At 42.1% G+C, this 47540-nt stretch carries 41 protein-coding genes, 1 pseudogene and 1 riboswitch; of the genes and pseudogenes, 27 read left to right on the forward strand and 15 right to left on the reverse strand.

Features of this window, described 5'->3' with window-relative positions:
* Positions 1-85: pseudogene (locus H5185_RS22900) on the reverse strand (uroporphyrinogen decarboxylase); the annotation flags it as partial.
* 386 nt (positions 86-471) lie between these two features.
* Here H5185_RS22900 and rraA point away from each other — a divergent pair.
* The 13 genes from rraA to H5185_RS06240 all read left to right on the forward strand — a co-directional run bounded on the left by rraA (position 472) and on the right by H5185_RS06240 (position 12268).
* Positions 472-957 (forward strand): ribonuclease E activity regulator RraA, encoded by a 486-nt coding sequence (gene rraA, locus H5185_RS06180; RefSeq protein ID WP_124017263.1) that lies wholly within the window; start codon positions 472-474, stop codon positions 955-957.
* 345 nt (positions 958-1302) lie between these two features.
* Positions 1303-2337 (forward strand): formimidoylglutamase, encoded by a 1035-nt coding sequence (locus H5185_RS06185; protein ID WP_404948444.1) that lies wholly within the window; start codon positions 1303-1305, stop codon positions 2335-2337.
* 256 nt (positions 2338-2593) lie between these two features.
* Entirely contained in the window at positions 2594-3349 is a 756-nt protein-coding gene (ubiE, locus tag H5185_RS06190; protein WP_124017261.1) for a bifunctional demethylmenaquinone methyltransferase/2-methoxy-6-polyprenyl-1,4-benzoquinol methylase UbiE, read from the forward strand.
* On the forward strand, positions 3349-3969 hold the full coding sequence (locus H5185_RS06195) for an SCP2 domain-containing protein (RefSeq protein ID WP_182741617.1): 621 nt from the start codon (positions 3349-3351) through the stop codon (positions 3967-3969). Before ubiE ends, H5185_RS06195 begins: the two co-directional genes overlap by 1 nt.
* Positions 3966-5615 carry a ubiquinone biosynthesis regulatory protein kinase UbiB gene (ubiB, locus tag H5185_RS06200; protein WP_124017259.1) on the forward strand — a complete coding sequence of 550 codons (1650 nt, stop codon included), beginning with the start codon at positions 3966-3968 and terminating at the stop codon, positions 5613-5615. The genes H5185_RS06195 and ubiB overlap by 4 nt, the downstream gene beginning before the upstream one ends.
* Positions 5616-5725: 110 nt before the next feature.
* Complete coding sequence (gene tatA / locus H5185_RS06205) at positions 5726-5959, forward strand: Sec-independent protein translocase subunit TatA (protein ID WP_124017258.1); 234 nt, start codon at positions 5726-5728, stop codon at positions 5957-5959.
* 6 nt (positions 5960-5965) lie between these two features.
* Positions 5966-6370, forward strand: coding sequence for a Sec-independent protein translocase protein TatB (tatB, locus tag H5185_RS06210; RefSeq protein ID WP_124017257.1), 405 nt, complete (start codon positions 5966-5968; stop codon positions 6368-6370).
* Positions 6371-6382: 12 nt separating this feature from the next.
* Positions 6383-7132 (forward strand): twin-arginine translocase subunit TatC, encoded by a 750-nt coding sequence (gene tatC / locus H5185_RS06215; RefSeq protein ID WP_124017256.1) that lies wholly within the window; start codon positions 6383-6385, stop codon positions 7130-7132.
* A 53-nt stretch (positions 7133-7185) separates the two neighbouring features.
* The gene (locus H5185_RS06220; protein WP_124017255.1) at positions 7186-7710 is read left to right on the forward strand and encodes a hypothetical protein; all 525 of its coding nucleotides are present in this window, start codon (positions 7186-7188) and stop codon (positions 7708-7710) included.
* A gap of 24 nt (positions 7711-7734) precedes the next feature.
* Positions 7735-8556, forward strand: a complete 822-nt coding sequence (locus tag H5185_RS06225; RefSeq protein ID WP_182741618.1) for a TatD family hydrolase — start codon at positions 7735-7737, stop codon at positions 8554-8556.
* The gene (locus tag H5185_RS06230) at positions 8553-10475 is read left to right on the forward strand and encodes a diguanylate cyclase (protein WP_182741619.1); all 1923 of its coding nucleotides are present in this window, start codon (positions 8553-8555) and stop codon (positions 10473-10475) included. Before H5185_RS06225 ends, H5185_RS06230 begins: the two co-directional genes overlap by 4 nt.
* Before the next feature lie 14 nt (positions 10476-10489).
* Positions 10490-11503, forward strand: a complete 1014-nt coding sequence (hemB, locus tag H5185_RS06235) for a porphobilinogen synthase (RefSeq protein WP_124017252.1) — start codon at positions 10490-10492, stop codon at positions 11501-11503.
* A 213-nt stretch (positions 11504-11716) separates the two neighbouring features.
* Positions 11717-12268: a thioredoxin family protein gene (locus H5185_RS06240; protein WP_182741634.1), complete on the forward strand. Its 552-nt coding sequence runs from the start codon at positions 11717-11719 to the stop codon at positions 12266-12268.
* Between the two features lie 100 nt (positions 12269-12368).
* Here the strand turns inward: H5185_RS06240 and H5185_RS06245 are convergent, their stop codons facing one another.
* Both H5185_RS06245 and rhlB read right to left on the reverse strand, forming a co-directional pair.
* Positions 12369-13304, reverse strand: coding sequence for an exopolyphosphatase (locus H5185_RS06245; protein WP_182741620.1), 936 nt, complete (start codon positions 13302-13304; stop codon positions 12369-12371).
* Positions 13305-13307: 3 nt separating this feature from the next.
* Positions 13308-14612 (reverse strand): ATP-dependent RNA helicase RhlB, encoded by a 1305-nt coding sequence (rhlB, locus tag H5185_RS06250; RefSeq protein WP_124017250.1) that lies wholly within the window; start codon positions 14610-14612, stop codon positions 13308-13310.
* Positions 14613-14765: 153 nt separating this feature from the next.
* On the opposite strand from rhlB, the gene trxA reads away from it, so the two are divergent.
* Together trxA and rho are read left to right on the forward strand one after the other, a co-directional pair.
* Positions 14766-15092: a thioredoxin TrxA gene (gene trxA, locus H5185_RS06255; protein ID WP_124017249.1), complete on the forward strand. Its 327-nt coding sequence runs from the start codon at positions 14766-14768 to the stop codon at positions 15090-15092.
* A 221-nt stretch (positions 15093-15313) separates the two neighbouring features.
* On the forward strand, positions 15314-16576 hold the full coding sequence (gene rho, locus H5185_RS06260; RefSeq protein ID WP_124017248.1) for a transcription termination factor Rho: 1263 nt from the start codon (positions 15314-15316) through the stop codon (positions 16574-16576).
* Between the two features lie 199 nt (positions 16577-16775).
* Here rho and H5185_RS06265 read toward each other — a convergent pair whose 3' ends face one another.
* The 4 genes from H5185_RS06265 to H5185_RS06280 form a co-directional block, all read right to left on the reverse strand.
* Positions 16776-17501 (reverse strand): fumarate reductase iron-sulfur subunit, encoded by a 726-nt coding sequence (locus H5185_RS06265; protein WP_182698436.1) that lies wholly within the window; start codon positions 17499-17501, stop codon positions 16776-16778.
* Position 17502: 1 nt separating this feature from the next.
* Positions 17503-19497: a fumarate reductase flavoprotein subunit gene (locus H5185_RS06270; RefSeq protein ID WP_182741621.1), complete on the reverse strand. Its 1995-nt coding sequence runs from the start codon at positions 19495-19497 to the stop codon at positions 17503-17505.
* A 9-nt stretch (positions 19498-19506) separates the two neighbouring features.
* The gene (locus tag H5185_RS06275) at positions 19507-20250 is read right to left on the reverse strand and encodes a fumarate reductase cytochrome b subunit (protein ID WP_182741622.1); all 744 of its coding nucleotides are present in this window, start codon (positions 20248-20250) and stop codon (positions 19507-19509) included.
* 235 nt (positions 20251-20485) lie between these two features.
* Positions 20486-21379 (reverse strand): LysR family transcriptional regulator, encoded by an 894-nt coding sequence (locus tag H5185_RS06280; protein ID WP_182741623.1) that lies wholly within the window; start codon positions 21377-21379, stop codon positions 20486-20488.
* Between the two features lie 191 nt (positions 21380-21570).
* Between H5185_RS06280 and H5185_RS06285 the strand changes: the two genes are divergently transcribed.
* From H5185_RS06285 to H5185_RS06305, 5 genes are all read left to right on the forward strand, one after another.
* The gene (locus H5185_RS06285) at positions 21571-22593 is read left to right on the forward strand and encodes a zinc-binding alcohol dehydrogenase family protein (RefSeq protein ID WP_182741624.1); all 1023 of its coding nucleotides are present in this window, start codon (positions 21571-21573) and stop codon (positions 22591-22593) included.
* Positions 22594-22764: 171 nt separating this feature from the next.
* Entirely contained in the window at positions 22765-23646 is an 882-nt protein-coding gene (gene prmA, locus H5185_RS06290) for a 50S ribosomal protein L11 methyltransferase (RefSeq protein ID WP_124017242.1), read from the forward strand.
* A 297-nt stretch (positions 23647-23943) separates the two neighbouring features.
* Entirely contained in the window at positions 23944-24906 is a 963-nt protein-coding gene (dusB, locus tag H5185_RS06295) for a tRNA dihydrouridine synthase DusB (RefSeq protein WP_124017241.1), read from the forward strand.
* 23 nt (positions 24907-24929) lie between these two features.
* Positions 24930-25235, forward strand: coding sequence for a DNA-binding transcriptional regulator Fis (gene fis, locus H5185_RS06300; protein ID WP_011635942.1), 306 nt, complete (start codon positions 24930-24932; stop codon positions 25233-25235).
* A gap of 568 nt (positions 25236-25803) precedes the next feature.
* Positions 25804-25892: riboswitch (cyclic di-GMP riboswitch) on the forward strand.
* 104 nt (positions 25893-25996) lie between these two features.
* Complete coding sequence (locus H5185_RS06305) at positions 25997-28591, forward strand: glycosyl hydrolase family 18 protein (protein WP_182741625.1); 2595 nt, start codon at positions 25997-25999, stop codon at positions 28589-28591.
* Positions 28592-29273: 682 nt separating this feature from the next.
* Here the strand turns inward: H5185_RS06305 and H5185_RS06310 are convergent.
* Positions 29274-32339, reverse strand: a complete 3066-nt coding sequence (locus H5185_RS06310; protein ID WP_182741626.1) for a UvrD-helicase domain-containing protein — start codon at positions 32337-32339, stop codon at positions 29274-29276.
* Between the two features lie 227 nt (positions 32340-32566).
* On the opposite strand from H5185_RS06310, the gene H5185_RS06315 reads away from it, so the two are divergent.
* A complete protein-coding gene (locus H5185_RS06315) occupies positions 32567-33067 on the forward strand; it encodes a helix-turn-helix domain-containing protein (protein ID WP_124017238.1) in 501 nt (166 codons plus the stop codon).
* Positions 33068-33074: 7 nt separating this feature from the next.
* On the opposite strand, the gene H5185_RS06320 is transcribed toward H5185_RS06315, so the two are convergent.
* From H5185_RS06320 to H5185_RS23405, 6 genes are all read right to left on the reverse strand, one after another.
* Positions 33075-33815, reverse strand: a complete 741-nt coding sequence (locus tag H5185_RS06320; protein ID WP_182723337.1) for an HAD-IA family hydrolase — start codon at positions 33813-33815, stop codon at positions 33075-33077.
* Positions 33815-34714, reverse strand: a complete 900-nt coding sequence (gene xerC / locus H5185_RS06325; protein ID WP_182741627.1) for a tyrosine recombinase XerC — start codon at positions 34712-34714, stop codon at positions 33815-33817. The genes H5185_RS06320 and xerC overlap by 1 nt, the downstream gene beginning before the upstream one ends.
* Before the next feature lie 70 nt (positions 34715-34784).
* On the reverse strand, positions 34785-35411 hold the full coding sequence (locus tag H5185_RS06330; RefSeq protein ID WP_182741635.1) for a DUF484 family protein: 627 nt from the start codon (positions 35409-35411) through the stop codon (positions 34785-34787).
* 110 nt (positions 35412-35521) lie between these two features.
* Complete coding sequence (gene dapF, locus H5185_RS06335) at positions 35522-36349, reverse strand: diaminopimelate epimerase (RefSeq protein WP_182741628.1); 828 nt, start codon at positions 36347-36349, stop codon at positions 35522-35524.
* 40 nt (positions 36350-36389) lie between these two features.
* Positions 36390-37634 carry a diaminopimelate decarboxylase gene (gene lysA, locus H5185_RS06340; protein ID WP_182741629.1) on the reverse strand — a complete coding sequence of 415 codons (1245 nt, stop codon included), beginning with the start codon at positions 37632-37634 and terminating at the stop codon, positions 36390-36392.
* A gap of 20 nt (positions 37635-37654) precedes the next feature.
* On the reverse strand, positions 37655-37849 hold the full coding sequence (locus H5185_RS23405; RefSeq protein WP_220492684.1) for an LPS translocon maturation chaperone LptM: 195 nt from the start codon (positions 37847-37849) through the stop codon (positions 37655-37657).
* 67 nt (positions 37850-37916) lie between these two features.
* On the opposite strand from H5185_RS23405, the gene cyaY reads away from it, so the two are divergent.
* Positions 37917-38252 (forward strand): iron donor protein CyaY, encoded by a 336-nt coding sequence (gene cyaY, locus H5185_RS06345; RefSeq protein WP_124017232.1) that lies wholly within the window; start codon positions 37917-37919, stop codon positions 38250-38252.
* A gap of 70 nt (positions 38253-38322) precedes the next feature.
* On the opposite strand, the gene H5185_RS06350 is transcribed toward cyaY, so the two are convergent.
* Positions 38323-40785 (reverse strand): class I adenylate cyclase, encoded by a 2463-nt coding sequence (locus tag H5185_RS06350; RefSeq protein WP_182741630.1) that lies wholly within the window; start codon positions 40783-40785, stop codon positions 38323-38325.
* Positions 40786-41058: 273 nt separating this feature from the next.
* Here H5185_RS06350 and hemC point away from each other — a divergent pair, with 273 nt between their 5' ends.
* The 5 genes from hemC to H5185_RS06375 all read left to right on the forward strand — a co-directional run.
* Complete coding sequence (hemC, locus tag H5185_RS06355; RefSeq protein ID WP_124017230.1) at positions 41059-41988, forward strand: hydroxymethylbilane synthase; 930 nt, start codon at positions 41059-41061, stop codon at positions 41986-41988.
* Between the two features lie 13 nt (positions 41989-42001).
* Positions 42002-42721: a uroporphyrinogen-III synthase gene (locus H5185_RS06360; RefSeq protein WP_182741631.1), complete on the forward strand. Its 720-nt coding sequence runs from the start codon at positions 42002-42004 to the stop codon at positions 42719-42721.
* Positions 42722-42805: 84 nt separating this feature from the next.
* Positions 42806-44041, forward strand: a complete 1236-nt coding sequence (locus tag H5185_RS06365; RefSeq protein ID WP_182741632.1) for a uroporphyrinogen-III C-methyltransferase — start codon at positions 42806-42808, stop codon at positions 44039-44041.
* A complete protein-coding gene (locus tag H5185_RS06370; RefSeq protein WP_124017227.1) occupies positions 44038-45207 on the forward strand; it encodes a heme biosynthesis HemY N-terminal domain-containing protein in 1170 nt (389 codons plus the stop codon). Before H5185_RS06365 ends, H5185_RS06370 begins: the two co-directional genes overlap by 4 nt.
* A gap of 384 nt (positions 45208-45591) precedes the next feature.
* Positions 45592-47540, forward strand: a 1949-nt coding sequence (locus H5185_RS06375) for a retention module-containing protein (RefSeq protein ID WP_182741633.1), incomplete at its 3' end; no start/stop codon positions are given.

Genomic DNA, 47540 nt, shown 5'->3' on the forward strand with positions numbered 1-47540 from the left:
AAATGATGTCTTTCATCATCAGAGAAATAGCAACCATAACTGATGCAACATACCCTAAGATTTCAATAATATTGATATTTTCCATAAGAACCTCTGTATCAGGCTCTCTGCCTTCCGTAAGCGTAACGAGGATTCCATGCCCCTAAAGCTAGCATTATTTTGTAAACTAACATTAATTAATCTACCAATATGCTAACAAACTGCTGAGTAAAAATGTAATTAAAAAACGTATTAGGATGACCTAAATCAACATATATCAACTAATACATTCAATTTGAAAGAAAATTACTTCCAAATCTGATCCCTGTTCTGTATTTAGGTCAATGGCATATTTAGGCATATGTAACACCATAAGTTGATTTATAACAATCCGGTGATTGATAAGGCTTTTATTTTCATAAAAAGCTCATATAATTCATTTAACTTTGCTTTACCCAGCATTTTACCTTTGCTGTCCAACAGGAGTTAAATATGGAATACAACACCTCAGAACTTTGCGACATGTATATAGATGTAGTCGATGTCGTTGAACCAATGTTCAGTAACTACGGTGGTTGCAGCTCCTTCGGTGGCTCAATCAGTACAATTAAGTGTTTTGAAGATAATGGTCTGATTGCAGAAGCCTTAGAAGAAGACGGTGAAGGTAAAGTATTACTTGTTGATGGCGGTGGCTCATTAAGACGCGCTCTGCTTGATGCCAGAATAGCTGAACTAGCTGTTGCCAATAACTGGGAAGGTATTCTCATTTACGGTTCAGTGCGCGATGTTGATGCTCTTGAAGAACTTGATATTGGTATTCAGGCACTTGCTTCAATTCCTGTGGGAGCTGAAAGTAACGGAGTAGGCGAAATCGAAATTCCAGTTAATTTTGGTGGCGTAACCTTCTTACCTGGTGACCATATCTATGCCGATAACACCGGTGTTATTTTATCGCCAGAACCATTAGATATTGATTAATGACGTCATAGCCGATTTCGCTTTGTAAAAAGCTGGCAAACGATTACTTTAAAAACCAGCTATGCTGGTTTTTTTATGGCTATACCTAAGCGACCTGAATATGCTTAGTTCAGCAAAAATAGCTTGGTTGTTAGACAAAGTAATCATTTTCATGGATTAGTTATTCTCCATCTAGAATGGTTAACGCAAGCTGTCGGCCAAAAACACTGGCCCTTTGGAGTCCATCATCGGCCCTGTTTCGTGGTCTAGAAATGCATGCAATGACAGCGTCATTAGATTGTATTTTTAACTAGAATTGAAACCGATGATGAGACTCTGAATCTTGTCTTTCAGGTAATTTGGAGAATCATCATGTTTAGTGCATTTACCCAACAGCACTGCGATAGCTTATTAACCTTGCGGCCTAATGAAACAAAACTCGGTCAGCAAGTTTATCTGGCATCGACACAATGGTCATTAGCACAAAATGCCCAGCAGGCTAAATCTGCTGGCGCACAGTTTGCCATTATCGCCATTGCAGAAGATGTTGGACCAAGGGCTAATTTAGGCCGGGGTGGAGCGGATGATGCCTTTATCGCCAGCATGCAGCAGTTGTTAAACTTACAGTCCAATCGCTTTCTTAATGGCAATGAATGTGCCATTTTGGGGCAAATTAGTCTTGACCATTCGCTACCCATAACAGCGAGTATTGAACAATTACGTGATGCAACTGCGCAATTAGATGACATCGTTATTACTGCGATAAGTGATGTAATGCAAGCCGGGCTAGAACCTATCGTCATTGGCGGCGGCCACAACAATGCCTATGGATTATTGATGGCGACTAAGGCTATTACAGGCTTACCCGTTGCAGCGGTTAACCTTGATCCTCACAGTGACTTTAGACCGCGTGAAGGCCGCCACAGTGGTAATGGGTTCAGTTACGCGGCAGCTAATGGCGCCCTCGACCATTATCATATCCTCGGATTGCACGAGCTAAAAAACAGCGAACAAACCCTAGAACAACTGAGTTTGTTTGGCGCTACATGGAACAGTGTTCAACAAATTTGGATCCGGCGTGAACTGTCACTTGAAACAGCATTAAAACAGATTGCTAAATCATTAAATCAAACTCAACTGCCAGTAGCATTAGAGCTTGATGTCGATGCGATTGCCAATATGCCTAGCAGCGCGGCTACCTTTGCCGGTATTCCACTCCTCGATGCCTGTCATTATGTGCACTATATCGCTAAGCATTGTTCATGTCGTTATGCTCATTTTGCCGAAGCCGCTCCAGCATGTCATCACGCAGGGATAGATGCGGGATATCGCGATGTAGGCCAAAGTCTAAGCGAGCTAATCTATGCATATATCCAGGGACGACTAACTTGTCTCAATTAGAATCTGTAGCAGCTATTCATTAAACACTAATTTTATGCTCTAATGCAGTGCAAATTTTTAGCCCTAATAGTGGATATTTATTGAGGCTAATTGGCGCGAAGATCATTGCTATGTTCAAGTTGATGTGGAATGTATATTAGGTGTAAAGCAAGACAACTAATTGATTGTTGTCACACTCTCACACCGCAACATTTCAGCAATCATTCGCAATGGCATACACTTGCTATTAATAATCGCACATTATAGGAATATACCGATGTCTGAAGGCGAACCAAAAAACACTCATTTTGGATATAAAACTGTCGAAGCCGATAAAAAAGCAGACTTAGTCGCTGATGTGTTTCATTCCGTCGCGGCAAAATACGACATTATGAATGACGTAATGTCTTTTGGTATTCATCGCTTTTGGAAGCGTCACACGATTGAAGTCGCTGCAGCTCGCCCAGGTATGAAAGTGCTGGATTTAGCCGGTGGAACAGGTGACTTAACCGCTAAGTTCTCTCATTTAGTTGGCGAACGTGGCCAAGTGGTACTTGCCGATATTAATGATTCTATGCTCAAAGTGGGTCGTACTAAATTACGCGACAAAGGTATAGTCAATAACGTCAGCTATGTACAAGCTAACGCTGAAGCACTGCCGTTTCCAGATAACCATTTTGATATCATTACTATTGCGTTTGGTTTACGTAATGTAACCGATAAAGATGCCGCGTTACGCTCGATGAAGCGTGTCTTAAAACCGGGTGGGAAACTTTTAGTATTAGAATTTTCTACCCCAAAACATGAGTTAATGCGCAAAGTGTACGACATGTACAGCTTTAAAGTATTGCCAAAAATGGGCGCGATAATCACCAAAGATGCTGACAGCTACGAATACCTAGCTGAATCTATTCGCATGCACCCAGACCAAGAAACCCTTAAGCAGATGATGATAGATGCTGGGTTTGAGCAAGTTGACTACACCAATATGACAGACGGCGTTGTCGCATTGCACAGAGGTTATAAGTTCTAATGATACCTAATCACTTTGCTTTGCTAACTTGTGCCGCGATAGAAACCGCTTTTAACCAACTGCCAGCACAAGCTAAAAGTGACTATGCGCGACAAAAATCATTGCACGGCAAAGTATTTTGTATCCAGTTAAGCCAGTTAAATTGGCCTATTTACTTAGTATTTGCTAAGCAAGTTCAAGTGCTTAGCCATTATGAAGGTGACGTTGCGGTAACTGTGCGCGCTGATATATCGACTTTATATCAGCTTACCGAAGGTGCGAACTTAACTGAGCTCATCAAACAAGATAAGCTCAGCTTGCAGGGTGATATTCAATTATTACAATCATTAAGCCACTATTTACAGCACATTCATGTTGATTTTTCCGAGCCATTATCACGCTATATCGGTGATGCTCCGACACATAAAATAGTCTCTGGCGCCAAACAATTTAGCCATGATATTAAGCAAGTCATCCATAAAACACGCTCGCACATCAGCCAGTTAACCACTGAAGAATATCGTCTGGCACCGCATAAAATTGAATGGCTACATTTTCGTGATAATCTGGATGAGCTCGTTAGCCAAACCGATAGTATTGAAGCCAAAATAGCCCAATTAAGAGAAAACATAACTCAATGACAACTGCAAGTATCAGGCGTGGTTACCATGTCATTAAAACCATTTTACATTTTGGCTTAGATGACCTAATTCCTCGACACAAAAAGCCCTGGTATTTCTCAATCCTGCGCAATAGTCTGTTTTGGATCCGTAATAAACACAAAGATAAATCACCTGCCGAACGCTTAAAACTGGCGATGCAAGATTTAGGGCCAGTGTACATCAAACTAGGGCAGATGCTGTCGACACGTCGAGATTTACTTGACGACGAATGGGCTTATCAATTGGCTATGCTGCAAGACAGAGTACCGCCGTTTGATTCCGCTTTAGCACGCCAAGCAATCGAAGCGGAACTGGGTGCACCCATCACGACCTACTTTGATGATTTTAACGATACCCCATTAGCATCAGCCTCAATTTCACAAGTGCATACCGCAACCTTAAAATCTAACGGTAAAGCTGTGGTGCTTAAAGTATTACGCCCAAATGTTGAGCAGCAAATTTTAGCTGATCTCCAGTTAATGACGCAAACAGCCAATATCCTGGAAGCTATATTAGGTGAAGGTAATCGTTTACGTCCTGCTGAAGTGATTGAAGATTATCAAACCACTATTTTGGGCGAGCTAAATCTTAAACTCGAAGCACTTAACGCCATCAGGCTGCGCAATAATTTTATTGATTCCAATTCGCTGTACGTGCCATTTGTATACGAAGAACATAGCTACCAACGATTAATGGTCATGGAACGTATTTACGGTATTCCAGTTTCTGATACCGAAGCGCTACGTGCACAAGGAACCAACTTTAAACTGCTTGCCGAACGCGGCGTAGAACTCTTTTTTACTCAAGTATTTCGCGATAATTTTTTCCATGCCGATATGCACCCGGGTAACATCTTTATTAGTCGTGAACATCCAGACGACCCATTCTATATAGGCCTAGACTGCGGCATTATGGGCACCTTAACCGAGGTGGATAAGCGCTATCTTGCAGAAAACTTTTTAGCCTTTTTTAATCGCGACTATCACCGGATTGCTCAGCTGTATATTGAGTCTGGCTGGGTGTCAGAACACACAGATATCATTGCTTTTGAACAAGCTGTAAAAGTAGTGTGCGAACCCATGTTTAACAAACCACTTGATGAAATTTCATTTGGCCATGTATTGCTGGAGCTGTTTAGAACAGCTCGCCACTTTGATATTGTGGTGCAACCACAGCTGGTATTATTGGAAAAAACCTTACTGTATATTGAAGGTTTAGGCCGCCAGTTATATCCACAATTAGATTTATGGCAAACGGCAAAACCCTTCCTAGAAAACTGGATGTCTGAGCAAGTCGGCCCTAAAGCCATGTTCAAAAAAGTCAAATCCAATGCACCGTTTTGGGCCGATAAACTCCCCGAATTTCCTGAACTGATTTATGATAACTTAAAATTAGGCCGTAAATTACTCGGCACCCAACAGCAGATGCTTGATAAGTACTTAAAATATCAGCAAAAATCTCACAAAAGTAATTATCTACTTATCACTTCTGCTGTATTATTGATCTGTGGCACAATTTTATTTACTCAGATAGCTACACTATGGCCAGCGTATACCTGTATTAGTGTTGGTATATTAATTTGGGCGGTAGGATGGCGATCTAGACCAAAGAATCGTAAATTTTAGCTAGCACTAATTTATGAGACGTTCATAATACTTAAAGAATTGGGTGGTATTGTGGATTTTGAAATAATTTTTTTACAAAAACCATTTTTTATTTAAAGAGGATAATCTTCATGGGCGGCATCAGTATTTGGCAGCTTCTAATCGTAGCGTTAATTGTCATTCTATTATTTGGAACTAAAAAATTACGTTCTTTGGGCGGTGATTTAGGCGGGGCAGTAAAAGGCTTTAAAAACGCCATGACACCAGAAGATGAAAGTAAATCATTAGAAGATAAAGACAAGACAGCAGCGACCTCGCAACAGGCTGACGAAAAGCAACCTGAATCTAAAGATAAACAGGCGTAATTTATTATGTTTGACGGTATCGGCTTTATGGAGCTGCTGCTGATCGGTATTTTGGGGCTAGTGGTTCTCGGCCCCGAAAGACTCCCGATTGCAGTGCGTTCAGTAACGGGTTGGATCCGCGCACTCAAGCGCATGGCTAACTCTGTCAAAGATGAACTTGAACAAGAGCTTAAAATTGATCAGTTGCATGCTGATTTAAAAAAAGCGGAAAGCAAAGGCTTATCTGGTTTATCGCCAGAGCTACAAGAATCAATTGATCAGTTAAAAAAAGCGGCTGCATCTGTGAATCGACCTTACAAAGTTGAAGACACATCACCTGTTACTCCAGCAAAACCAACTGAACCTTCGGCCCCTGTCGCAGAAGCTAAGTCATCAGAAGTGACTAGCGAAAGCAGCTCAACCCCTAAATAAAACGGATAATTCATGTCGCAACAGCAACCGCTTATTAGCCATTTGCTTGAATTACGTAATAAATTGCTTAAAGCCATTGGCAGCGTATTACTGGTATTTATTGCTATTGTGTATTGGGCCAACGATATTTATCACTACATCGCCCTACCATTAATGCGATCGCTGCCAGCAACAGGTAGCATGATTGCAACCGACGTGGCTGCACCCTTTTTTGCACCATTTAAACTAACATTGGTGTTAGCATTTTTCATTGCCATTCCCTATGTCCTTTATCAAGTATGGTCGTTTGTTGCCCCTGGGTTATACAAACATGAAAAGCGCTTAGTTGTGCCCTTATTAGCCAGCAGCACCTTGCTGTTTTACCTTGGAATAGCCTTTGCTTACTACATCGTTTTTCCGGTTGTTTTTGGCTTTTTTACAAGCGTAGTTCCTGAAGGCGTTCAAGTCGCTACTGATATCAGCAGTTATTTGAGTTTTATTTTAAAGCTGTTTTTTGCTTTTGGTTTAGCCTTTGAAATTCCAGTAGCAGTGGTTTTACTTTGTTGGGCGGGTGTCACTACACCTGACGAGTTACGTCAAAAACGTCCTTATATCGTTGTCGGCGCCTTTGTTATTGGTATGATACTGACACCACCAGATATTATCTCGCAGACTATGCTAGCAATCCCAATGCTGTTATTGTTTGAAGGTGGGCTAATCGCTGCACGTTTTTACAGTAAAAATGAAGATGATGAGCCAGAGAACGAACAAGCTGATAGTTAGGCAATAGCACAAGTCTCTAAGGCTCAGAAGCAAATAATAATAAGGAACAATCAATGCGTTTAAGTTTAATTGCTGCTGGGATCATATTGATGTCAGCTAATGCATATGCCAATACCAATCTTGGTCAGCAGCTGTCTATATGCGCCGCTAAAACCGACAAAACGGCGCGATTGACCTGTTATGACACATTAGCGGCGAATGCTAAACCCAGTGCCCATATTATGGCTACAGCAAGCCCTGTCAATTCTATAGCACCTGAAGTCGCGACAGTCCCAGCAGCTGCAGTATCTGTTGTTGCCAGCCCAAAAGCATTAAGCGTTGATGATTTTGGATTGCAAAAGAAAGTAATAGAAGATGAAGTCAGTAAGATTTACTCCGAGGTTGTTAGCGTTAAAAAAGATGCTTTAGGCGCATTTATAATCACATTGAACAATGGCCAAGTGTGGAAACAAAATAGCTCCAAGTATTATAAAATCAAAAAGGGTCAACACATATTCATTGAAACGGGTGCATTAAACTCGTTTTTATTAGGCAGTGATGATCGTAATGCGACGACTCGAGTTAAACGATTAAAGTAGCCTGATTACTTTGATTATGATGACATGACTCAATACATCGACATTGCTGTCAATCTGCTTAGCGAAAGGCTTAAGCACGATATTGACACTGTTATTAATGATGCGGCGAAACACCATGTTTCGCCGTTAATTGTTATTGGCAGCGATCTCGATGAAAGCACTGAAGCCATATCAACCTGCCAACAATATCCGCAACAACTCTACTGTACTACCGGTGTTCATCCCCATCATGCATCCTCTTGGGATCAACACAGCAAAACACGTTTAACACAACTTGCGCAGCAAGATACTGTGGTGGCGATTGGTGAGTGTGGCCTTGATTACAACCGTGACTTCTCTCCAAGAGCTGACCAAAGAAAAGCATTTTCCGCCCAATTAGAACTGGCTTGTGAACTCAATATGCCGGTTTTAATGCATTGCCGTGAAGCCCACAGCGACTTTATTGCCATAGTAAATGAATATCGAACTCAACTTCCAAATGCTTTACTTCACTGTTTTACGGGTAACAGAGATGAGTTGATTGAATGCCTAGACACAGATTTATATATTGGTATTACGGGATGGATTTGTGATGAACGCCGAGGCCAAGATTTAGCAAAACTAGTACCTTTGATCCCCAATAATCGCATAATGGCAGAAACAGATAGCCCCTATTTATTACCGCGCAGCATGCGACCTAAACCAAAATCGAGTAAGAACCTACCCCAATACTTACCTTATATTGTTGAGTATATGGCTAATTTACGTCAACAGTCGCCGATATTATTAGCGCAACTATGTTACCAAAACAGTTGTGATTTTTTCCAACTACCTATGGTTCTACACACGAGTAACGACGCATTATGAGCATAAGATATCGTTGTTTGACGCTGTACAATCAATATCATGTTAGGATTATTGTTGGACTTTTTTTACTGCTCATTAGCCAAAGTAGTTGGTCTAATACCCTTTACCCTACTCCGCTGCGGCTAACCGCTAATTCCATCACCAAAATTGAATTGCAAGACTGGGTATATGCCAATCAAAGTAACGACATTGAAACCCTAAGCCAATTATTACAACAGCCAGAAAATAGCTGGAAAAAGCTCAACACAGATCAACCCTATAAAATAGGCGTTAAAAACTATTGGGTGAGTTTTAGTATATTTACGCCCAATGATCATCTTGCACGCATTATTGCCTTAGACAATCCTTTGCTCGACAGCGTTAAAATATACCACCTGATTAATGGGGAACTGGTCAGCACTGAAGTCATGGGAGATACATTACCGTTTAAGCAACGGCCATTACAAAGTAATATTTTTTTATATCCCGTTAACTTTGAACCTGGTGATACCCATACTTTTTATCTCAAAATCGATAATAAAGGTACCATCAGCTTACCATTGATATTGTGGTCATCGAATGATCTTACCCAACTGACCGAAACCAAGAACTTGTTCAGTGGCATGCAAATAGGTGTACTACTTGCGATTTGCTTGTTCAGTTTATTCATTGCACTTGCTTCTGCATCTTTTAGTTACAGTTATTACAGCGGCTATGTATTAGGGCTCACGATACTCTCGGCGTCAATACACGGAGTATCATTTCGCTATTTGTGGCCTCAATGGCCCATTATGCAGCAGTATATTTTCATTATTGTTATCCCCTTAACCCTGGGATTTTCATTGATGTTTACTGAAAAAGTTTTACAACTTAAATATCATAATCTGAAAATGTTACGTATATGCCGCATCATGGCAGTACTGAGTTTTGGGTTAACGATTGTCATGCCATTTATTAATTACAGCTCTGCCCTGTATGTATTGGTATTTGTGGTATTAACAATCAGTACTATCTTGATGGCATTCTCATTGATCCAAGCCTTCGGCGGCCAACGGAATGCCCCTTTATACGCCATTGGCCGTATGGGATTTATGTTGGGTTGTATTGTTACAGGACTCATTTATCTTGGCCTGATCTCTACCAATATATCGCCGCAAATACCCATAATGCTAGGGCTGACCTTTGAAGTTATTACTATGGCTGCAGTGCTTGCGTTACGCTATAACGATGAACGAAAAGCCAAATTTGAGATCCAGCAACACACGTTAGAACAAGCCCAAAAATTGCGAGAAACCCGCGAAGAAGCACTTCGAAGTGAAGCAGAGAACAGTGAAAAATTGGAAAAAATGGTACAAGAGCGTACCCTTGAGTTAGAAATTACCTTGCGCGAACTAAGTGAGGTTAATCAAAAGCTCACTGAGCAAAATACTATCGATAGCCTGACAGGGGTAAAAAACCGCAGCGCTTTTGATCGCCGTCTCATTGCTGAAGGTCGTATTAGCCGTCGTCAGCAAACACCAATGTCTTTGCTAATGATTGATATCGATAAATTTAAAAATATTAATGACAAATATGGACACCTTGGTGGCGACCACACCATAAGGGCAATAGCCAACACACTGTCTGAATACGTAAAACGTCCAACGGATCTCGTATCACGTTTTGGTGGTGAAGAATTTGCTATTATTTTGCCTTGCACAGATATTGAAGGTGCTCTGCTCGTTGCAGAGCAAATTCGCCAAGCCGTTAGTGAACTCAACATAGTACACAATGAAGACATAATACCCGTTACTGTTAGCATTGGTATTAGCGAGACCATTATCGACAGTGATGAGCATCCAATGTTATTACTAGAACAAGCAGATAAAGCCCTGTATCAAGCTAAACGCAGTGGTCGAAACCAAGTCTGCTATTACCAGCGTGAAACAGACACGATCTAAACCAGGAGTCGAAATTGAATATTATTACCAGTGCTTTTCCACAGCGCAGAATGCGCCGCATGCGTAAACATGAATTTAGCCGTCGTTTAATGTCTGAGAATACTTTAACCGTTAACGATCTCATTTATCCAATGTTCGTGTTGGAAGGTTTTCAACGTTCAGAGAAAATTGCTTCAATGCCGGGTATCGAGCGTTTTTCAGTTGATCTATTATTAAAAGAGGCCGCTGAACTGGTTGAACTTGGTATTCCACTTATCGCGTTATTCCCGGTAACACCGGCAGATAAAAAGAGCTTACTTGCAGAAGAGTCTTATAATCCTGATGGTTTAGTACAACGTGCAGTACGTGAATTAAAGCAAGCATTCCCACAGCTTGGCATCATGACTGACGTCGCCTTAGATCCTTACACGACTCATGGGCAAGACGGTATCATTGATGATACGGGTTATATCCTCAATGACATCACTACAGACATTTTAGTCAAACAAGCGCTATCACATGCTGCTGCAGGTGCTGATATTGTCGCGCCATCAGACATGATGGACGGTCGTATTGGCGCAATTCGCCAAGCTCTAGAAGCTAATGGCTTTGTGAATACCCAAATTATGGCTTATTCCGCTAAATATTCATCCAGCTATTATGGACCATTTCGTGATGCTGTCGGATCGGCTAGCAACCTAAAAGGTGGCAATAAACACAGTTATCAAATGGATCCTGCCAATAGCGACGAAGCATTACATGAAGTGGCATTAGATATCCAAGAAGGTGCCGACATGGTAATGGTTAAGCCCGGTATGCCATATCTAGACATAGTACACCGCGTTAAAACAGAATTAGCGGTACCGACTTTTGCTTATCAAGTCAGCGGTGAATACGCCATGCACATGGCTGCTATCCAAAACGGTTGGCTTGCAGAAAAATCCATTGTAATGGAGTCGTTACTTTGCTTTAAACGCGCTGGTGCCGATGGTATTTTAACCTACTTTGCTAAACGCGCGGCCCAGTGGCTTAAAGAGCAAAACCAATAAAACTCGCTTATTGAGGTATTAAGCCAATCCATTCAGGGTTGGCTTTTTATTTTATACTCCAGACTCTGCACTAGCATTAACCCTATTGAGTAAGTGAATCCTCCTATTATCGTGATCAGCATTGCATCATAAGCTATCGCCTCTTAACAGACTTGATTAAGCATGCTTGAATACACTCAAGTACAGTATTTTCTTCTTAAGCGAGACATTATCATGCACAATAACGTTAGAACATTATTGGCCACAACCGCACTCTTTTTCAGTACCCAAATGTTGCCTATGGCCGCATCAGCAAATCCTGGATGCGCATTTGAAAAAGATCAACAAGGCTTTATTGCAACATGCAGCGAGGAGAAACAAGAAGTGATTTTAACTGGCATAATCCAACCACACACTCTAACAACTCAATTACCAGGCTATGCTGAAGGGTTCACTAATTATCAAGTTGATGCGCAAGCCATCGATGTACTCAAAGCCATTAAACAACCGATACAAATAGTGGTGATTATTGGCACTTGGTGTCCAGACTGCCATCGCGAAACACCGCACTTTATGCGAATTATTGAAGCGGCAGCCAATCCCAACATTGAGGTTGAATACATTGGTGTCGACCGAAACAAGCAGGATCCTGAAGGTTTAGCGGCAAAATACGCATTCAGCCGAATTCCAACGTTTATCGTTAAACAACAGGGCAATGAGCTAGGTCGTATCGTTGAACGCCCGCAAGCCACATTAGAAGCCGATTTAGTTGAGATTTTAAAGTAGTGATGTAAATGACTTATTTAACTCAAATATCGTCATCACTTAAATAATCAAAAAAGGTCGCCATGGGCGACCTATTTTTTTATTGCGCTTATGTCAGCCACTACATCGATGCTTTAGCGGCGATACGATCGGCTAACAGTTGTAATACACCTTCACGAAGTGCACCACCAGCAAGATGTAAACGACTAATAGAAAGACTTTCAAATAGCGCGATTAATATTGCCACTCCCGCCGCAAATGTAGGAGCTTGTTCGGCATTTAAGCCCTTAATGCCACTAAGCCTGGCATCTGCTTGCGATAATATTTCATCACGAAAAGCATACAAAATCTTAAGGGTAATCACTTCTGGGCGTTGTCTGTGCTGTAATACAGATACGACTGATTGCACAGCTCCAGAAGCGCCGACAACACTTTGCCAACCTAAGTCGAGCAACTGAGGCCGACATTCAGCCAAAATATGATTAACATAGTCTATTGCCTGTTCAACATCGATGATTTGTAGTGGTGTTTGACTAAAAAATCGTTGATTAAACAGCACACATCCCATTGGCAGGCTGGTTTTAAACAGCACGTTACTACCGTCACCAATAATAAACTCGGTACTGGCACCGCCAATATCTATCACTAACCGGCGCCCCTCACCTTTAGTGGTGGCCACCATGCCTTGATAAATGAGTTCAGCTTCACGTAGCCCTGAAATCACCTCAATGGGATGCTGTAAAATAGGCATCGCACGTTGATGAAATTCATCGGCATTACCAATAACACGCAATGTCGCGGTAGCAAATACGGCAACGTTAGCACTATTAATATGGTGTTGCTTTAACATCTGGGCAAACATGGCCAAGCATTCTAAACCACGCTGCATAACATGTTCAGACAACATGCCATCGTCACCTATACCTTCGGCAAGGCGAACTTTACGTTTATATTTAGCGATAACAATCGGTTTATTTCCCACCGAATTAGCCACCAACATATTAAAACTGTTAGAACCTAATGTTATCGCCGCATAGGGTTGAGATACTGTTAGCATTGACTATGGTCTACGGGTCCTATGACGTGGAGGACGCGAAGTATTGCCGCCACTACGATGCGCACCTTTACTCGCACCATCGCGTGAGCGAGATGGCGCAGGCTTGCGGTGAATACGAACCGGTGCAGGAATATCATCCAATAGTGCATCTCGATCGTAATTAGATACGGGAATTGAATGATTGATATAGGTTTCAATTTCGGGAAGATTTAATGCATATTCTTCACATGCAAAACTCACCGAAATGCCTTTTTGTCCTGCGCGGCCTGTACGGCCAATACGGTGCACATAATCTTCACAATCATCTGGTAAATCATAGTTATACACGTGTGACACATCAGAAATATGCAAGCCACGAGCGGCAACATCTGTTGCAACTAATAAATCTAAATCACCAGAGGTAAATTGCTCAAGAATACGAATACGCTTCTTTTGTGGAACATCACCAGTTAACAAACCCACTCGATGACCATCACCTTCTAAATAAGACCACAGTTTTTCACAGCTGTGTTTTGTGTTCGAAAACACAATCGCTTTATCTGGCCAATCTTCTTCGATTAAGCTCAGTAATAAACGCATCTTGTCTTCCATTGACGGATAGAAAATTTCCTCTTTGATATTTTTAGAGGTTTTTTCTAATGGTTCAATTTCAACTTTTTCAGGGTCGTTCATATGATCATAAGCTAGTTCCTGCACTTTCATTGAAAGCGTGGCAGAAAACAACATATTTAAGCGTGACTTAGCATCAGGCATTCTGCGGAATAAAAAGCGAATGTCTTTAATAAAACCAAGGTCAAACATACGGTCAGCTTCATCAAGCACTACTGCTTGAATGTGGCTTAAACTGATGACACCTTGACGAACATAATCAATAATACGCCCTGTGGTACCAATCAGAATATCAACGCCTTTGTCTAATACTGCACGTTGAGTTTCATAGCTTTCGCCACCGTAAACAATACCGACTTTGAGTCCGGTATGTGCCGCTAATAAATTAGCGTCTTTGGCTATTTGTATTGCTAACTCACGGGTTGGCGCCATTATAATAGCGCGAGGTTCTGTTACTTTGCGACCCTCTGGTGCAGCAACGGTTAATAAATGGTTAAACGTGGCCACTAAAAAGGCCATGGTTTTACCTGTACCGGTTTGGGCTTGTCCGGCAATGTCTTTTGCATTAAGTAATATTGGTAAAGATAACGCCTGAATGGGCGTGCAAAACTCAAAGCCGTTCTCGTTTAACGCCGCTAGTACTTCGGGCTTTAAAGGGAAGTCGGCGAATTTCTTGGTCGATAAATGTGTTTGGCTCATAGCACAAGCATACCTGTAGGGGTTGCAAAAAAAGATTCGATCGTTTGAAATAGCTACATTACTAAAACGGTCTCTTGAAAAGCTATTTAACTGACCCAATATACATGGTAAGCCATTAATAAACTAGCAATGGAACCAAATCTGGAGAACAACATGAGCGATAAAATTGTATACCTAAGCGATGACAGCTTTGAAAACGATGTAATAAAGTCTGAAACACCAGTATTAGTAGACTTCTGGGCTGAGTGGTGTGGTCCTTGTAAAATGATTGCTCCAATTCTCAACGACGTTGCTGAAGAATATGCAGGCAAACTGACCGTAGCAAAACTTAACGTTGACCAAAACAGCGTTTCACCAGCTAAATACGGCGTGCGTGGCATTCCAACATTGTTAATATTCAAAGCTGGCGAGTTGGTAGCAACCAAAGTGGGTGCATTATCAAAGACGCAACTAAAAGAATTCATTGACGCTAAAATCTAATCAGAAGTAGCTAAAAATGTTAAATGGCACAAGTTTTAAACAATTTGTGCCATTTTTAGTTTTTATTTAGTCTAAATTTCTGGACGGCCAACACATAAAGTGCTAATTTAATCATCAGATTTTTTCAATTAACCTCTTCTCGCTTATCAATCAAAAAATATCTTTTCAACCTTACTGATTGATTGCGGTAAGCTTCGTCGCGCAATACAAGACTCCCATACATGAATTTAACAGAATTAAAAGACACGCCAATTTCAGATCTAGTTTCGCTTGCTGAAAGTATGAATCTGGAAAACATGGCTCGTACCCGTAAACAAGATATCATCTTCTCTATTTTGAAAGCTCACGCTAAAAGCGGAGAAGACATTTTCGGTGGCGGTGTATTAGAAATCCTCCAAGATGGATTTGGATTTTTAAGAAGTTCAGATGGCTCATACCTTGCGGGTCCTGACGATATTTATGTTTCTCCAAGCCAGATCCGTCGCTTTAATATGCGAACCGGTGACAGCATTTTTGGTAAAATCAGACCGCCAAAAGAAGGCGAAAGATACTTCGCACTATTGAAAGTCAGTGAAGTTAACTTCGATAAACCAGAAAGCTCTCGTAATAAAATCCTATTTGAAAACTTAACCCCACTTCATGCTGAAGAACGTCTTCGTATGGAACGCGGTAATGGTTCTACTGAAGACATCACCTCGCGAATCCTTGATCTGTGTTCACCGATCGGTAAAGGTCAGCGTGGTTTGATTGTTGCGCCGCCTAAAGCGGGTAAAACATTATTACTTCAAAGCATTGCTCAAAGTATTACCTACAACAACCCAGATGTGGTGTTAATGGTATTACTGATTGACGAACGTCCTGAAGAAGTGACCGAAATGCAACGCATGGTTAAAGGTGAAGTGATTGCTTCTACCTTTGATGAACCAGCCAGCCGTCACGTTCAAGTAGCCGAAATGGTTATCGAGAAAGCAAAACGTCTTGTTGAGCATAAAAAAGACGTGGTGATTTTGTTAGACTCTATCACTCGTTTAGCTCGTGCATATAACACGGTTATCCCATCATCAGGTAAAGTGCTTACCGGTGGTGTCGATGCTAACGCACTGCATCGTCCAAAGCGTTTCTTTGGTGCAGCACGTAACATCGAACACGGTGGCAGCTTGACCATTATCGCTACCGCGCTTGTTGATACCGGCTCAAAAATGGATGAAGTGATTTACGAAGAGTTTAAAGGTACTGGTAACCAAGAGTTACACCTTTCTCGTAAAGCCGCTGAAAAACGCGTATTCCCAGCGATTGACTTCAACCGCTCTGGCACTCGTCGTGAAGAAAAACTAACGACACCGGAAGAACTTCAGAAGATGTGGATTTTACGTAAAATCTTACACCCAATGGATGAAGTTTCAGCAATGGAATTCTTAATCGATAAATTGGCGATGACCAAAACTAACGAAGAATTCTTCACTGCAATGAAGCGCGCTAAGTAATTTATTACCGACACGCACTATAATCGCAAAAATGCCGCTTATTTAGCGGCATTTTTTATGTCTCAATAACCTATGACTAAAGATCTTGATAAGACTCAGTCCTACTCTCCCGATCCGCAGCGATAAAAGTATTAGTCTCTAGGCTTTCGGGTTGCTATCGCCGGTTATCATTCTAGCGTTTATTAACGCTCTTCCCGCCTTAAACAGATGCCATTTTTCGACGTAAATAGGCAATTTGTTGCATATGCGGTAAATCTTTCGGGCAAGTATCTTGGCAACCTAATAATGTCATACAGCCAAAAACACCGTCTTGATTACCAATCACATGATAAAAATCATCTGCACTACGAGTATCACGACTGTCCAATTCAAAACGGGCAATTTTCATCATCCCCACAGCGCCAACAAAGGTTTCACGCATTTGTTTAGTGGCACAAGCTGAGACACACACACCACACTCTATACATCGCTCTAACTCATAAAGTTTGGTAGCTTCCTCTGGCGACATCGGTGTTTCAATTCGATGAATATCATTATCAGCTGTATTGGGATGCAACCACAGCGCTAAACGCTCAGATAATTGGCGCATAAATTTGCCCGTATTCACCGATAAATCGCCAATCAGCTCAAAGCCTGGTAATGGCATAAGCTTAATATGCCCATCAGGATAATTAGCGGTTAAGGTTCGACAAGCTAAAGTCGGTTTACCATTGATCACCATGGCACAACTGCCACAAATACCTGCACGGCAAACAAAGTCAAATTGCAGCGATGGGTCTTGAGTTTCACGTAATTGATTTAAGGCGATAAACACCGTCATTCCGGGTGTTTCAGTGAGGCTGTATCTGACCATTTTCGCTTTATCACCAGGCTCTTGTGGGTCATATCGAAAAATAGAGAAGGTTAACGTACGAGCTTGACTCATGTTACTTTACTCCCGTCGAAGCATTCGCTATGACATCAGTTAATCGCTGATTTTCAGGTTGATATTCTTCGGGTAACTCAAAAGGCATTAATGCCGCTTGCTTGACATGCCTATCGGTGTTTTCATCTAGACCAGCCAAAATAGCTTCAACCTGTTGCTGACGTTTTTGCGTATCAGGATGAGCAATAACATTATCAACACCATAACCGCGATACCCGGGCGGTAACTCCATTTGCATGACATCAATCGCTTCATAGTGTAGTTGTGGCCGAAAACTATCGGTATCTGGCCAACTGGTTAATGTCCGGTTTAACCAGTCTTTATCGTTACGTTGTGGAAAGTCTTCACGAGAATGGGCGCCACGACTTTCTGTGCGAGCATGGGCTCCACATGCAACGGTAAGCGCCACTTTCAGCATCCGTTTAATCCTTAACGCCTCAACTAATTCTGGGTTGGCATGACGTTTTTTGCACTTTAAGCCCAAATTTTTCGAACGTTTAAGTAGTTCAGACAATTGATTAACAGCCAGCTCAAGATCCGGCCCATTTCGAAAAATACCCACATAATCCATCATAATTTTTTGCATCACAGCTTTAAGCTTAAAGGGGTCTTCAGTACCTTCGCCGTCAATTAACTGATCTATTTCAGTTTGTAACTGCTGCGCAAACTGCGCAATTAATTCAGTATCAATCACCAAACTGTTTTGCTCGCCAAAATCAGCGACATATTTACCAATAATCATCCCGCCAACCACAGTTTCAGCCAAAGAATTACCGCCGAGCCGATTAAAGCCATGCATGTCCCAGCAAGCGGCTTCTCCAACACTAAACAATCCTGATAATTGCGGGCTTTCTCCATTCGCCTTAGTCCGAATGCCCCCCATAGAATAATGCTGAGTCGGCCTAACCGGGATCCACTCTTTTACCGGATCGATGCCCAGAAAGTTCTCACAAATTTCTTTCACTTCACGCAGATTCGTCTCGATGTGCTTTTGACCTAATAAGGTTATATCTAGCCATAAATGCGGCCCATAAGGACTATTGACCCCCTTACCTTTGCGGATATGCTCGGTCATTCTGCGAGAGACCACATCGCGAGAAGCTAGCTCTTTTTTATCGGGCTCATAATCAGGCATAAAGCGGTAACCGTCTTTATCGCGCAGTACACCACCGTCTCCTCGACAGCCTTCAGTGGTTAAAATCCCCACCGGTACGATAGCCGTAGGATGAAACTGTACCGCTTCCATATTGCCCAGCGTCGCGACGCCAGTCTCTAACGCCAACGCTTGGCCGATACCTTCACAAATCATGGCATTGGTCGACACAGCATAAATCCGTCCGTAACCACCAGTGGCAATGGTGGTCGATTTAGCGATATAAGCACGCAGTTCACCGCTAATTAAGCAGCGAGCAATCACCCCATGACAGCGCTTGCCGTCGTGGATAAGGGTTAATGCTTCCATGCGCTCGTGCACAGGAATACCTAACGAAATAGCCTTATTATCGACAGCGTACAACAAAGAATGACCGGTACCATCTGCGGTATAACAAGTGCGCCATTTTTGGGTGCCTCCAAAGTCACGCGCGTTAATTAATCCGTGAGCAGCCTCAGCCTCAGTAATAGTGACCTTTTTTGCGTTAACAATTACTTGTCTGTCGCCTTTAGTCACTCGAGTCCAGGGGACGCCCCACTGAGCCAACTCTCTTACCGCTTTAGGCGCGCAATGAGCAAACATTCGTGCCACGTTTTGATCGCAGCCCCAGTCAGAACCTTTTACCGTATCTTGAAAATGTATATCTTCATCGTCACCAACACCTTTAATGGTATTGGCTAAACTGGCTTGCATTCCACCTTGGGCAGCGACAGAGTGAGAACGTTTTGCAGGAATAAGCGATAAAACTAAGGTATCAAGTCCGCGCTCTTTTGATGCTATCGCGACTCTTAATCCTGCCAGCCCTGCGCCAACCACTAAGGTGTCGGTATAGATAATTTTCATGCGAATTCCTTATAAGGTCGACATATATGGCACTACGGGTAACGCTAACGAGTGGCCAATCAAAATATAAGTCAGCAAACTCGCCACTCCTAACACCATTAAATACGCTAACAACACCTTAGCAAATTTGAGCATGGCAAAACGTTGCTCAACCAAGCCCCATTTCACCACCACGCGATATAAACCAAATACGCCATGCACTGCAACGACCGGTAACAGCAGGATATATAACGCCCAAGCATTGAAGTGATACACCCGCTCAGCCGAAAGATGTGGGCCTATTTCAGGATGGGTTATCATGGTGAATAAATGCGTTGGTACGAGGAAGAACAATAAAAAACCCGTGATCATTTGCCAAAACCAAATTTTGGTATCTTCATGGGGTAAAAAACGCATTTGATTTCGTAAGGCGCGCCATTGGCCTAATTGCGTCGGAAAACGACGTAAGGCAAATACCGCATGGATCAGCACAACCAATAACATAAAGCAGGAAAAAATTTGGGTCACCAAAGGGTAGCCATGGCCAGTTTCACTAAATACTCCGCCCTCAAGAAACTGTGCCACTTGGTAGAAAGCTTCTTTGCCAAACAAGATACTCGACTCAAAATGCAAATGCAGCACCAGAAAGAGCCCCAGCAACACTCCAGATAGACTTTGTAGTTTATCCGCACGAGCAGCCCAAAGAGGGTGAGTAAAACCTTTATCGGTATTTACCGCACGTTCGGCTTTCCCTTGCAAAAAATTCGCAGCCATAAAGCATCATATCCTGTCAGGCACAATAACAAGTATTGACCATAGCAAGAGTTTTTCAATAGCGGCAATGAACAATCATCAAACCGTGATAATGTTCACCTACTAATCAGCGGGAGTTAGAAGCCGGTCACACAAACTAGAAAGTAAAATCTAAACAATACTGATAGTTAACTAAATATCGGCACGAGTGTTCGGTAGTTCAAACCTATCGAACGCTTTACCTAAAAAAGTAGCATTACGGTAATATTTGCTGGCAATGTTGGCGTAACTTATCGCGTAATAGCAACATGACCGGAGTGACATGCTCGCGACCAGGACAGATCAAGTTTAGCGCAACTGACTCACCAATATATTCGGTAAGTATCGGTACTAACTTGCCGGTTTTCAAATCATCAGCAACATCAAGAGCCACTTTAAATACAATTCCTTGGCCCGCAACAGCCCAGCGCCGGGTAATTTCTGCATCGTTACTGCTACGATTGCCACTAACACGAACTTTATATTGTTGCTGATCTCGATTAAACGACCATAAATCATGATCACGTTGGTCTAATTTAAAAATTAAACAGTTATGTTGACTTAACTGTGCCAAGGTTTCTGGCATGCCATGTTGCGCAATATAACCAGGCGAAGCACATAAAATACGTCGAGTATTACAAATCGTAAATGCCACTTGGTTAGAATCAGGCGGCTGACCATAACGCAAAGCAACATCAATTTTATCATGTAAGAAATGACTCAAATTGTCGCCAATATCTAACTTAATCGACAAATTAGGATAATCATTTAAAAAGCCATCTAACCATGGCAATAACACATTACGGCCAAAATCCGATGATACAGAAACGGTTAACTCGCCCGAAATAGTCCCTTTTTCACTCGCCAATGCTTGCTCACCTAACAGCAAGCTAGCTAATGCTTCACGACAATGAATAAGGTAACGCTCACCCTGCGCAGTTAACCGTAAGCTTCTAGTTGTACGAATAAACAGCACTGCATCTAATTGTTTCTCCAAGCGCTTTAATCCGGCACTCGCGGCGGCAGCTGAAATATCTAACTCAACTGCAGCGCCTGCAATGCAGCCACAATCAGCCACCCTAACAAACAAGCTTAAATCGTTAATTAACATCTGTCATCCCAGCGTAAATACTCAGTTATTTTGCTTGTGTCAGCCTCATCTTTACCAAAAATAATTTGGTAAAGATACAAATATTACCCTGTTAATTTTAACAATAAATTAGGCCATAATAACCAAAACCTAGCATTCGGCACGTACAAACTTAGCATCACTGACACTCTTCACTACTCCAAGGAGTCACCATGAAAGCGATTGGATACTATCAAGCAGGCAATATTGATGCGATAAATGCACTTCAAGACATCGAAATTGCAACGCCAGTGGCCACTGGGCATGATTTATTAATTGCGGTACAAGCCATAGCCGTTAACCCTGTAGATGCAAAAGTTCGTCAAGCAAGACAGCCTGCAGAAGGCCAGCCTAACATCATTGGTTATGATGCAGTGGGTACCGTCAAAGCCATTGGTGATCAGGTCAGTTTATTCAAAGTTGGCGATAAAGTATGGTATGCAGGTGACATTACTCGCCAAGGAAGCAACGCCGAATATCAGTTGGTTGACGAACGGATAGTGGGTCATAAACCGCAATCATTAACAGATGCACAAGCGGCAGCATTACCGTTAACCATCATTACCGCATGGGAAATTTTATTTGATCGCTTGGGCTTACCTAAAGATGGCAGCGCAACAGATGCGCGGATTATGATTATAGGTGCAGCCGGTGGTGTCGGGTCTATTTTAGTGCAATTGGCAGCTAAACTTACTGGCGCTAAAGTGATTGCTACAGCCTCTCGTCAGCAAAGCCGCGATTGGGTTCTGAGCTTAGGAGCCGATGTTGTGATCGACCACAGTAAACCCTTATCAACTGAGTTAAATAATGCCGGTTTTGATAACGTGACCCATGTTATCAGTTTAAATCACACCGACAGTCACTTTGACGAAATCGTCGCATCGCTTCAGCCACAGGGCAAAATAGCCTTAATTGACGATCCACTACAACCAATCGACATTATGAAGCTAAAACTAAAAAGCATTTCACTGCACTGGGAATTAATGTTTACCCGTAGCATGTTCGCTACCGACGATATGATTGCCCAACACCAGTTACTCAATGAAGTGAGCCAACTCATTGATGCCGGCACGATAAAAAGCACTCTGGGTGAACATTATGGTCACATCAATGCCGCTAACTTGACCCGTGCCCACCAGCAAATAGAAACTAACACGAGTGTCGGGAAAATAGTCCTGGAAGGATTTGTAGCTTAACGCGCTGCATGTTTTGCATCCAGCGCGTTTTTTAATCTAAACACGGCCGTGAAGGATCCCTCTTCACCGAGCTAATAACCAATAAACTCTCACCTAAACGAGCATCTTAAAATAACTTGGGTATAATAAGCGCCAATTTGATACTACTTTTACCACAGTTAGGAAAACCCCATGGCTTGGATCCAATTACGTATTCACACTCATCGCGATAATGCCGACATGCTTGGCGACTTATTAATGGATCAAGGCTCGCTTTCCATCACTTACGAAGATGGCCAAGATGAACCTATTTTTGAACCCAAGCTTGGTGAAACACCGCTGTGGCAAGACACTGTTATGATTGCATTATTTGATGCAGGCACAGACTTAGCGCCAACCATCGAGTTTTTAGAATCTATGCCATTTTTGGGTAAAGGTTTTACTCATAAAATTGAACAAGTCGAAGACAAAGACTGGATCCGCGAGTGGATGGACAGCTTTCACCCAATCCAATTTGGTCAACGCTTATGGATATGCCCAAGCTGGCGTGAAATTCCTGACCCGACCGCGGTTAACGTTATTCTCGATCCTGGTTTAGCCTTTGGTACTGGCACCCACCCTACTACGGCCTTGTGTTTAGAATGGTTAGACAGCCTAGATTTATCAAACCAAGAAGTTATCGACTTTGGTTGTGGTTCAGGCATTTTGGCCATTGCAGCAATTAAACTCGGAGCTAAGAAAGTCACGGGTGTTGATATTGACTATCAAGCTATTGACGCCTCAAAAGCCAATGCAGAACGGAACGATGTCGTCGATCAACTGGCGTTATACTTACCAGAAGATCAACCTGCCAACTTACAAGCAGACGTATTAGTCGCCAATATTCTTGCTGGCCCGTTAAAAGAACTCGCGCCATTGATAGCAGAAAAAGTACGTGTGGGCGGTAAACTGGCACTATCGGGTTTATTACAAGAACAAGCACAAGAAGTATCCGACTTTTACAGCCAATGGTTCGTCATGGATCCGGTTAGCAACAAAGAAGACTGGAGCCGCTTAACAGGGGTGCGTAAGTAGTCCACTCGCAAGCCTAAAATGCACTCAATTACGGGCTAAATTTTGAGCTAATTGAGTGCATCCATCCTAGTTTACAGGTTATTAACATTGTTTATTGACACTTGTATACAGGAAAAAGTCTCTCTGCAACTCGCACCAGTGCTCAAAAATAACCGAAATTTGCCATTTATTAGTCAAAGATGTGACGGCTAATAAAAGTCAAGCAAAAAAGTTGCATTTAGGTCATTTATTGACCTTTTCACAAGCGTAAAAAAGGGCTACTATAGCGCCCCTTTGGAGAGCAAGGTGAAGTTCGCAATGCAAATTGGCCCGTATCAACTGTCAAATCAGCTGATTGTGGCACCAATGGCAGGTGTCACCGATCAGGCCTTCCGAAATCTCTGCTTACGCTATGGCGCAGCTTTAGCCGTATCAGAAATGCTTTCATCTAATCCTGAGGTTTGGGATAGCGATAAAAGCCGCCAGCGCATGATGCATTCTGGTGAAGAAGGTATACGCTCCGTACAAATAGCAGGTGCAGACCCTGATTTAATGGCTAACGCTGCCAAGTTCAACGTTGAACAAGGTGCGCATATCATTGATATCAATATGGGTTGTCCAGCAAAGAAAGTGAATAAAAAGTTTGCGGGCTCAGCGCTAATGCAAAGCCCAAGCTTAGTAAAAGAGATTTTACAAGCCGTGGTTGCTGCAGTAGATGTGCCAGTAACGTTAAAGATCCGCACAGGTTGGGAGCCTGAACATCGTAATGGTGTTGAAATAGCCCAAATTGCTGAAGATTGTGGCATTGTCTCGCTCGCCGTTCACGGCCGAACCAGACAATGCATGTACAAAGGCTTTGCTGAGTACGACACCATTAAAGCAATTAAGCAGACTGTCTCAATTCCTGTTGTCGCCAACGGGGACATCGACACACCAGAGAAGGCCAAGTTTGTGCTTGACTACACTGGCGTTGACGCCCTGATGATTGGAAGAGGTGCACAAGGAAGGCCATGGATTTTTAAAGAAATCCTATATTACTTGGAAACAGGTAAAAAGTTAGCGCCAATTAAGGCAGAAGAGCAACGCACTGTGATGCTTGAACACCTTAATAAACTTTATGACTTATATGGCGAATACAAAGGTGTCCGATTTGCTAGAAAGCATGTCGGGTGGTACCTAAACCATGAGGAACAGCGCCAATTTCGTGCTGACTTCAATCGGCTTGAAACCGCTGCCCAGCAACATTCCCTCGTAGAATGTTATTTTGATGAATTAGTTTAGAATTTAATAAAGAGCAGAATAGAATGTTTGATCAGACAACTAACACAGAAGTTCACCAGCTTACCGTAGGCAAAATCGAAACAGCAAACGGCACTATCAAGCCGCAGTTATTACGTGACGCAGTAAAACGTGCCGTGACTAACTTCTTCTCTCAGTTAGACGGTCAGGAAGCTTCTGAAGTATATGAAATGGTATTGTGCGAAGTTGAAGCACCTTTACTAGACATCATCATGCAACACACTCGTGGCAACCAAACGCGCGCTGCTAATATGTTAGGTATCAACCGTGGTACTTTACGTAAGAAATTAAAGAAATACGGCATGAACTAAGACCTAGCGTCTAAGTGATTGTAATGAAACGGGCTTATCAGTAATGATAAGCCCGTTTTGCTTATATGTACCTTCATATGTACCCTGAGTAAATTCCTTACAAAGTAACGTAAATAAAAACTCATACTCCTGATCCACCCAAAATCAAAAACTCGCAACATCCTCAATAGCCTAATGAGTTCTCAATCATGATGAATGCATCGCTGATCTCAACCTTGATGAATTTCTTAATGAATTTGGACTAAGGCTAACGCTCTTTAATAGCCCAACCTTTTCAAATAAAATAAAACTCGCAGATGATAAAAAGTGGCAACAGTTGCTAGATGGTAACCCTAACACTTAATGTTTAACGCTTAAGTATTTTTCTTATTTTTTGACACCTTGATTTCAAACCAAAAAATACCCCATTAATTACAAAGCCTTAACTAAAAACAAACAGAATCATTTGATTTTAATCATTGTCAAAAAAACATCACATATAAAAATATTTATCTTAATCGGATTATTTCATTGCATTTTTATAAAAGTTAAGACTATGCTAATAAAACAAATGACAACGCTGTCACTTGTTTGAGAAAGGCAAACCAATTGAAAGATTGGGACGCAAAGCCTCCGGTCTAAGGGGAATTTAGTACCTATGATAGCGGGGACACCACAGGGATCCTTCTTCATGCATTTTTGACGCATGAGTTTTAGAAAGAACAGCTGTCCTGTTCGCGTTTTTTGCCTTATTGGTTTAAATAATTCAATAGGGAAGTCTCATGTTTAATACACGTATTTCAACATTAGCGTTGATTATTTCATCTTCGTTATCTGCACATGTTATCGCTGCCACTCCGGGTAAACCCACTATTGGTTGGGGTGAAACAAAATTTGCCATCATCGAGGTTGATCAAGCCGCAACAGCCTACAACCAATTAGTGAAAGTCAAAGATGCAGCGGATGTATCAGTTAACTGGAATCTTTGGAGTGGTGATGTTGGCACTGTGGCGAAAGTACTGCTTGATGGTAATGCGGTATGGGAAGGCCCTTCGAGTGCATCTGGTTCTGCAAGTTTCAAGGTACAGCAAGGTGGCCGCTATCAAATGCAAGTTCAGCTGTGTAACAGCGATGGTTGTACGGCGAGCGATGCCAAAGAAATCCTCGTGGCCGATACCGATGGCAGCCATTTAGCCCCGCTCAATGCTCCGCTAAAAGAAAACAACCGTCCATATACAAACAAGTCAGGCAAAGTGGTCGGCAGTTACTTTGTTGAATGGGGGGTATACGGCCGCAAATTTGCTGTCGATAAGATCCCTGCACAAAACTTAACTCATATTTTATATGGTTTTACCCCAATATGCGGCGGGGATGGTATCAACGATAGCTTGAAAGAAATCGACGGCAGTTTCCAAGCGCTGCAACGTGCCTGTAGTGGCCGTGCTGACTTTAAAGTCGCTATCCACGATCCTTGGGCGGCGGTCCAAATGCCTCAGGCTGGTGTGAGTGATTTTTCTGATCCTTATAAAGGTAATTTCGGCCAATTGATGGCACTTAAGCAAGCTTATCCTGATTTGAAAATTTTGCCTTCTGTTGGTGGCTGGACATTATCCGATCCATTCTATTTTCTAGGAGATAAAACCAAGCGTGATGTTTTTGTGGCATCAGTTAAAGAATTCTTACAAACGTGGAAATTTTTCGATGGTGTAGACATTGATTGGGAGTTCCCCGGGGGGAGCGGTGCAAACCCAAGTTTAGGCAATGCTAATGATGGCGAAACCTATGTCATTTTGATGCGGGAACTGCGAGCCATGTTAGATGAGTTAAGTGCTGAAACGGGACGAAGTTATGAACTGACCTCAGCCATTAGCGCTGGTGACGATAAAATTGCCAAAGTTGATTATCAAGCTGCCCAGCAATACATGGATTACATCTTTTTAATGAGCTACGACTTCAACGGCGGCTGGACCAATACCGAACTTGGCCATCAAACCAATTTGTATGAAGCCAGTTGGGATCCTGATACCCGCTACACCACAGACAAAGGGGTGAAAAACCTTTTAGCGCAAGGTGTTACGCCTGGTAAAATTGTGGTCGGTGCGGCTATGTATGGCCGTGGTTGGACTGGCGTTAATGGCTACACTGGCAATAATCCATTCACGGGTACGGCCACCGGTAAAGTAAAAGGCACATGGGAAGATGGCGTGGTGGATTATCGCCAGATCGTGAATGAGTACATGGGGAGCGGTTGGACTTATAACTACGATGAAACCGCCGAAGCACCGTCAGTGTTTAACCCAACGACAGGCGATTTGATTACCTTTGACGATCCTCGTTCGGTAAAAGCCAAAGGCCAATATGTGTTATCAAATCAACTTGGAGGACTATTCGCCTGGGAAATTGATGCTGATAATGGCGATATTCTTAATGCGATGCACGAAGGTCTTGGCCACGGTGAAGGCACTACGCCACCGGTGAATAAAGCCCCTATTGCCAATGCTGGAGCAGACATATCAGTAACTGGCCCTGCCGATGTAACTCTCAATGGCAATGGTTCACGTGATCCTGAAAATGGCGCCCTAACGTATCTTTGGACACAAGTATCCGGCCCAACGATAACTCTCGCTAACGCGGATATGGCCAATGTCATTATCCCATTAGAAGCCACTCTGACCGATGTCGTCTATGGTTTTAGCCTTCATGTAACGGATCCTCAAGGTGCATCGGCAACAGATTCAGTCCTTTTAACGAATAAGGCAGATGCGCCTAACCAAGCCCCAGTCGTGAGTGTGGCTGCGACAGCCATTGTCGAAGCCGGTAAGTCTGTCAGTATTGTAGCCAATGCCTCTGATGCCGATGGTGATGCACTCACTTACAACTGGACAGTGCCAGCAGATGTTTCTGCAACAGGACAAAATAGTGCCACGCTAGTCGTCACCGGTGCCAATGTCACAGAGTCGACTAGCTACTTATTAAGCGTGTTAGTTTCTGATGGTGCTTTAGATGCCAATGGCTCAACCACATTGACAGTCACACCTAAGGTAATCGGTGGGGGCTGTGATGCAACCGACCCTAATGCGGATCAATATCCTACTTGGCAAGCCAACGTGGTTTACAACACGGGTGATACCGTTAGCTACAGTAGTTTAGTTTGGAAAGCTAAGTACTGGACTCAAGGCAATAAGCCTTCCCGCACTGCGGATCAATGGCAGCTAATAAGTGAAGTTGAGTTAGGTTGGGATGCTACCATTGCCTATAGCGGTGGCGCTACGACCAGTTATAACGGCCGTCAATGGCAAGCCAGTTATTGGACCAAAGGTGATATTCCTGGTATGGCTGCTGTTTGGGTAGATATTGGTATAGCTAGCTGCCCATAAAAAGCTTACTTATTAACTACATGTAATCGAAATAAAGCTCTGCATTTTTGCAGAGCTTTTACAGTTTACGGCAGAAGTTCGTGCTGATAAATTTGAACACAAACTCGCTATTTCGCTTGCCTCTATGATGTGGCCTACTCCACATATTCCAGCATTTTCCTGGAGATTCGGACACCTAATCCTTTAGCATCAGAAAGTTCTATTGGTTTATAACGCCCGTAACGTTTTTTCGTAAAGCATAAATGTCTCAATGAATTCAACATGAACTAATAGCTCGTTCATAATTAATTGTAATGAAAAGGGCTTATCAGTAATGACAAGCCCTTTTTTGTTTTATTAATTTCATTCATAGTCAGTCACAAGATGATTACTGACTAACAAGCTAGACAGCTACACTAGATATGGTCGATATAATTATGACCAAACTATCCTCGATTATATTAAGTGAAAACATGTTTATAAAACCTTAATTTATCGACATGTAATGCGGCATTGATTCATTTATGTCGATGGCATCGACATCTTTAACCTTCATTTAAGACCATGCCCATATGTATATAAAGCGGCTAAATCTATACAGGTGCAGTGAAATAGGTATAAAAAATCCAATGTGATATACCTTTGCCGCAATGAAGACTTAACGGCGCTTTACCAGATCATTTACCCACAGTAATAGTTGTACTTACACCTTTTGCCGCTGCTTAGGCAGTGTTGTATCATGCGGTTGCTTGAGTTTTTGATGTGGTTTGCCTTTAAAGGATATTGTCGCTGTATTAATGGTATTGCTACAACTAGGCACGCTGTTACCGCGATAATTTTTACACCCCCAAAAAGCTCCTCGAGCACTTTCTCTTAAGCTCATGTCTGCGCCACAGAGGTTACACAGCGGTGCTATGTGACCACAATGTTCATCTAAGCAAACAGCAAAACCATTAGTGCGCTTGCGCATCATCGGGCTACCACAGAGGTCACACCCCGCTTCTTGGTGATCGCACAAAGGAAAATGCGAGCATGAGAAAAATGATGAAAACTTGCCAGTTCTCGCTGTTAATGTGCCAGTCGTACATCGAGCACATTTAATTTGCTCAAATAACGTTTGTACCAATGAAGTACTGAATTCATTCAGTTCAACGTTATAGGGTTGCTGAATAAGCTCAACCACAAAGGGACTGACATTGGTCATATCCGCTAATACATAAACACGATGCTTAGCTCGAGTCAGTGCGACATAAAACAAGCGTCGCTCTTCGGCAAATTGAAAAGCTTCAGCTTGGGGCAAGAAAGCGTCGAGTAAAGGTGGGGTTATTTTCTGTGATGGAAATCCGTGTATACCTTGAGTCAGCCCCAGTATTACCACATAGTCGGCCTCTTTGCCCTTTGAGGCATGAAAAGATAAACACTCAATCGATAACATGGGGTACTGAGCATTTAACTGACGCAATAGATCTTTATCGGGTAATTGAAACCAAAAACGTGCCAGTAAATAGACTGTCGGTTTCGTTATGGATTTAGTCGAGGGCTCAGTAGTAGATATCGCACTGGCTTTAGCCACATGAACAGACAAGGCGTTCAAAGCTTGCGCTAATGCATTAGCACTCGGTTCATCTTGACTTGCGCGCTCATTTACTCCGCGGCGTAGTATCGAGATAGCAGGATCAACCACCTGTATTAACGAATGAACCTCTTTATTAAGTTGATGCGGGTTTTTAGTCACAAAAGCGCTGGCAACTTCGCCGATACGGTTATTAAATCTAAACGTTAGGTCCAAATGAGTTTCGCTGGTCTGACCAAAATACTGGGCGAATTGCGTCGTTAAGCTGACATCTGCCCCACTGAAGCGATAAATAGCCTGCCAGTCATCACCCACACAAAAGAGTGAAGTCTCGCTACTGGAGGTTTTCGATCTTGAATCTCGCAGCGCACGCACTAAACGCGCTCTGGGTTCTGAAATATCCTGAAACTCATCGACCATAATATATCGCCACGGGCTAACGTATTGGCCGCTTTGCAGATAGGCTAGCGCTTTAGCAATCATATCTTCAAAGTCGATATCACCCGTTGCAGATAAATACTCCTGATACTGCTGTAAAATAGGTTGCAGCAATTGAAATGCTTTACGAGCTTGTTGAGGATCCGCTGCTTGGCTAAATATGCGTTGTAAACCTGTTTTATCCACACAAGCCGCTTTGTACAAACCGATTAACTGACTGAACAATTTAGCCAGTTCATTTACCCGCCCCAGCTCATAAAGGGTGGCCAATATCGCGTCATCAGGCAAAGGCGAGTAGTTAACCTTAAATACCGTTAAAGCCTGTTCAAGCTTGTTGATTAACTGATTTTTCTTGTGCTGATAATAAAATAATTCAATACAATTAGTTTGCTGTTTTTGATGTAACTGGCGTTTCCACGCCATTGATGCCAAATACGCTGCGTTATCGATATAAGGAGCGGTATTATTGGCGGAATCGATGCCGTAATATTCAATGTAAACGTTATATTGTGGTAGGTAAAAATCAGGCTGATACTGACGAAACTCAAGCGTGCTGACATCATATTCATATTTAGCTTCATACTGATATTCAATGCCATTGCTAAATAGCCAGTTGGCGATATACAGCTCACCAAAACTTTTTACTCTTTCGCCTTTTAATGAACGGATATCGTTGTCATGTAAATATTCAAAATACTCACCTTCAGTTGAAAATTCGAATGGGCTTTTTTCAACGTAATAGTAACGGCTAAAATAGTCGAAAAGATGTTTACGGTAAGACTCATTTTCAATCAACGTTTCTAATCTATCATGCACCCATTTGTCTTTGGCAGGTTCATCATTTACCCACGGTGATAAGCTTGGTTTTACACCTTCAACCTCGGTAATAATTTTTAAGCCTAAACTATGAAACGTGCTGGCTTTAATGTCAGCAGTACCAAGTTTGTGTTTAATCCGTAGATCCATTTCTTTGGCGGCTTTTGTACCATAAGCCAACAATAGAATATCATCCGCTTTCGCTTGACCGCTGGCGACTAAATACCCTGCACGGCCAACCATTACACTGGTTTTACCGGTTCCGGCACCCGCTAACAGTAGATTGTTATCATCATCAATAATGCAGGCGCGGCGCTGTTTATCCGTTAATGGATTTGATTCAACACTATCGAAAAAATCAGCAAATGCCACTAACTGCGATTGAATATAATCTTCACGCAAATGCTCTACATGCGCATTCTTCCAATGGTAAAAATGGTGTAATTGAGTTAATGCCGCGCGTGTTTTAGGTGGTAATTCAACGCTTGCACTCCACGGAAACCAACGGCGATATTCGCGCGCGATTCTTGAACTCATTTTCGCTAGCAATGACTGACGTAAATAGCGCTTCGATATGGCTTTTTCAATCCGTGCTATCAAATCATACAATGCTTGTTCATGGGATAACGCCCACAGTAATTCGACTTGGAGTTTAAAATGAGAGCGAGCAAAATAACTCAGAAATGGAATTTGATAGCTCACGCCAGAGGCGGTAAAACTTAATAAGCTACCCAGTAAGCTGGCACTAAACAGTGGTGGATGATCTAACTGCTGCCAAGATACATGCTCAAGATTCGTCAATGACAAACGCGATAAAAATAGACTCTGGGTTGGAACAAAGCTTATGCCCTCTGCCGTTATCTCAAGCGCATTGGCATTGCGATGATATAAATGTCCGAACCAACTGTGAGGAATAGGGTTAACTGAATATTGTGCTGACAATGTAAAACCTACGACTAAATGGTTTCTGGAATTAACCAACTAATATATAAGATAACTTTACAGTAAATAATTCACAATTGCGGATTTAATTTAAGTACTAAAACAGCTGGTTGGTTAATTAACATCCAGCACAGCCGAACTGATGATCTTCCTTTTGTGGGCAAAACTTCATACAGTGATCATATCTATTTTTATCTACTGATTGCATAAGACGATTTGGAGCCTAAATGTCACCTCATCATTACCCAACGTTTGCCTTAGACGACATTGCTAACTTACATGAATCAGCTCAAGTTGAATTTAAATTAGCAGGTGGACGAGACGGCAAGGGTACATTGCCCGAAGGCATGTGGGAAAGCTATAGCGCTTTTGCCAACACCTTAGGTGGTGAAATTATTTTAGGCGTAAAGGAGCAACAAGGTGAGTTTACTATTGAGGGGATTGTTAATCCTATGCCGATGCTGAGTGAAATTTGGCAAATATTACACGATCCGAAAAAGATCAGTCACAATATTTTAGCTCCAACTGATGTACAAATTATTGAAATTATGGCGAAAAAGCTTATTCGTATCCATGTGCCCTGTGTCGATGTAAAACTTAGGCCTATTTATGTTGGTACTGATCCGTATAGCGGCACCTACTTTCGTGTAGGTGATGCCGATATGCATGCTAGCCGCGAGCAAGTAGAACAAATGAGCCTTAAAGCAGGCATAGACCTAAAACGCTAACGTCACCCTAAAGTAAGCCTAACAGAAGATCTAAATGATTAATTTCAATGTGTGGCAAAACCGGTTGAGCTTTTTTATGCCGTTGCTGCATACAGGGATTTAACCACACAGTTTGGCACCCTGCCATTTTTGCCCCAGCAATATCAGACAGCGGATGATCACCCACATGCAATAATGCTGCAGGCTTAATATCCAGTTGACGGCAAGCGAGGCTAAACATGTCGGCAGCAGGCTTCATTTTAACTCCGTGGCCTGGATGAAGCACAAATTTCATGACCTTATCTAAGCCAATACGTTGGCTGTCGACATTGCCATTAGTAATACCAATAAGCTGATAGCGTTGACTTAAACGCTCTAGTACCTGCAATACATTAATATCAACGGTAAAGTTACTACGATGATGGGTAAAACACGCCATGCCATCTTGGGCCCCTTTGCTGGCTTCAACTTCGCTATAACCAAAGTGTAAAAGGCCTTGGCGCAACATGGCATAACGGGCTGCGGTGGTATCGTGTACTAACTCTGGGTGATGAATAAATAACTGATGTTTAAGTTGCTGCCATTGATCTGCCCCCCATGCTGTAGTGGCGGGATAGGTTTGATTAATTAGCGAAAATAGTTCATCGCTGGCATGTAATACGTAAGGAAGATTATTATAGAGTGTGTCGTCTAAATCAAAACTGATCGCGCTAAACGGTTGTAGACGTTGATACTGGATCATTGATGCTTTAAGTAATGGCGTTGTCATTATTTTCCCCTGTCTTTTTTCGCTCTTGGATGCGCGTTATCGTACACTTTGGCAAGGTGTTGAAAGTCTAAACTAGTGTAAATCTGCGTGGTCGATAAGTTAGCATGACCAAGCAGTTCTTGTACGGCACGTAAATCTTGACTTGATTCAAGCATATGGGTTGCAAACGAATGACGCAATTTATGTGGGTGAACTTTTACCGCCATAGCTTGTTCCTGACCCCACTTAGCCATCCGCGCTTGAATACTGCGATGAGATAATCGTTTACCTTGGCTACTGACAAATAATGCATCACCCGCTTGACTACAAGGTAACTGGCTGCGGCAGTTTAGCCATGCCGTTAATGCATTTAAGGCTAGTTTTCCAATGGGCACAACCCGCTGTTTACTGCCCTTACCCAGCACTTTAACTTCGCTTTGATCAAACTTAATGTCAGCGCAATCTAGGCTGGCGAGCTCAGCTAAACGTAAGCCACTGGAATAAAATAATTCCATAATAGCTTTGTCACGTAAGCACAACGTATCGTCACCCTCGATAGACAACAAATGACTGACGGCATCGACATCCATATTTTTTGGCAAAGGTTTGTTTTGTTTTGGAGCACTTAAGCTGTGTGCTGGGTTGACCGTTATGGCACCTTCGCACAATAGGAAATTAAAGAACTGTTTTACGGCTGACAAACACAAAGATAACGAACGTGGACTCAAGCCTTTACGGTGTAATGTTGCCAACATAGATTGTAGCTCGTCGCGGGTAACATCAATAAGCTGAGTTGATTCGGTTAAGATGCCTTCAACCCTTCGTAATTCAAACATATAATTACGCACGGTATAGCTTGATAGTTGCCTTTCTGAGGTTAAATGTTGGCTAAATATCGTTTGCCAGTCTGTTGGCTGCATCACAATGCTCCCAGTACATGAACGATTGGAGTACGCTGTGTATCCTAAACAACACACTGAGCATTAACTATTACAGTTGCGGTAGCTTATGGTCTAACAAACGACGCAACTGGCTAAATAGCAATGAGTCCATATCAGGATGAAAATGAGTGGGATCTTTACTGGCAATGGCAAATATCACCTGGCCATTGTCATCCGATAATTTAGTCAATGCTACAGACCCCACATCACTGCCAAATAAACGTTTAGATTCTGATTGCGTGAGCCGCCCAAAGTAATAACCGCTTTGGACACGATGACGCCAAATTTTTGCTAATTCGCTGTCAATATCGTGCACAGTAATCAACCTAACATGACTAAAGCCAAACTCAGTTTTTAATCCTTCAGACAATACTTGACGCAGCTCGCCTAAGTCTTGACTTGCAAGCATTTTAAACGATAACTCAGTATTAAATTTAAAGATTCTCTCATTATGAGTCGCTATGTTCATCAGCGAAGTAATTTCTTCTTCAAGCTGATTGACGCGCTGGCGAAGCAGCTCTTGTCGACGTTCAACTAATGAAACCGCACCACGTTCTGCATGCGGAACACGCATGGCCACTAACAACTCTGGATAACGATTAAAAAAGTCAGGATTATCTAACAAATATTCGCGGATCAGCATTTCATCAAAAGGGGCTTGTTGCAAACTGGCCATCATGTCGACAGCAAGATCTTGACCAATTGAATTGATATCTTTGGCTTGTGCACTGCTAACCGTATTGCCTGCCACTTCGTTAGCTAAACTGACTTCGGAGGTAATCTCACTCATAGTTGTATTTGTCCATCATATACATGTTCTGCTGGGCCCGTCATCCACAAAGGTTTACCCTCGCCGTCCCAATTAATGACTAAGCTACCACCAGGTAAATCCACTCTCACCTGCTTATCAAGCTTACCCTGTAATTGACCAACGGCTGCAGCAGCGCATGCGCCCGTGCCACAGGCTAGCGTTTCTGCTGCGCCACGTTCATACACGCGCAACTTAATATGCCCAGGGTTAATGACTTGCATAAAGCCAACATTGACGCCCTTAGGGAAGCGTTCGTGGCGAGTTAACATACTGCCAATTTCATCAACCTTGACGGTTTGCACATCTTCAACGTCGATAACGCAATGGGGGTTACCCATAGAAATAGCGCCACACAGGTAAGTTTGCATTGCGGTTTGCAGTAAGTAGGTCTTTTCGCTTTTTTTAGCTTTAAACGGAATTTGGCTTGGTTCAATAACGGGAACACCCATATTAACTGTGATGTTACCATCACGCTCTATCCGCAAAGTAATTTTACCTGAGTTAGTGCTCACCCGAATTTTATTTTTTTGGGTGAGGCCTTTATTGCGAACAAAACGAGCAAAACAGCGTGCACCATTGCCACACTGCTCAACTTCACTGCCATCGGCATTAAAGATGCGATAATGAAAATCTAAATCAGGATCATAGGGCGGCTCGACCAACAATAATTGATCAAAACCAATCCCAAAATTTCGATCGGCAAGACGGCGAATTTGTTCAGGTGAAAAAAACACATTTTGTGTTACGCCATCAACGACCATAAAGTCATTACCCAGTCCGTGCATCTTAGTGAAATGGATCACAAAAGTTTCCTTATAAAACGTTATGCCGTTTGCTTATTGCCTATGGCAATAAATATTCGCCTTGCCAAAGTTGTTGTAGCGTTTCGCGCTGACGAACAACAAAATCATCACTACCATCAACCATAATCTCCGCGACTCTTGGACGAGAGTTATAATTTGAGGCCATCACAAAACCATAGGCACCACTTGAACGAACGGCTAATAAGTCACCCGCCTTTACCGCTAACTGCCTGTCTTTACCGAGAAAGTCACCAGTCTCACATACAGGACCTACAATATCATAAGCGAAAGTTGGCGCATCATTTTGTTGTACCGGAATAATATTCTGCCACGCACTATAAAGCGCAGGGCGAATAAGATCGTTCATGGCACCATCGACAATCGCAAAACGCTTATCGCTATTTTCTTTTAGGTAAAGCACTTGAGTGACGAAAATACCTGCGTTAGCCGCAATCGCACGACCCGGTTCAAAAATTAATGTTAACTTACGACCATTTAAACGATCGAGTAATGCTGCGGCGTATTTATCTGGATGCGGCGGAGTTTCACTATTATAGGTAACCCCTAAGCCGCCACCCACGTCAAAATGTTCAATCTTAATACCTTGCTCACCTAAACGGTCGATCAACGCCAGCATGCGATCCATCGCATCTAAAAAGGGTTTAATCTCGGTAAGCTGTGAACCAATATGGCAGTCGACACCTTTTACATGTAAATGAGCTAATTCAGCGGCACGAGCAAAAACCGTATCAGCCTCGTCCATGGCGATGCCAAATTTATTTTCTTTAAGACCTGTGGAAATATAAGGATGAGTACCAGCATCAACATCGGGATTAATCCGCAAAGAAACCGGTGCCACTTTACCTAAGCGCCCAGCGACGTCATTAAGCTGTTCAAGTTCAGCACTGGACTCAACGTTAAAACAGTAAATACCAATGTTTAGGGCTTGCTCCATTTCGGCAACCGTTTTGCCCACACCAGAAAAAACCACTTTCTTAGGGTCGCCGCCCGCTTGTAATACACGCGAGAGCTCACCACCAGAAACAATATCAAAACCACTGCCTAAACGGGCCAATACATTTAACACTGCAAGGTTTGAATTCGCCTTCACCGCATAACAAATAAGATGAGGATGATCAGCAACGGCATTATTAAAGGCATGCCAATGGCGCTCTAATGTGGCACGAGAATAAATATACAACGGCGTACCGTGCGTTTTAGCCAGTTTTGCTACATCGCAGTCTTCTGCGAATAGTGAATCATTTTGATATGAAAAGTAATCCAAAATGCGGTCCCTTATAAATGCTATTCTTGTTGTGAGGTTGAAGGTTGAGAGTCGAGCACCTCAGTTTGCCTGGGCACATCTGTGCTGGCAGATTTTGGGGCGACTTTATTGGCCACTGGCTCAGGAGTTTTGTATAAAACGCCTTTTTGACCACATGCGGTTACAAATAGGCTAGCAAGCATAATAGATAAAAGCAGTCTCATTTTTTTCAACATCTGTGCATCTAGTGAATAATGGTCTTATAATCGCATTCATAACGCAGAAAGCAAAGGATAGAAATACATGGCTATTACAGATACTGAGTTTCATCGATTAGCCGATGAAATGTTTGGCGAAATAGAGAACGCGGTAGAAAAAGCAATTGACGAGCAAGATGCCGATGTCGATATTAATGCCAGCGGCAATGTTTTACAGTTGGCTTTTGAAGATAATTCGCAAATCGTCATCAATAAACAAGAGCCTCTTCATGAAATTTGGCTGGCGACAAAATCAGGTGGTTATCACTTTAATTACAATGATGGCAAATGGTTAGATACCCGTAATGGATTAGAATTTATGTCTTTTGTGATTGATGCCATCAATAAACAAAGCGGTATTTTGCTCGAGATAAACGCATAAACCTCACAATAACTTAGTGTGTAATAGCACTAAGTGAGTGATTAAATGGTCATTGAATTTGGGCTTGTGCTTAAAATGCTGAGCCCATTTCATCTACTGACAAGCCAAATGGCATTACGGTTAATTTACCTTCAATATGCACAAGTTGAAAAAACTGCGGCATATTAAAAACAGGCCGGTGCTGTTTTTGTTCGTCAAAGACATACAAATGGCTTTCTTTAGCCACAAAATCATTGATACTGGTATGTTGATATTGTAAATGTTCAAGCTGATTCTTCTCGTCTGCAATAAACACATCAAGCACTTGCTTACGTTGACGGACAAAATATTGCTTAGCATCCATGACAATAAATTTGCGAATCACCGATGGTACATTCACGTTAGTATCATCCACGGTATAAGGTAGTGGTAACTCATGAGTGTGATCATTTCTGACCTGTGCCACAACGTCAGTCTTGCGATACATCATACCTAACGCATTAAAGTACATACTGTATTGTTGATCGCCCATAATTATTGGATGCATTAGTGTATTGCTCTGATTGACCTTTTTCATTAAACCATAACATCGTAATAATAAGGTTTTAAGCTGATTAAAAATCGGTTGCTTTAGCTTAGCTGAGCAACTAATAATCGATAAATCAACTTGGTCATTTGAACGTTTTAACCCCAGAATAATAAATGAAATAGCTTCAAGTAATGCGGTATTGCCATTGAAGCGATGGCTTTGCCATTCTCCCCAGCTGTTTAAACACACAACCGCCACCGACGACAACATACTGATTTTTTTCTGTCCAAAGGAAAGAATATTGGCATTAATATGTTCCAACATCAGTTCTTGCTCATTCAATTGAGTGGTCGGATCTTTATCCATATTGGTAATCAACACAATTTTTTGATAACACCAAGGTTCGCATAAATCACGTTTATAGACAGTGGGTACATTGTGCATAATAGGGATAAGTTTACGGGTTAGGTAACTCAATTTATCTGTCCGTCTTTTACCTCGTCCAACTTGAAACCACTTAGTATCGGTAGTTGCGAGCCCATTTAACACTGACCACGCAACTAAACTGCATATATTATCCGCTTCATGGATGGGATGATTATCGAACTCATGTCCTTGATTATCTGTAACAGCTTGAGACGGATCCTGTTCGACATAAGTTTGGCGATAGAGATAAAAACGTGATGCTTGCTTGCAATGAAAGATAGTCAACGATTTTTCAGCTGTCGATAAACTCCAAAGTCGGTTTAGAGGCTGTATTAAATGGTCATCATCACTAAAATAAGTATGTAATTTACGAGCCAATAAGCCGAGTTCTTCAACTCGCATACGTTCACTTAAGGTTTGTTTTGAAGCAAATTTCAATAGATTTTTGTAACTGACTAATAACAGTTCACTGAGCTGCTGGTTGAACCATTTCAACTGGCCAGCATGCCAATAAGGACTATTATCCAATGTGGTGATTAGCTCATGGCTCCAGCCCCATTGTTTAACCAGGCTGGCCATTTTTTCAACCCGCCAGTCTGTTGCACTATGAGTAGGTGACAAACTCGATAAAGTGATACCAGACTTTAAATAAAAACAACGCCTAACGATCTCTAAACGGTTATCATCACCTTGAGCTATCAAGTAAGTTTCAATACGTTGATAAAGCAATAAATAAGCGTCATTAGCAACACTAAAATCTTGATCTAGGCAATATTGCCAAAGTTGTTGAGTTATTAGTCTTGTATGGGGATATTCTGAGGCATAAGTTTCCAATAACAACACTTTTAACAAGGCTTTATGAGGTTTATTGAGCCCTTTATAGAGCTGCCATAATGAGGCACCGAAATACTCTGCCGCAGGTAATGAATTCACATTGCCAAGATAAAGTAAGTTGGCATTAGACTGAGTATCTTGGCTTTGTGCATCGGGCCACCAAGCCACAGTTTTACCGGCGAGCCTAATATGAGAACGGTAAAACTCTTCTAATAATAACCAGTGTTGGCTACTACCACTGTGTTCTAATCCTACTGGTTGGCAATTATCAAATGCGCTGCATTCTCTAAATTGCATAGGATGTACTAGATAAAAATTCACTTCAAACTCAAAACCGGCAAACCAGTCACTGATGAGTTTGTTTTTATATTCAATGAGTTTAAGTTGTGCTTGAGTCAGTTTACTATTGTAAACCAACCAGATATCGAAATCGCTTTGCGGATTTTGCCCAAAACTAGCAGTACTGCCCATGGCATAGATACCTTCAAAAGCATCAACACTTGAATCAATGGCGGAGGGTACAGACAAACATAAGGCATCACATGCTGCAATCATTGCATTTGACAAATCAAACCCATGAACACCACACGGCGTGTTGGGGTCGATAATGCCGGAGACATCTATTTGATTATGATGTATTAAAAAAGGAATTATATGAAATAAATGCTGCTGCAAATCAGGCAGTACATTAGTCACTCTAGTTAATCTAATGTTATTTAGTTTCTCAGCTAAATCCTTTTGATAATATGCCGTTTTATCGGTCAAGACTTACTCCATTTACGCTTTTTGCTACACAAACTATTTGGTGACAAATTTTTCTAACACACTCGAACCTAAGCTCAAATTTTCGACCAAGATCACGCTTTCGTCAAAACAGTGATCATCGTAGCATTTATTTTATATTTCACCAGTAGTTGTTCAACGAGATGAATCACAAATAAGCCCTACAGACTTCAAACAATTACCATCGATTTGTTACATCCAAGCGAGAGCGGTGATAGCATTACTCCATTGAGGCTATCTAATGGATCTACTACCATGTCTGAAAATATAATTCGTATCGCAACACGTAAAAGCCCACTGGCAATGTGGCAAGCTGAATTTGTTAAAGCTGAACTTGAACGCATTCACCCCGATCTCACGGTTGAGTTATTACCAATGAGCACCAAAGGTGATGTCATTTTAGATACTCCTTTAGCTAAAATTGGTGGCAAAGGGCTATTTGTTAAAGAGTTAGAAGTCGCGATGCTTGAAAATCGTGCCGATATTGCAGTGCACTCAATGAAGGATTTACCAGTAGATTTTCCTGAAGGTTTAGGCCTACAGGTAATTTGCGAACGTGAAGATCCACGCGATGCTTTTGTATCAAATAGCTATAAATCTATTAGTGAATTACCTCAAGGCGCGGTTGTGGGTACCTCAAGTCTGCGCCGTCAGTGTCAAATTAGAGCCGCTCGTCCAGATCTTATTATTAAAGACTTACGCGGTAATGTTGGTACCCGTTTAGCCAAACTCGATAGTGGTGATTATGATGCTATTATCCTAGCGGCTGCCGGATTAATCCGCTTAAAACTCAATCAACGAATTGCAGGGTTTATCTCTGCAGAAGAGTCACTTCCAGCCAATGGACAAGGTGCTGTCGGCATTGAATGTCGTCTAAATGACGAGCGTGTTAAAGCATTACTCGCACCACTTGAACATTTAGAAACCCGTTACAGAGTGCTGGCTGAACGAGCAATGAACACGCGCCTAGAAGGCGGATGCCAAGTGCCTATCGGTGCTTTTGCTGAAATTCAAGGCGATAATTTAACCCTACGTGGTTTAGTCGGCAATCCTGATGGTAGTGAAATAATAACGGGTATGGTATCGGGTTCTAAAACTGATGCCGTTGCACTTGGAGAGTCTCTTGCAGAAGATTTACTCAGTCGCGGGGCTAAAACTATTTTAGATGCTGTTTATGCTAGTTAAGAGATAACTGGCCATGAAAGTCTTGCTAACGCGCCCACAAGGGCGCAATCAAGCAATGGAAGAGCAACTCTCACAACGAGACGTTGCTTATCTTGTTACCCCACTTTTAGCGGTAATTGAAACAAACGAATCAATGAGCCATGCTACTTTAGCCCACACTGATAATTTGCTCTTTATTAGCACTAATGCCGTCGATTTTGCCGCCACTAAACTCAACAATTCATTCCCACAGCACTGTCACTATTTCGCTGTTGGTCAAGCAACCGCCGATAGCTTAGCTCACTATAATATCCAAGCGATTAGCTCGCCCGAAGAGAGCCAAGATAGTGAAGGTTTATTATCACAGCCCCAATTACGAGATATCGATAAGCAGTCATTTATTATTGTACGTGGATTAGGTGGACGTGAAATGCTCGCTGAACAATTAGCGCTTCGAGGTGCCAAGGTAAACTATTGGCAGGTCTATCAGCGCGTGATACCTAAGCTCAACGCAAAACAAACAATTCAACAATGGCAATCCTTCGGTATTGATACCATTGTGGTCACCAGCGGCGAAATATTATCCAACTTAGTTGACCTTGTCCCAAAAGAATTATTTGCATGGTTACGTGCATGTCATATCATAGTGCCTAGTCATCGCGTCGAATTACAAGCAAAAGCAATGGGATTAAGCCATATTACCAATGCAAATGGAGCAAATACTCAAGCTATACTCACGAGTCTTGCGTTATAATTTGTTATTGTATTGTTACCTTGCATCGACACACATTTTTAATATTGCTTATATTGGTTGTATTTTTGCTTTCAAGGACTGTTCATGGAAAACAATAAAAAAGATCCAAACTCGCCAGCACACAAGGATGAGAAAGTGATTTCTCCTGCGCAAAATCCAATAGAAAAGCCGCTACAGGCAAAAAAAGCCAATGCAACGAGCCAACAGTCTGCTGACAACAAAAATAATAATCAGACAAATTCTCCGGTAAATAACAGCCGACGCAAAGCTAAACCTAGCTCTTGGTGGATCCGTATTGGGGTATTATTCAGTTTACTGGTTGCCATTGTTGCTGTGGCGTCTTGTTACTGGCTTTATTTGCAGCTTAGCCAACAAAGTCAAGGCCAAACTCAATTAGAACAAAGTATCACTGAACAAGTTACACAAAATAAATCGTTAAAATATGAATTACAACAAACCGTCATGGCTTCCAATAAACGCTTTGGTACGTTAGAGCAACAACAGCTGAACGATACTAAAGCTTATGCAAAATTAGCTGAACTACAGCAATCAAATAAACAACTGCAAGAACGTGTAGCTGTTATTGCCCAGCGCAGTCCTAACCATTGGATGGCATCAGAAGCCGAATATTTAGTTCGCATGGCTGGCAGAAAACTATGGTTAGAAAACGATCCGCAAACAGCAATTGGTTTATTACAGTCTGCAGATGAACGTATCAGTGCGATGAAAGATCCTGCATTAACTCTTTTACGTAAAGCCTTAGCTGAAGACATCATTAAAGTTAACGCATTAAAAACCACTGATATAACCAATACCATCTTTGACTTAGATAATATTATCAATGATGTAGAAGGGTTACCGTTAAATCGTGTGGATGAGAATTTTACAGAAAATAAAAACACCCAGGCAGTCACCGACTCAATTGATGATTGGCAACAAAATCTCGCCACAACCTGGCATGAATTAACTGATGGTTTTATTACTATCCGCAAACGGACCACTGATTTAGAGCCACTGTTATCACCGGAACAGCAATGGTATTTAGTTGAAAATATTCGCAACAAATTATTGCAAGCACAATTAGCACTGTACCGATTTGACCAAGTGAATTATCAGCAATCTATTGCTTTAGCAGACAAGTGGTTACATCAATACTTTGACTTAACAGATCCAAAGACTAAAGCAATAATTGCGTCTTTGGATAAACTAGCCAAGGTTAAAGTTGAAAAAGTGACTCTTAATAAATTTCAAGCCTCGCCACTACTCCAGCAGCTGGTTACTTATGGTGAAATAATGCCTACACAGGAGCCAGCACAATGATTAAGACGCTGGTTTATGTTGTTCTCATTTTAATTGGACTGTGTCTCAGCCCACTTATTGTTGGACAAAGCGGTTACGTTTACATCGCAATAGGTGACTACCAGATTGAAACTAGCTTAGTCATAGGTGTTGTGGGGTTAATTGTATTTTATTTTGCGCTGCAATTACTCGAGTGGTTAATTTTATTATTATTAAATATGCTACTAAGCAGTCGCTACCTGCCAGAGCAATGGCGTAGAAAAGCGGCTAAAAAGCATACTTTAACCGGCGCTTTAGCACTGGCTGAAGAAGATTGGCCTGCGGCTGAAAAAGCCATGGCTAAAGGTGCTGAAAAAGGTGAAATTCCAGTATTAAATCTTTTTGCGGCAGCAAGAGCAGCTCACTATCAAGGTGATATTACTGCGCGAGATCATTATTTAACTCAAGCAGAAAATAACCCTATTGCCAAGACAGCGGTTTATACATCGCGTACCCGCTACTTAATGAAGCAGGGGGAGCTCACTCAAGCTCGAGTAGTACTTGATAAACTAAATCCAACAAGTAAAAGTAGTGCACCAGTACTGAAACTAGCACAAGAGTTATATTTGCAGCAAAATGATTGGCAGGCATTAAAATTGTTGTTACCAATCCTGAAAAAACGCCAATTACTTTCTGAAACTGAGTTCAACCAATTAAACACTAAAACCAACAGTATTTTAATGGTAAATGCAGCTAAGACTTCTGAAGCAGAATTGAATAAATGTTGGCATTGGTTAAGTAAGTCGGAGCGTAAACAAGATGAATTAGTTGTCGCTTATGCTCATGGATTGACTCAGTATGGGCATAAAGATAAAGCAATAAAGTTAATTATTAAACAACTTAGCGCTGCACCATCGGCGGCTTTATTTGCCGCAATACCTGATTTAATCGATGCACAAGATCAAGAGGTGCGTAAATTACTCAGCCGACTAGAAACCACTCATGAAAATGATGCTGACTATCAAATGTGTCTGGCAAAGCTTGCCATTCAAAGTCGTGACACTAAACAAGCTAAAACTCATTGGCAAAATGTCTGTCGTATAGCACCAACGCATCAATCATGGTTAGCATTAGCACAAGCCCAAGAACAGTTAGGTGAAAACTCTTCTGCAGCAAACAGTTATCGTAATGCTGCAAACATAATCTAAGCAATAAAGTTATTTTTAAGCTCATCTCAAAGCCTACAATCTCGTAGGCTTTTTTAGTTATTCTGCTTTATTTGTTGTTATCTATGCCGACATAAGGAAATAAATAACAATATTAAACTACATTTAATTACGACTTTTTTATGACGTAAAAATATATAGAACTAATAGGTTAACAAATTAATACTTTGTTTTATATGCTTATTATAACTAGCTTGTTTAGAAACGCCTTAACGTCAAAAAATTGACTACCATTGTGGTAAGTGATATTATTTGACCTAATGTTTATAAAATAATTTTAATGTTAATACTATTATTATATTAAGCAAATATGATGCAAATTAACTCATTGTTATCTTAAGTATATAAAGCTGTTGGGAGCTTCAAATGGAATCAATTACTACGTCAAAAAATGGAATACTTTCTGCTTCAGAAGGTACAGTAACAATAACAATTAACAATGAAACCAAGGAACTACAACTTGGCCAGACAATTCCTGCTGGAGCATTAGTTTCAGGCAGCAATGAGTTTGCTTTTGTTATTACATTCGATGACGGCACTATTTTTAATAGTGCAGATACTCCTGATGATGCCATTATCGAGCAAGTAGCAGATCAACAAGCAATAGATGAAATCGCAGCCTTGCAGGCATTAATTGCATCTGGCGAAGATCCGACAGCAAACCTACCAGAAACCGCCGCTGGCACCCCAACAGCCAACCAAGGTGATTTTGGTTATGTCTCAGTATCAAGAGATGGTGCAGAGACCATTGCGAATACAGGCTACGACACGACAGGACAAACTGCTACCCCAACAGCAGTGACTCAAGAAGAAGTGCTTATTGAAAATGATTCCCCATCGGTTGTATTAAATGACGTCATTACAGTTAGCGAAGATCAAGTTGCTGCTGGAAATGTTTTAGATAACGACAGCGATACTGACTCAGGTTTGAGTGTAGTGAGTTTTGAAGTAGATGGACAAACCTATCCTGCGGGTACAGAAATCGAGCTTGAAGATGGAGTGCTCGTTATCAATCCTGATGGTTCTTTTACTTTTTCTCCTAATGAAGATTGGAATGGCCAAGTGCCGGTCATTACCTATACGACTAACACTGGTGAAACCGCGACGCTGACCATCGAAGTCACACCTGTCGATGACGCATCTGTGTTGGCTAACGACACCAATACTGTTGCTGAAGATACTGTTGCTACAGGTAATGTACTTGATAACGATAGCGACGTAGATTCAGACCTAAGCGTGAGTAGCTTTGAAGTGGATGGCCAAACTTATACGGCCGGCACAGAAGTTGCTCTTGAAGGTGGTGTCCTGATCATCAATGAAGATGGGTCTTACACCTTCACACCCAATGAAAACTGGAACGGTACCGTTCCTGTCATTACTTACACCACTAATACGGGTGTTACCGCGACGCTTACCATCGAAGTCACACCTGTCGATGACGCATCCGTGTTGGCTAACGACACCAATACTGTTGCTGAAGATACTGTTGCTACAGGTAATGTACTCGATAACGATAGCGATGTAGATTCAGACCTAAGCGTGAGTAGCTTTGAAGTGGATGGTCAAACTTATACGGCCGGCACAGAAGTTGCCCTTGAAGGTGGTGTCCTGATCATCAATGAAGATGGTTCTTACACCTTCACACCCAATGAAAATTGGAACGGTACCGTTCCTGTTATTACTTACACCACTAATACGGGTGAAACCGCGACGCTAACCATCGAAATCACACCTGTCAATGATGCACCAACCATTGACGTAGTCGCCAATGACTTTACCGAAAATAGCGCCGCAGCTGGCGATGTAGCGGCGACTTACAATACCTTCGATGAAGACGGTGATGCACTGACAGTGGACTTTACGGCCGGCACCAATACCGACGGTTACTATGCATTGATCAACGGCGAAGTGGTGTTAACCCAGGCAGGGGCAGATCTGATCAATAACGGTGGCACTTTACCAGCGATTGATTTAACTGTGTCAGATGGCAGCTTAACTGGCCAAGACAGTGACACGCCGGTTGTATCGCCTATAAATGATGCTCCAGTGTCTGACAGCTACAGCTTTAGCTACAATGAAAACAGCAGCGACAGCACTGTGATTGGCACCGTCAATGCCATCGATCCGGAAGGCACGCCAGTGACCTACAGCATCGTCAGCGGCAATGATGACGCTTGGTTTGAGATTGATCCCGTGACCGGTGTCATCAGCTTGACCCCAGCGGGCGTGGCCGCCGTCGCCAATGACTTTGAAGCCCTGGCGAACGTGCACAATTTAGTCGTTGGCGCCTCAGATGGTGTCAACACCACCAACAT

Source organism: Shewanella sp. SG44-6 (assembly GCF_014164185.1).
Classification (GTDB): domain Bacteria; phylum Pseudomonadota; class Gammaproteobacteria; order Enterobacterales; family Shewanellaceae; genus Shewanella; species Shewanella vesiculosa.

Bases quoted from the DNA above. Each gene is read 5' to 3' on its own strand.
- H5185_RS06265 (WP_182698436.1), bottom strand. From the start codon at position 17,501: ATGAGTCAAGCTCGTACGTTAACCTTCTCTATTTTTCGATATGACCCA.
- trxA (WP_124017249.1), top strand. From the start codon at position 14,766: ATGAGCGATAAAATTGTATACCTAAGCGATGACAGCTTTGAAAACGAT.
- tatA (WP_124017258.1), top strand. From the start codon at position 5,726: ATGGGCGGCATCAGTATTTGGCAGCTTCTAATCGTAGCGTTAATTGTC.
- H5185_RS06270 (WP_182741621.1), bottom strand. From the start codon at position 19,497: ATGAAAATTATCTATACCGACACCTTAGTGGTTGGCGCAGGGCTGGCA.
- tatC (WP_124017256.1), top strand. From the start codon at position 6,383: ATGTCGCAACAGCAACCGCTTATTAGCCATTTGCTTGAATTACGTAAT.
- H5185_RS06220 (WP_124017255.1), top strand. From the start codon at position 7,186: ATGCGTTTAAGTTTAATTGCTGCTGGGATCATATTGATGTCAGCTAAT.
- tatB (WP_124017257.1), top strand. From the start codon at position 5,966: ATGTTTGACGGTATCGGCTTTATGGAGCTGCTGCTGATCGGTATTTTG.
- H5185_RS06230 (WP_182741619.1), top strand. From the start codon at position 8,553: ATGAGCATAAGATATCGTTGTTTGACGCTGTACAATCAATATCATGTT.
- H5185_RS06195 (WP_182741617.1), top strand. From the start codon at position 3,349: ATGATACCTAATCACTTTGCTTTGCTAACTTGTGCCGCGATAGAAACC.
- H5185_RS06240 (WP_182741634.1), top strand. From the start codon at position 11,717: ATGCACAATAACGTTAGAACATTATTGGCCACAACCGCACTCTTTTTC.
- H5185_RS06275 (WP_182741622.1), bottom strand. From the start codon at position 20,250: ATGGCTGCGAATTTTTTGCAAGGGAAAGCCGAACGTGCGGTAAATACC.
- rho (WP_124017248.1), top strand. From the start codon at position 15,314: ATGAATTTAACAGAATTAAAAGACACGCCAATTTCAGATCTAGTTTCG.
- prmA (WP_124017242.1), top strand. From the start codon at position 22,765: ATGGCTTGGATCCAATTACGTATTCACACTCATCGCGATAATGCCGAC.
- xerC (WP_182741627.1), bottom strand. From the start codon at position 34,714: ATGCAGCCAACAGACTGGCAAACGATATTTAGCCAACATTTAACCTCA.
- H5185_RS06365 (WP_182741632.1), top strand. From the start codon at position 42,806: ATGGAAAACAATAAAAAAGATCCAAACTCGCCAGCACACAAGGATGAG.
- rhlB (WP_124017250.1), bottom strand. From the start codon at position 14,612: ATGAGCCAAACACATTTATCGACCAAGAAATTCGCCGACTTCCCTTTA.
- H5185_RS06360 (WP_182741631.1), top strand. From the start codon at position 42,002: ATGAAAGTCTTGCTAACGCGCCCACAAGGGCGCAATCAAGCAATGGAA.
- rraA (WP_124017263.1), top strand. From the start codon at position 472: ATGGAATACAACACCTCAGAACTTTGCGACATGTATATAGATGTAGTC.
- fis (WP_011635942.1), top strand. From the start codon at position 24,930: ATGTTTGATCAGACAACTAACACAGAAGTTCACCAGCTTACCGTAGGC.
- H5185_RS06330 (WP_182741635.1), bottom strand. From the start codon at position 35,411: ATGGCCAGTTTGCAACAAGCCCCTTTTGATGAAATGCTGATCCGCGAA.
- dusB (WP_124017241.1), top strand. From the start codon at position 23,944: ATGCAAATTGGCCCGTATCAACTGTCAAATCAGCTGATTGTGGCACCA.
- ubiE (WP_124017261.1), top strand. From the start codon at position 2,594: ATGTCTGAAGGCGAACCAAAAAACACTCATTTTGGATATAAAACTGTC.
- H5185_RS06370 (WP_124017227.1), top strand. From the start codon at position 44,038: ATGATTAAGACGCTGGTTTATGTTGTTCTCATTTTAATTGGACTGTGT.
- H5185_RS06305 (WP_182741625.1), top strand. From the start codon at position 25,997: ATGTTTAATACACGTATTTCAACATTAGCGTTGATTATTTCATCTTCG.
- ubiB (WP_124017259.1), top strand. From the start codon at position 3,966: ATGACAACTGCAAGTATCAGGCGTGGTTACCATGTCATTAAAACCATT.
- H5185_RS06245 (WP_182741620.1), bottom strand. From the start codon at position 13,304: ATGCTAACAGTATCTCAACCCTATGCGGCGATAACATTAGGTTCTAAC.
- H5185_RS06285 (WP_182741624.1), top strand. From the start codon at position 21,571: ATGAAAGCGATTGGATACTATCAAGCAGGCAATATTGATGCGATAAAT.
- H5185_RS06315 (WP_124017238.1), top strand. From the start codon at position 32,567: ATGTCACCTCATCATTACCCAACGTTTGCCTTAGACGACATTGCTAAC.
- H5185_RS06320 (WP_182723337.1), bottom strand. From the start codon at position 33,815: ATGACAACGCCATTACTTAAAGCATCAATGATCCAGTATCAACGTCTA.
- H5185_RS23405 (WP_220492684.1), bottom strand. From the start codon at position 37,849: ATGTTGAAAAAAATGAGACTGCTTTTATCTATTATGCTTGCTAGCCTA.
- H5185_RS06280 (WP_182741623.1), bottom strand. From the start codon at position 21,379: ATGTTAATTAACGATTTAAGCTTGTTTGTTAGGGTGGCTGATTGTGGC.
- hemC (WP_124017230.1), top strand. From the start codon at position 41,059: ATGTCTGAAAATATAATTCGTATCGCAACACGTAAAAGCCCACTGGCA.
- cyaY (WP_124017232.1), top strand. From the start codon at position 37,917: ATGGCTATTACAGATACTGAGTTTCATCGATTAGCCGATGAAATGTTT.
- H5185_RS06225 (WP_182741618.1), top strand. From the start codon at position 7,735: ATGACTCAATACATCGACATTGCTGTCAATCTGCTTAGCGAAAGGCTT.